This is a genomic window from Vibrio sp. 10N.286.49.B3 (assembly GCF_002873395.1).
Classification (GTDB): domain Bacteria; phylum Pseudomonadota; class Gammaproteobacteria; order Enterobacterales; family Vibrionaceae; genus Vibrio.
This window is the reverse complement of sequence record NZ_MCUV01000026.1, coordinates 1-45,266: the sequence shown is the minus strand read 5'-3', so window position 1 is coordinate 45,266 and position 45,266 is coordinate 1. Positions and strand designations below refer to the sequence as shown.

Genomic DNA, 45,266 nt, shown 5'->3' with positions numbered 1-45,266 from the left:
TCATTCGAAGTGACAAGCCAATGTGGATCTGGTTTATCAATTGCGAGTCTCTCTAAATGGTTCTCTGCCTAGCTGGGTGCGATCAATCCTCACCACATACAATGCAGATCATATTCGAGTTACTTATGTGCTCGATAATCAAGAGCAGTTCAGCAGTATATTCCAGCGCTATTCTGCGCCACTATATCAATCGACTATAGCTCTCGATCTTCAGAAGAGCTAGCTCAGAATTGTCCAGAGACGTGTTATGCCGCCATGCTTTGGGACAAGATCGACTTAGTGCTACTACCCTAAAGCGTTTCCGCCCCAAACTTTGTTATCGAGTGGTTTACTGCGTTTTGCTAGTAACTCATAATGCTATACATGAGCTGAAAAGACAGGGTTATGTAAAGTGAGGATGAATGAAGAATACAACCCCACAATCTATCGTCCCTAATTTGGATAAGTGGCCTGTTGGCTCGCATGAGCGCCTAATAAATGGGTATTGGGAGTTGGGTATGATGAGGTTTCATACTTTCACCAATGACTGTGGAGAAGACCTCCAGAATACATACAATTGCATCAACAATGGATTAGGGGTTCAAACGATCTACATCGACCTTCTCTCACTTGCAGGTGAAGATTACAGAAACAAGTCGCAAATCATGGATATCATTCGAAGTGACAAGCCAACGTGGATCTGGTTTATCAATTGCGAGGCGCTTCTAAATGGTTCTCTGCCTAGCTGGCTGCGATCAATCCTCACCACATACAATGCAGATCATATTCGAGTTACTTTTGTGCTCGATAATCAAGAGCAGTTTAGCAGTATATTCCAGCGCTATTCCGCGCCACTATATCAATCGACTATAGCTCTCGATCTTCAGAAGAGCTAGCTCAGAATTGTCCAGAGACGTGCTTGACCTCTACGGTGAGATAGCACTCATTGGGACAAAAGCGCCTTAGAGTGTCAATCGCTTTTGCTTACTTAAGGTCTTCATTTTTGAGTTACTTGAGAGTTACAGTAAAACCGTTACCATCTGTAGATCGTTTTGCGACTGAACCGGGGTTATCTTTTGCAAATTGGAACGCTTGTTTTGCCGTTGCAAACCATTGTTCAGCCGCTTGATTTGTAGGTACTGATGAGTAACTTCGACTAGAATCCCCTCTGCCTAAAGGAGTGTCATACCCTCGTCTATCTGAAGAGCCATCATCACCAAAAACTTCTCTATTAATTTGTGGTCGACGGTATATACTTTCTGACCATTCTTGACCATCAGGGGCAACACACGGATCCATGCCCATTTCTATTGCATAAGCAGCCATTGAACTCATAACATTCTCTCCTGTTAAGTCGTTTTGTTGAAATATTTGAAAAAACCAAGCGGGGCTTTATATTGTTTGAGCCTTTCGATGCGATTGTAAACTAAGTTGTCACCAACAAATCTGACACCGATGACTTGCTGCCTTTTAAAGTAGGACAACAAATACTCTATTTCTTTCTTGATAAGAAAATACTTGAATTGTTCAAAATCTAAATTTGGTAATAGTTTCACGGATGAATAACCAAAGTATAAGTGATTCAAGTGTTCATCAGTGATGCCCATATTGTAATGGTTACTCCAAGCTAATGAAACTAAGTCGCTAGCTAAGTAATTATATTGCAACTGATCAAAATCTATAAGGCGAACTTTACTTTCTGACCAGATGGTGTTTTCTAAATGACAATCTCCGTGACATACGCCCATATCTAAAGATTTCAAATTACTTAAAGGATATTTTTCAAGTGTTTCAAGAGATTCTAACAACAAAAACTTGGATCCATTGCTCAACGAAAAGTTGACGATAGAGTCTTCTATTTCTTTGGAGTTTATGCCAGAAATGTCTGATGGGGCAATTGAGTTTATTAGGTGTAGGGACGCAATTTCTTTACCAAATTCATTGGCATATTGAGCATCTATGCTTTTAGAACCAACATCCTTAAACCAAGGATACAAAGCCCCAATTCTCTGACCCTCGGGATAATTCAAACTAACGCTAAGCGAGCCAGATGATGAACGTCTTAAATATTCATGTCCATACAAAGATGAAGCAACCTGCTCGATATGTAACAGGCGTTCGAATGACATGCTTTCTAATGAATATACTTTGAAGAGGTACGAACAGGTGTCTCCATATAACTTGTAGACATCATTTTCTCTTGACTGAATTAAGTCTGCATTGTTAATCGTCACATCATAGGAAGTATTTACCAATTCAATAATTGACTCAACATTTGCAATTGATCTTGCAATAATTGGGTTAGTTACTTCACTCATCAACAACCTCAACAGTCTTATGCTGAGCACCATAGTAAGTGCCCTCATCAATGATGTAACGCAGTGCCACACCACAACTTGGGCAATCAACCCCTTCGTTTGGCTCAATGCATTCGTCTTCAATCCAATCCCAGCCCAAGTGGTCTTCACATTCGGGGCATTGCATAACGGCTCCTCAAGTCTCACAACTCTCTGAAATCCTCAGTGCATCTTCAATCTCAACACCAAGGTATTCAATCGTGCTTTCTAACTTAGCATGACCAAGAAGTAATTGAATAGCTCTAAGATTCTTCGTTTTAGCGTAGATCAAAGAAGCCTTGGTTCTGCGCAGTGAATGCGTGCCGTATTGCGTTTTATCTGCCCGATATCAGTAACCCATCGGTTAACCAGTGTGGTGTAGTAATGGTACGAGATGGGCTGCCCCTCACGGAGTGGGCTTGGAAACAGATAGTCTGTTGGTAACAACGAGTTTTGAATGATCCATTGTGACAAGGTTTGCTGCGTCTTGGGCGTGATTTCGAAGTGTACTTCCTGTTGGGTCTTCTGTTGCTTAACGATTGTTCTCGACATTACGCAGCCACTGCGACTGACATCTTGCACTTTTAAGTTACGTAAATCACACGAACGCAACTTACAGTCGATGGCTAAATTGAACAGCGCCAGCTCAAACAAGCGCTCTTCCAATTCAAGTCGAATACGGATGCGCCAAATGTCTTCTAGTTTGAAGGCTTTCTTCTGACCTACACGCTTTCCTTTATTCCAAGCTTCCATAATGTGCTCCTTACTTCATAAAAATGCTCTTTAAGTAAGGCAGAAATCAAAGACAATGCTGCATCCAGTGGTATGATTGACGGAATATTTCTATAACAAGAAAACTCCTAATGAATCAAACAGAACAACAGTATTTGAAAGAGCTTGAAGGCAAGCTTTGGAACGCCGCAGACAAGCTACGCTCAACGCTAGACGCAGCGCAGTACAAACACGCAGTGTTAGGTCTAATTTTCGTTAAGTACGTCTCTGATGCGTTTAAGCTGCGTCAGGATGAGATCAAAGCTGACATTGCTAACCCTGAGCACGAATACTACTTGGATCCTGCTGATTACTCTGAAGATGAGCTAGCGGCAGAGATAGCCATTGAGCTTGAACAACGTGATTTCTACACAGAAAAAAACGTGTTCTGGCTACCGACTGAATCTCGTTGGCAGTTCCTGCAAGACAATGGCCCATTGGTTATTGGTGGTGCTGAACTTGATATTAATGGTAAGCCGAAAAAAATCACTTCTGTCGGTCATCTTATTGATAATGCCCTTGAAGGTATTGAACGCGACAACCCGAAACTGAAAGGCGTACTGAATAAGTCATACTCTTCATTGAAGATTGATCAAGCCAAGCTAAATGAGCTTATTAACCTGATTGCTACCATTCCGTTTGTTCATGCAGACCTAAACAGTAAAGATATCCTTGGTCATGTGTACGAATACATGCTTGGTCAGTTCGCATTGGCTGAAGGTAAAAAAGGTGGTCAGTTCTATACGCCAGCATCAATCGTAACGCTGATCGTTGAAATGATTGAACCATTTGAAGGTCGTGTCTATGACCCAGCAATGGGTTCTGGTGGTTTCTTTGTTCAGTCAGAGAAGTTCATCGAGCGTCATGCAAACGAGAAGAAGGTTGATGCTCTTACTCAGAAGCAGAAAATCTCAATCTACGGTCAAGAATATAACCATACAACGTGGCAACTAGCAGCGATGAACATGGCGATCCGTGGTCTTGATTACGACTTCGGTAAAGAGCCTGCAAGTACCTACACTAACGTGCAACACCCTGACCTTCGTGCTGATTTCATTATGGCTAACCCTCCATTCAACATGAAAGAGTGGAACACGGGTGTTGATGATAACGATCCTCGCTTCAAATACGGTCAACCACCATCAGGTAATGCGAACTTCGCATGGATGCAGCACATGCTTCATCACTTAGCACCTGAAGGCTCTCAGGCGCTTCTGTTGGCAAATGGTTCTATGAGTTCAACGACCAACAACGAAGGCACTATTCGTCAGGCATTAATCGAAAATGACTTGATTGAATGTATGGTAGCACTTCCCGGTCAACTGTTTACTAACACTCAGATCCCCGCATGTATTTGGTTCTTAACTAAGAATAAGAACCCTCGTGTAGATAAAGCGGGTCGTAAACTGCGTGGTCGTAAGGGTGAAGTGCTATTCATTGATGCGCGTAACCTTGGCTTCATGAAAGACCGTGTACTTCGTGATTTTAGTTTTGATGACATTAAGAAAGTAGCCGATCTATTTCACGCTTGGAAAACGGGTGAAGAAGTCCATGGTGTTGCTTATGAAGATCAAGCTGGTTTCTGCAAATCAGCAACGCTAGAAGAAATCACCAAGCATGATTTTGTACTGACACCGGGACGTTACGTTGGCGCTACTGAAGAGCTAGATGATGGCATTCCATTTGGCGAGAAGATGGCAACGTTAACGGCTAAATTGAGTGAGCAGTTTTCAGAATCAGCAACGCTAGAATCTGAGATCAAGAAGAATCTAGCGGGGTTAGGTTATGAGCTGTAATTGGCCTACTGTAGCCTTAGGGAAATATTGTTCAAAAATAGGTAGCGGAGCGACCCCAAGGGGGGGGAGTAGCGTTTATTTGGATAGCGGTGAAATTACACTGATTCGTAGTCAAAATATTTACAATGATGGTTTTAAAGCTGAAGGCTTGGTTTACATAACTTCAGAAGCTGCTCAAAAGCTGAAGAATGTCATAATCGAATCTAATGATATTTTGATTAATATTACTGGTGATTCCGTAGCTAGAGTTTGTCTTGCACCAAAGGAGTACCTTCCAGCACGTGTTAATCAACATGTGGCAATTCTTCGTGTAAAGCCAGACGAGTTTGATCACCGTTACCTTCGGTACTTTTTGACATCAACCAAGATGCAAAATTACCTTCTTACAATTGCAAGTACAGGGGCCACTCGAAATGCCCTAACTAAATCGATGCTTGAGTCATTGGAAATTTCAAAGCCTCCTTTGGATATACAGAGAAATATTGGGGATGTATTAGAGCAATTTGAGAATAAAATCCTACTCAATACAAAAACTAACCAAACTCTAGAAGAAATGGCGCAAGCCATCTTCAAGTCATGGTTTGTCGACTTCGATCCAGTCAAAGCCAAGATGAATGGCGAGCAACCAGAAGGGATGGATGCAGCTACTGCCTCGCTATTCCCAGAAAAGCTTGTTGAGTCTGAGTTGGGTTTGATACCAGAAGGTTGGGAAGTTGGCACTCTGAGCGACGTAGCTAAATACTGCTCAGCAAGAACAAACACCGACACGATTACACTTGAAAATTATATCTCGACAGAGAATATGCTCGCTGAAAAGAAAGGTGTAACCGCTGCATCTAAGCTTCCAACAGCTAAAACGGTCGCAGCATATAAGTCAGGAGACATCTTAGTTTCAAACATCCGTCCTTACTTTAAGAAGATCTGGTTGGCTGAGGGAAGTGGTGGTCGCTCCAATGATGTTCTTGGTTTTGAATCAGTTAGTGCAAACAGTGACTCATACCTGATGAATTTGCTTTATCAAGATACATTCTTCGAATACATGACTAGAACCTCGAAGGGCGCAAAAATGCCGCGTGGTGATAAGACTGCAATCATGAACTGGGAAATGGCTGTACCACCAGTTGAGCTACGTGAAACTTTCTCCGCTATCGTCGATAAGTTTTATCAGTTGATTCCTCAAAATAGAGCACAAAATGCAACTTTGGTATCGTTACGAGATACGCTACTTCCTAAATTGCTTTCCGGCGAAATCGAGTTAGACATCGCAGAGGTTAACCTGAATGACTGAGCAACTATTAACAGCTATTGAATCTGGTAATCTGGCGTTATTGAAGGATGTGATTGAACAGCAGCCTGAGCTGGTTAATACCGTGTTTGATGAGCAGGGAGCAACGCCATTTGAGTTGGCATTGAAATTTGGTTTCTCATCATTGGCTGAAGTGCTCATCGAAGTGGACGGTTTTGATATTAATCATGCAGGCCATAATCCACTTCGGTTAGCAGTCGAACTAGGTTTCTTGGACATTGCTAAAGCACTGTTACACAAAGGCGCAAACCCTAACTATCGACCACAACAAATGAGCAGCGCATTGTTGCTTTGTTTAGACAATGAATATTTTGAACTCGCTGAGTTGATGGTCGAAAAAGGCGCTGAAGTTAACATTCGTAACGACAAGGGCTGGACACCATTAATTTGGGCATCAATGAAAGGTCGAATCAAAGCGGTTGAGTTTCTACTTAAGCACGGAGCTGCCGTCGATGTTTGTAACAATGATGGTTGGAATGCGGTTACGGGCGCGTACTTTAAACAACGCTTAGAGGTGGTAGATAAGCTACTCGCTGAAGGAGCGGTGTTCAGCGCGAAGTATTCAGAAGCGGCGATGCTGTCAGCGTATCAAAATGGGCATGTCAACATCGCTAAGAAGCTACTCGCTGATGGCGTAAATCCAGATGTTGAAAATGAAGATAAAGAAACGATGCTGATTATCGCTGTTACTAAAGGTGATGACGAAATGATAAAAGCGCTCGTTACTGCTGGTGCGAATCCGAATGCAAGAAATAAAGATTCACATCCAGCGTTATCCTTATTAGCTCAAAATGGCAAAAATGAATTTATTTCGTTGCTTATAGACAAAGGTGCGGATGCCAACCTTCATAGTAAGTCTGGTAGAACGGCAGCAAATTGGGCGGCTACTTATAATCAAGCATCCACGTTAGAGTTGCTTAATAGTAATGGCGCTAACCTTAACTTTCGAAATAAAGACGGCTGGTCTCCATTGATGGTTGCAGCAGATAAAGGCTATTTAGAAACGGTTAATCAAGCGGTTCAATTAAATGTAAATTTAGAGTTTCGAACGTCAAATGGTAATACAGCTCAAGATCTTGCCAGAATAAGTGCCCCCAAAACTAAATATGGCGCTTTGAAGGAAACCAGCTTCTCACAAATTACTGAATTGCTAGAACAGACGCGCCAACAATGATTGCTCAAAGTTCCGTTTTTGATGCAGTCCGTCGTGGCTATAACGAGCTAGAGCTTGCAAGTAACGACGAGATCCTTGATTACTTTGCTGATGTTAACCCTGATGCTATGTCAGGGCATATCAGCAACATCAAAGGCATTGTTTTCGAACAAGAGGTTGTGGCTGCACTCAACGGGCAGGGTATGGATGCCATGCTCTTTGAAGCAACCAACCATCCTGTTTCTGATATTGCATTAATGAGTGATGGTGATATAGCGGCTGAAGTGCAATTAAAAGCGACCGACAGTGTTTCTTATATCAACGAGACACTTGCTGAAAACTCAGATATCCCAATTCTTGTTACGAGTGAAGTTGCCGATAGTTTTGATAACACATTGGTGATCGATTCAGGAATTGATAATGCAGCATTGACTGATACGGTGTCAGAAACATTAGCTGGTGAAATGGTTCACAGCGTAGGTGAATCTGTAGCAAGTGATGTTGCGAGCGAGGGCTTAGCAGAACTCGTAGCTGATGTAGCAATACCAGTTAGCCCGATTGGGTTCGGAATTGGCTTGTTATTTGGGCTGCCATTCTAAGTGTTGTGCTACGAGAATAATAAAAAAGACTTTCGAATTTGAGGGAATCATGTGATCACAGAAGACCAGTTAGAACAAGAATGTATTAGGTGGTTCACCGACCAAGGTTACCTCTATAAAAATGGCTATGACATCGCACCTGATGGCGACGATGCAGAGCGTGACGATTACCACCAAGTGGTATTAAAACAGAGGCTATTAAATCAGTTAACAATTATCAATCCAGAGCTTCCGATAGAGGCACTGAATGATGTGGTTAACACGGTATCTTCCCCCGATACGCCCATTCTCATTAAAAACAACCGTGCCTTCCACAAGTTTGTGATTGAAGGAGTGCCTGTCGAATACACGGATGTTGAAGATGGCGAATCGAAGACAAAGCATACTCACGCTCAGTTAATGGATTTTACGACGCCAGATAACAATGAGTTCCTTATCGTGAATCAGTTTACGATTACAGGTACAAAAGGTAATCGCCGTCCTGATGTTGTGGTGTTTATTAACGGCTTACCAATCTCAGTCATCGAGTTAAAAAATCCAGCCGATGACCATGCCGACATTTGGAATGCCTTCAATCAGCTTCAAACCTACAAAGATGAAATTTCAGATCTGTTTGTTTTCAATGAAGCGTTAATTGTCAGTGATGGTTGGACGGCTCGCGTTGGTTCATTAACGGCAAATAAAGAGCGATTCTTACCTTGGAAAACAGTCGCTACGGAGGACGATAGACCGTTATTGGAATTTCAATTAGAAACCATGGTTCGTGGCTTCTTCAAGCAAGATCTACTCCTCGACTATATTCGTTACTTTGTACTATTCGAAACCGACAACGACAAAATCATCAAGAAAATTGCAGGTTATCACCAGTTCCACGCAGTGAGAGCGGCTGTTGAGGCGACGGTTCGTGCCGCCAATACCTCTGGTAACTTCCTTGAGAGCACTATCCCTGCATTAGAAAAGATTAAGCAAGGCAGTGGTAAGGCTGGGGTTGTTTGGCATACTCAAGGTAGTGGCAAAAGCATCTCTATGGTTTGCTACGCGAGTAAACTGTTACAGCAAGCATCCATGAATAACCCAACGATTGTGGTGGTAACTGATCGAAATGATCTCGATGGTCAGCTTTACAACACCTTTGGGATGGCGCAAGAGACGTTAAAGCAAATACCTCAACAAGCGGACGACCGAGATGCGTTGCGTGAGCTGCTTTTAAATCGGCAGTCTGGCGGCATCATATTCACGACGATTCAAAAGTTCGCTTTATTAGATGAAGAGACAGAGCACCCTAGGCTGTCTGAGCGAAGTAATATTGTTGTCGTTTCTGATGAGGCGCACCGCAGCCAGTATGGCAACAAGTCAAAAATGGTGGAAGTGAAGGACAAAAACGGCACTGTAACGGGTCACAAGTACGTTTATGGTTATTCCAAGTACATGCGTGACGCACTGCCTAATGCTTCATTCATCGGCTTTACAGGCACGCCAATCGCGATGGATGATAAAGACACGCGTGGTGTATTTGGCGAATATGTTTCTATCTATGATATTCAAGATGCCGTTGACGATGGTGCAACGGTGCCTATCTACTACGAATCTCGCCTTGCAAAGCTTGATATTAACCAAGATGAAATTGAGCAGCTTAACGATAAAGTTGAAGGTGAAATCGGTGAAGATGAAGAAACGGCAGATCGTGAAAAAGTAAAATCAGAGTGGGCAACATTAGAAAAGCTGGTAGGTGCAGAGCCTCGCATTGAACAAGTTGCAAAAGATCTTGTTGAGCACTTCACTACTCGAACATCGACATTTCCCGGTAAAGCCATGATTGTCTCGATGAGCCGAGAGATATGTGTCGATCTCTACAATGCTATTGTTGCTATTAAACCAGAGTGGCATCACCCAGATACCGATAAAGGTGCAATTAAGATTGTGATGACTGGCTCTGCATCAGACAAAGAAAAGATGCAGCCTCACATCCACGATAAGAAAACCAAAAAGCTATTCGAGAAGCGTTACAAGGATACTGACGATGAGCTTCAGCTCGTCATCGTACGAGACATGTGGCTAACAGGATTCGATGCACCTTGTTGCCATACCATGTATATAGATAAACCAATGAAAGGGCATAACCTAATGCAGGCGATTGCTCGTGTAAACCGAGTCTTTAAAGATAAGCCCGGTGGCTTGGTTGTCGACTATATTGGTATCGCTAATGAGCTTAAAAATGCACTAAAAACCTACACTAATAGCCAAGGTAAGGGACAACCCACCGTCGATACGGCAGAAGCGTTTGCTGTACTAATGGAAAAGGTTGATATCATTCGAGGTATGTTCGCAACCCCCGTTGATACAAAGGTATTCAACTATCGTCCGGACTTTGAATCGGATGCATTGCGCTTGTTACCGGGAGCAGTTAACCATTTGTCAGGTTTATCTCATACTGACGCTAACGGAAAACAAGTCAGGGACGGAAAGAGGCGATTCCTCGATGTGATGGCGGCTTTGGCTAAAGCATATTCACTGTGTAGTACTATGGATGAAACTCACTGTTATAAGAACGAAATTGCCTTTTACTCTGCGATCAAGACAGCTTTTATCAAGCACTCAACGGTAGACAAGAAGCGCACTGATGAGGAGCGCAATACAGCATTGAAGCAAATTCTAAATAATGCAGTTGTAGCCGATGGTGTTGATGATATTTTCACTATGGTTGGGCTTGATAAGCCAAATATCGGGCTTCTCTCTGAAGAGTTCTTAGAAGATGTTAAGAACATGAAAGAGAAGAACCTTGCCGTAGAGCTGTTAGAAAAGCTGCTTCGTGATGAGGTTAAATCTCGCATGAAGAACGACGTCGTACAGGAGAAGAAATACTCTGAACGTATTATGTCGACGCTGCAAAAATACCATAACCGCAGCATTGAAACGGCTCAAGTTATCGAGGAGTTGATTCAATGGGCGAAAGAGATGCAAGAAGATGGAGAGTTATTAGATAAGCTGAACCTCTCTGTCGACGAAATAGCTTTCTATCGCGCATTGGTAGACAACGAATCCTCGGTTAGAGAACTGGGTGATGACAACTTACGTAAGCTTGCCATTGAGTTAACTCATCAACTGCGTAAGTCAGCAACGGTTGATTGGCAAAAGAGAGATAGTGTTCGTGCTCGTATGCGCAACCTCGTTCGTCGATTACTACGTAGATGGAAATACCCGCCAGATGCTGCTGAAGAGGCGATTAAGCTTGTGCTAGAGCAAGCTGAAGTGCTGGCAGATGGGTGGTATAAGTAAAGTAATCGAAGATGGCAGGCATAGTAGCTTGCCATCTTCACTTTTTTCACTTGATAATTATTTTTCCTGAAATAACTAAATTTCGGAAAGACGCATAGTCATGGGAATAGATGTACAAAAGATGTGGAGCTGTTTTTCCCCTCATAAACTCGCACATGGCAAGCTGCGTTTTTTGGGGTAGGCTAGTTGGGTCAACCACCTTGAATGGAGTGCTGTCATTGAGTATGAACTCTTTCAACTCCGGAACTGATAAGTCTATGTTAACCAAACTTACTTCTCCAATGTCTGTACGTTGGCTTGTTTCAAGATTTTCTTGGGAGCGGGCCCTTTTTCAACACATGGGATTGTGAATGCTTCATTAATATTCCCAGCGGATGTCATTGGAACTTTATTGCCATCACTATCTCTTCGATATCGAGCGACCCGGCGAACACTCACTTTATTACCTGAAACAGGGATGCCTAAATGCAGGTTCCACCCTTTAAAAATAGCTGATAACTTGCATAAAAGAGAGTAACTTGTTGACTCATGGACTAGTGATTGTAGGTAATTACGGACCTGATATTCAATGTCATCTTCAGACTCCAGCCCTAGGGAGGAAATAATCCGAGTGAGGTAGGTTTCTGGTGACAGGGGCAGTGTTTTGTTCAGTTCATAATCCTTTAGCTTTTGTTTAATCATGTAATGAGCGAAAGCGTAAATCGCCTCAGAGACTTGAGTCTCAAGTTTATGTCGTTTTACTATTTTAGAAATAAAATCAACAGATAATGCAAGCTCTTCGTTTTCTTCAACATATGCTAATATTTCAGAAGGTTGGAAAGATGTGCCTTGAGTACCTCTGAATGCATAAGGGTTAGACGTCATATCAAAGGCTTTTGATAGCATAGCTACACGAGATAGCACTTGAGCGTTCACTAGAACCCCAGCCATCTCTAATACCTGCGATCTAGAGCGCATATTACCCACATCAATATTTGCAAATGACAGATCGTCAGTTACATCGTAAATAACAGGAGCAATGAAACCTTCATTCGCTTCATATGAAGCTTCTAGGCGATGATGACCATTGAGAATCTCGCCCTCGACAGAAATGATAATTGGTTCACCAGTAAGGCACCATTTTCTTTTTTTCATTAATTCTACGTACTTCTTAACTCTTGCTCTGCTTATTTTTCGATTCTTATTATTAGGGTTAATTGCTCCACGTCGGGAAAACTTTAACATATCACGTGCAATCTGAGGGCTGATATAGATGACAGTATGCTTCAGTGTTGTTTTAACTGCTTTTACCCCTGAGTAATAGCGAGCCCTAGATTTAAAAATGCCTTCAAGCAGTTGAGGAGGTAGCGATTCTGCTGTTTTTAATAGTTCTTTTGAGCTAGCTAAATAGCTATTACTTTCTTTCTCATCGTATTTAATAAACAAACTATCAACGATAGAGCTTTCTAAGATCTCACCTGATATCTCATTATGATTATCGGTATTTTTGTCTTTCATGTTTTGACCTTTTATCTGTGGCATTATCGCTATTAGGAGCAATTTGCGCTTTAACTCTTTTGATTAGTATTGATCCGACATACATGTCGGATCAAGTTGTTTTTTTGAGTTAAAGTCCACTTTTTCAGTAACTGGATGAAAAGTTTTGAGTATTTCTGATAAAAAAATTAGTGGCATGTTGTTTCGTTCACATGGTCGGACGCAGCACACTTTGATTACCACAATGCCGATGGCTGAGGTCGCTTCATACTTTTCAACCAGTAACCTCTTGCCAGAATTGAGGTGGGCGATTGATGCTGCTGTGAATGCTAAAAATATTGAAAAAGTCGAACAGATACTGTCTGAACTACAAAAAAACGCTATTGAACATTCGGTAAGTGCGCCTTTGTCGCTAACATTTGCAGTTATCGATAAACCTACTCTTACTAATGCATCACACCAGTTACCGACCTTGATTTACAACACCTCTAATACATATGTCGTCGGTAACATTTTGGGCTTGACTGCTATCTGCAAGATCTTAGGGTTAAAAACCTTCTTATTTAGCTCTAGACTGACTGTTAAAGAAGCGAATCAACGAAGTGAGCAGAGACAACGTTTAGCAATGGAGGGGGTAGAAGTCCGCATTGTGTTTGATACTGAACAAGGTTTGAATACTGATAATGTCATTGAACTATTTAAAAAGAGCAGTATTTTCGAGTCATCACTAAGCCTTCCACATCTTCTTGGTGGAAAGAATTTGCTACCCGATGATGATTTTCCATTGAAGCCTTTTATTGATCAGTTGATACGAGACGCTGATATTGAATCTTATGGTGGTGTGAATTTTGACTCCAAACATGTGAAAACTTCAGAGCGTTATATCACCACGCAATACGTACTTTTTAAGTTTCTGGTTGGTGCTGTTGCCGGAGTGGGAACACAGGAGTACAGCAAAATGTCGAAAGACATTAAATTGCCTAATGGGACAAGTCTTACTTCTGTCTTGTCTGATGACTATATGGAGAAAATTACTTTCTTTTTGAGGGCATGGCTTGAATCATTGCAAGAGATCTTTCTCAAAGATCGTTCTGGGTATCACTTGTCGCCACAGGTCTGGCAGGCACTTGGTTTGACGATTCATGAATTAGTTAGCAATGGGGCGTCACTAAGTGAGTTGAAAGCGGCTGGTAAAGCATTAGGAAGGCTTGATTACAGTAAGAATGCCATACATTGGAATGATTGCTCAGTAATGGAGCTAGATGCTAAAGGGCGTATTTACAAGAATGCGGCCACATCGACTCGGTTGTTTAGGGTAGGGTTGTTTGAGTATTTTATGCGAGAAACTGAAGTGGTGAATAGTCTTAGGGTAAACGATAACTAACCAACCTTAGTAGTTTGTGTTGTACTTTTATTCATTTGAACCACTGAGCATAAATAAGCTAGCTTATCGATGTTCAGTGGAACTATTAATGTCTTTGCTGAAAGAATTAATTAATTCGTCCAACCCTTTTCTTAGGTCTGTGTTGCTTATTTCCCCTTTGTTTAATTGTTCCTTGAAGTATTCTAGCTGGCGCTCGACTAGCTTGACCGCATTTGATAATGAAACAGCACTATACACTTTTGCATAACCATTCAGTTCTGCAAATATGAGGTCAATGTAAATATCGAGGGAGTTTAAGGTTGAGTGTCCCGTCCATTGCTGCAACTGTTGCTTAAGCGTGTTTGTATGAAGTAATTTTGCTCGAAAGTCATCTTTGCTATTGAGCTCATCATCAGCAAGTATTAATTCCTTTAGTTTTTCGGTTACGAAAGCATGACGCCACCTATGAGGACTAATAGGAGTTTTTATCCCAAGTTTGTTTTGCCACTCTTTAATATAAGTTGTCCATGTGCCAGCACTCAATTGTTTTCCTGTTGTTAGGCTGATAAAAAGATAATCATGATTTACTTTTTTGCTTTTCGTCACCTTTTTCCTTACCTTTAAGTAATCAGAGATACTTGTAATAAAAATACTTGGTACGGGAACCATGCGGGTATATTCTTCAGTCCCCTTTCTTTTCAGAGTCACCAATTTCATTAAGCCAGTTTGCTTTGCATTCTCAAAATCTGTGAGGGTCATTAGACTGAGTTCTTTTACGCGAGCCCCCAGCTGTTCCATTGATGTGTAGAAAGCCATGTCACGCCTACGTTTGTCTTTTCCTTTTTGAGTTTTAATATACTGCCATACTGCGAGCGCGTCCTCTTCACCAACAGGGTGGCGTTTCTTTCTCTCGTCAGGATCTGGGAAAGAAGTGTGTTTCTTTGTAGTACCATATTTATAATTCTTGTATCCTTCGGGCTTAAACTTATACTCCTTTTCAGTAATAATTATTGAGCTGCTTTTGTCCGTACCAATGGAGTTATCTAAATCATGGAAAGACTTGACAAAACACAGAAAATCAAGACATTGAGCCCCAATAGTTATTACTGTATTTGTTTTTCTCAATTTTTCTCCATTTGTTTTAATTTCTCTTTGTAGGTTATGTATGAATAGTTTAAACAGTGAGTTATTCAGTTGTTCAAAGGAACTCAAAAGAGGTTGTTCTTCTACAAAACGTACTAGATGATAAATATTATAAACTTTAGTACGAATAGTACTGGATTTTTTGCCATTTAAAATTAACTGTTTAATGTATGCATTTACTTCCACACACGGAAGCCCGTTGCTGTACGTCACGAATTGTATATCAATAGGCTTTCTAAATTTTAGACTGTTATCAAGCCCAATATGTGTCCATTGTTTATGGTTCTCTAATTTAATTACTGGCATTTAGAAACCTTTGGTATTCTTCTTGGGAATTTTTATATGCTTGAAATTGATTAGTGTAATCCAGCTTCAGTCTGATCTCATAGTCTTGATCTTTATAGAGGTCATATCGTGCATCACTGGTTCCGTCATATACGGCAAGCTTTTTGGTAAACGAGCGTAGTTCATCAATAATATTCGTTAGGTTGAAACAAGCAAAACGAAGTGATTCCAGTTCACTATTTAGCTCATTGACCTTCAATCTCAATCCAGAGAGTGTTGCTTTGTTAGGTTTATCTACCTTGGGTTCCTGTTCTTTATCTTCAATGGCTGTTTTGGCATTGACTCTAAGGATATCGAGACCTTTGTACTTTCTTTTTAAAGTATCATTGCAATTGCTTTTTAGGGTATTGAGTGAACATGAAGTAATATTAAGGACTGGGTTATCATACTGCGCTAAAGCCCCTTGAGAGCGAAGTGCATGAATTAACTTATCATCATTTGTAAAATTATTGGGCTTGTTGATTACGTCAAGTAAAAGTTGTTCAGTCTTTATTGCTTTAATTTGGTTTACGCTTAACTTTTTCATTTAAATGTTCCTAATCGAGATCTTTGGTTTTTAGTATTAAAGTGAATGTTTGGATTTTTTTGCCACTTGCATCTGAGATGGAAAAAAAGTCGGGTTCTAGAGTAATTGAGCCATCCTTCAACATATTAAGAACTTCGTACTCGATCATTTGCTCGGTTTCAATCTGATCGATACTTGGGATAGTGTGATAAGACTCATCTTTAAAGCAGTCATAAGCCTCACTGAGTGAACTAACATCAATTGATCGAGAGTTATTACCTAATATTCTATTTGCTATAGTCTTTCTCAGGATCTCAATACTTTCTGTGTCATATAACTCAGACGATGGATCTATAAGACTACGAGTGATTGCTGTTGCTTTTACTCCTAAGAGAACGGCACCACTTTCCAGTTCTGAAATATAGTTATAGAGATGCTGCACATCAGAGTGGGCTAACATCCACCTAAGTGAATCCATTCCTTTAAATCGCTTTGACCAAAAAAAAGCCATTGCAAAGAAACGTCTAAGTTGATGTTGCCTTACATAAAGTCGCCTTAATTCTACGGTGCTATATTTTACCAACAGCGTCTCATGGTAATCGCAGGCATTATCAAGGTTAGTATTATAACTCTTGTGGTCTACGCAGCCGATCTTCCCAATGGTCGGATCTAGTGTATTAAATAATGACAACGTACCATAGCTCAAACCTCTTTTATTCATCCCAATATTAAATTGCTCTAATTGCCATATCATTTTTGCAATTGACCGTGGTATAGGTCTTTTAGCTAACTCTTTTTGCCCCTTTTTACCACCTACTCCTGTTTTTTTTACTTTGAATTTTAGATCGTATTGAGTGTTACCACCTTTCTCTGTAAATGGGTTTATATTGGGTACCAAATTACCATGCTCTTCTAGCTCAATTAGTTCATCTTGTCTTCTTGCCACTGTTGCTCCAACAAGGATTTGTATTGAACCTTGTAATACAGAAAATAGATCGAATAAACTTTCTCCAGATCGAATTTTTTTGTGTTTATCTAATTCATCTATACCTAAAGGAATAATTTGTTTAATCCCTTTTTTTATGTATTCAGTACTTAGTGTGTTTATTGCTTCATACTCAAACCACCAAGCTCGCTCTGTCGAAGGTAATTCTCGATGCAAAGATTCATTAAACTCTTTAGAGTTCAATTTGGGTCTTGTAGGGCTTGTGTCTGCTTTAGTGGATTTTGAGTTACCAGCTTCCAGTAGTTTAAGTACTTCAGATAGTAGAGTTGTAGTTTCATAAGGGGATGTCGGTTCTACTGGCAAATGTTCTTTAGTAAACTCATAACAATCTCGGAGAAGGTTAAATATGACCTCTGGTGGTACTGTTTTAGTCCTATTAGGGGTTTTCTCTATCGTCTGCTCATTCTGCATAACGTTAATCGCCAGTACTTTTTTACCAATAATATTAGGTTGAGCTGCATCAGTTCTTCCAATATTCGTATGAATTAATCTAATTACCTGTATATAGTTTTCAATAGCTGGTTTAGTAATTCCTTTGCTATAGTCTTTGGAATCAATACGAGGGTATTCGGTTTTTAATACAGGGGGGATGATGACTATTTCCGGGTATACAGGTATATTTAATTTATTAATATCTAACACTTTACCCTCAAACAGCGATGAAGCAAAAAAAGCTGAGTTGCCTGTATATCTTATCCCACCGTTAGACTGTTTATAGAAGCCGTTATTAAATAACCACTTACACGATTTTACACGATCATTTAATAGTAGTTTATTTTTATCTTCAGATAATTCTTCGAGTAAATAAGGATATTCTTTAGAGAAAGCTTCTGCATCTTCATCGGAAATAGTATTGGCGGCATTATCAAGGAGATTTTTAATTCGTGGCTCTATTCCATAAATACCCAATACATTACCACGTGCGCTAATAGAGGTAAGGATACTAAGCCAAAAGTCATCATTAAACTTCTGAAGATGGTTATTTGCGAGTTCTTTTTTGTGAGCGTTTATTAAAATGGAATTTATCATAGAAACGACACGGTTGAACTTGGCTCTAGCAGTAGTAGCCGTTATGAAATTTCCACCATTATCAAATGGGTTATCAACAGCTATAAGCCAGTACTTGAAAGCGTTTAAAAGTTGACGGTGTTTATTTGATGTAATAGGTTTACCATCATCAAGAATTATCGATGTCCAATCTATCTCACTAATTTTTTGTTTCGATTTTGCTATTTTTTTTTGTGTATCTGACTGGAAGTCGAAGATCCAGATATCATCTTCAAAATCACTGACCAACCACCAAGGTTTATCTTTTAAAGCGCTGTAAATACCAGTATATACGTTCGTTATTTGTTCTAGACTTGTAAAGTTACCATTTGAAATAGCTTGAGAAATCAGAGTTTCTAATTCCTCTTTACCTAAGTTGATAACTTTTTTATTACAGTCAATTATTGAACGCATAATATCATTTCCTTGAATTGTTGTGTATCCAACGGGTTGGATTTCGCCTCATGGAGCATGCGTGTTAGCTCTTTATCTGCGCTATATTGTTCTGACTCCAAGAGGTTAAGAATAAAAATAGAAGACTCATACCAGTTATTGATAATATCCGTTAACTCATTATATGAGTTTTCTTCGATAGTATTCCTAATCGCTATTAGTACCTGCAATAATGCGGTACCAATAGTGAATGTGGCTCCATCAAAGTCGTATTTATCGACGTAAATGTTCTGTGACCCAGTTGAAGCGGCTTCAAATTGAGAAAAGCTAGGAAGCTCTGAAAGAGCATGATTTTCGAGGAATTCATCTATTTCATCAGCAGTCATATCAACAGCTTCTAAACGATAATCTGAGCCTTTTAGAGCCTCAAGAAGTATGGCGTTTTGAAACTGCCTAATCCAGCGGTCGTTAAAGAAGTCCATTAAAGGTTTAGGTAGGTAACTGCACAACAGAGTGTAGTTCATTTCTTTGTGCCCAAGAGCTTCAGCTACGGCAGTCATGGAGTGCGTTTCCAAATAGGTTAGAAGAGCCTTATTTCTTCTAACTGAACGAAGGGACGCCATATCTGCAATGACAGCTGCTTCCTCTTGAGTAATAAGTATTTCATTGGAAAATAATGATTTATCAGTCATCCAACCAATAAATGTTGGCGACGTGTCGTAGCTTGTTAACCTGCTTGACTGACTAGCCTTGTTTACATTCGCAGTGAGTAACATTTTCCGCCAAGAGGTATCTTTTTTATTCCTGAGGTTGTCGCGAGCTATAGCGGTGTGCTCGATGAGGTATTCAACCACTTCCTTTGAAAATTCGTTTAAAATGATTGGTTGTTGAGCTTTTGATAGACCTCTACGACGTTTAACACTATCAATTAAGAATTGGTTTCCAGATTGGATAAAACCAGTTTGATCGCCATTCTTGTTAAATAGCTCCCACTTTTCGAGCCAAGATGGAGTAATTTGAGGATGCTGTTGAATCAATAAGTTACACATAATCGCTAGGCTAGCGACAGTTGGAAGATTCAATTCATAATTAAGATCCCGTGAGTTGCCTGCAAACCCCAAAAAACTAACGTAACCTGATTTCTTCCCTGCGATTCCATATGTATGGAATGTGGCAACTGTATTTGCAACATGCTTATCTCCTACAGGCACATCTGATCCATAGGCTCGTGTCAGTGGCTTTATTACGCCGCTGCAACGGTACAAGTCATTGCGCTTGTCAATTTTTTTAAACTCTTTGAATTTTGTATAACAAATGTGGTGAATGTGTTTTAAATCTCTCTCAACCCTTGATTGAATAATGGTTAAGGCTTCTTCATCCTTTATTCTCAAAGGGATATCTGCAAACCATCGATCTTTTTCGATTTTTGATGCTTGACCTCCGATCGAAAAAGTGAATATAGAATCTTTTGGTGACTTCCATATCGGAGTCACAAATGGCTTAATTGGAGGATCAAATATACCTGTTTGGATGAAGCATTTCTGAAAGTGCTCTACTGACCTTTTCCATGTTAGAAAAAAATGTTTGGGGTCGTTATTTTTAGCCAAACATTCAGCAAAAAGAAGGTTCATGATTTTGAGGAAAAACTGATGTAGGTTTTCGTGATTCAATTGGTCATTAATGTCTTTTTGTTTAGAGCAAACTATGGACATCGCTCTGAATAGATTATTGAAGTTATTAACTACAGTACGAGCTGAAGACTGAAGCATTTTTGAGGTGTAATCGTTGAGAGCATTATGTAACAACGTAGCAAATTCTTTGCCGTGCCCTGTGTAGATTGGATCAAGAAACAGCTCATACTCTTGACCATTTTTGCTAACCGCGCGCCACCCATTGAGATAATCGCGCTTGGTGTTATCAATGCTCAGGGCGTTATACCTATCGATACACCTGTGTAAATCATCTGTAATATAGTTAGTGGAGAGTTTAATTTTCTGAAGTTGCAGGCCTCTTTCTTTGGCTAGGAGGCTAAAGGCTATTCTGAATGGGTTAATTAGGCTATACGAGCAATCTCGCTTTACTTCTGATTCCTTATGTAGAAAACCGATAAATTGTTCAAAATGAAGATTCAGAGCAGAGGCATCATTCAGGATATCAATACCACTATACCCCTTTGACTTAACTAGGTAACAGAAGGATGCATAAATATTTAATTTTTTCTGTATTACAGCACCTTCTACCTTGCCTTTAACTATAGAAGATTGCGGGAAAATATCGTTGGAAAGGTGGTGAGAATAACAGGGTGATAGAGACGAAGTGATTTGAGATAGCTCTTTTAATATCGGGATTCTCATATGCGTACTGAATTATATAGTGTGTATAATCTTTAGCCTAGTAGACAATTGACAGTTGTCAATTAAAAAATCTAAAGTATTTGGCAATAAAATACAGTTTAATTATACGGTTACGAATTTATTGACAAGATTTGATATTGGGAGATTAAACTGGCGATCAAAGTAGATCATCATGCCGCCAAAGAAGTTAGACAGTAGATCCTTTGCCGCTAAACCAACAATTAAACCACCTACGCCACCAAAAGTCAGTAAGCCAGATAAGCTTAACCCAAAGGCTTGCATGATGGTCAGGGTACCGATGGTGATAAAAAGTAGGCGTGCGACTTTTGCGATGGCTTGAACGGTGGTTTCATCGCGCTTTGCCTGCGCTAATACATAAATTTCTATATTATTGATGAAGCGCAGCAGTGCCCAGATAAAAACACTAATGATGAGAATAGACTTTAAGGTTCCCAGTCCATTGATAACATCACTCGTTTGCCCTTCGAGGATAAAGCCAAGTGAGAGAGTGGCAGGCCATAGCCAAATAAAGCCACTTACCGGAGCCTTAAGCGACTCGAGTACAAGGTTATCCCAGTGAAAGTGCGTTTTTTCAGTCAGGGTATGTAATCGGCTATACACCACTCGCCATACTAACCAAGCAAACAAACTGCCGAGAGTGATTAAAAAGACGCTTAAGACCCATTCAGATTGATGGGTAGTGAGGTAGTTGTGTATTGTACTGATCAATTGATTCACAAGCCTTTATTGCTATATCAAACAAGTATGGTGTTGAAATTACCAGAAAAGAGACATTTTCTCTATGATCAATAGGTTGTTTATGCGGATTAGAAAGCTAAGGGAAGATGTTAGAAAAGCAATACTGGATAAAAACCAATCATAGGGTTCTTATCCAGTACTGTAGTAGGCTTGCTAAGAGTTAAGCAATACCTTGTTCTTTTGCCATCTGCTGCGCGATTTTAGGTGCAAACCACAATGATGGAAGTAAAACGAATGACACTGGTACTGCAGTAATAACAATGAATGATTGCAGAGCAGTAATACCACCCGCACCCATTGAGATTAACACGGCTGCAATCATACCCATGATCACACCCCAGAAAACACGAATTAATGGGTTTGGCTCTGTTGAACCTGTCATTACAACACTAATTGTATAGGTCATTGAGTCACCTGTAGTAACAATAAATGTTGTGGTTAAAATCAAGAACAGAATAGAAATCAACATTGGTAGTGGCAGTTGCTGTGTTATAGCAAGCAGTGCACCAGGTAGGTTGAAGCCTTCAAAACCGCTCGCGACCGAGTTTGGATTGATTAACTCAAACGCTAGACCAGTCCCACCAATAGCACTAAACCAGAAACAAGTGATTAATGGTGCAATGATACTAATTGATAGCACTAATTGACGAATCGTTCTGCCTCGTGAGATACGAGCAATAAAGATCGCCATCATTGGACCATAACCAATAAACCAGCCCCAGAAGAAGATAGTCCACCAGCTTAACCACTCAGTATCGGTGCGATATAGCGCCATTGGTACAAACTGATCAACCATCTGACCCATACCTTGTAGGTAGCCATCAAAGATAAATTGAGTTGGACCAAATACTAAAATGAATAAGATCAAAGCAGCCGATAAAATAATGTTGTAACGACTAACTAGTTGGATACCTCGATTCACACCGCTAAGTGCCGATAGGGTATACATAAGAATGGCACCAATAATTACCAAGCTTTGTGTCGTGAAAGTATCAGGTAAACCAAATAGGTCGTTTAATGCGTAGCTGATTTGCAAACCAAGGAAACCAATTGGTCCAATCGTGCCTGCAGCAACGGCAATAATACAACAAGCATCAACCACATTACCTAAATGACCGCTAATCACGCGCTGACCAAATACCGGGTACAGTAGTGTACGTGGCTTTAATGGTAGACCTTTATTGTAATGAAGGTGCATTAGAACAATAGAACTCAGGCAACCTAGGATCCCCCAAGCGAGGAAGCTCCAGTGCATGAACGATTGTGAAAGTGCATTGATAGCCAACTCTTTTTGCGAGCTTACTTCACCAAAAATTGGCGGAGCAGAAACATAGTGTGCAATTGGCTCAGCAGCAGCCCAGAAAACACCACCACCAGCAAGTAATGTACATAAAATGATGGATAACCACTTAAAGGTATCCATCTCTGGCATTTCAAGCCCACCAAGCTTTACATGGCCAGTACGACCAAACGCAAGAAAGAGACCGATAACAAAGTTCACCAGTAGAAGAACTTGCCAAAATGGACCAAAAACTGTCGTTGCCCAAGCAAACCCTGTATTCACCATACTGGATAGTAATGGTGTGTTGAGTATCGCCATTAAGACAAAGAAAACAAGAAAACTACCACTTAGCCAAAATACCGGGTTAGTCAGTTCTAAGGAGCGGCTAAGTTGGCTCAAAGACTTAGAAGAGAAAGATAAATTAGTTTTAGTTGCTGATTTCTCAGATTTTGCAGTCGTAAGGTTAGACATTAATGTCCCTTCATATCACTTCATAAGAAGTTTATGCATTTCACCTCGTTTACAATTTTAACAGGCTTAACTTAGTGTCAAAATTGTGAGGTACGTCAAAAAAAAGAAGCTATGCTAACATAAAGTAGGTGACTATTTCATGAAGTTTTAGAATTTGATTGTACTTTTCTTCGATATTTTATAGAGACAAAGACATTCATTTTGCATACTTTAAATGGTCGTCTAATCTATGCGTTTCTTTGTTTTATTCAATTTAATCAGTACTTAATGTTGAGGTGCCAGCAATAAGTTAGCGCATATTGTTGGTAGTTATGTTTGATTAGTGATTAATAATGTATTTAACATTCATCGGTGCAAATTTATGATTATTTACTTAAATAGCGTTAAATATTCCTCATATCCTTGCTTTTTGAGCTCATTTTTAGCAATAAAGGTCATTGCAGCAGAGTTCATGCAGTAACGAAGACCTGTTGGTTTTGGTCCATCCGTGAATAGATGCCCAAGGTGGGAATCACCAACTCGACTGCGTATTTCAGTTCTTGGGTAAAGCAGCTTGTAATCGGTTTTGGTTGTGATGAATGCTTCATTAATCGGTTGTGTGAAGCTTGGCCAGCCTGTGCCTGATTTATACTTATCCGTTGAAGAAAAAAGCGGTTCACCAGTCACTACATCAACATAAATACCTTCTTCTTTATTATCCCAATACTCGTTATCAAAAGGTCTTTCAGTTGCTTCATGCTGGGTGACATCGAACTGAAGGGCAGACAACTTGGCTTTAATGGCTGCAGCACTAGGTTTGGTATAGCGGCTTATCGACTGTTTGTGCTGAATTAAACTACGAATGGTTTGTGGCTGCTTATCTCTATCATCACCAAAAACCTCATCAAGATATTGATCTCGACCAGATGCGTGACGGTAGTAGCGGTAACGAATACTATTCTTCTTGTAATAATCTTGATGGTATTCTTCTGCAGGCCAAAATTGGCTAAATTCGATCAGTTCAGTTGCTAAGGGTTTGGGAAAAATATTGGCTTTATCAATTTCAGCCATAAATGAAGCTGCTACTTGCTGTTGAATATCATTATGATAAAAAATAGCAGGTCGATAGTGTCGACCTCGATCAACAAATGAGCCTTGGTTATCCGTAGGATCTATATGGCGAAAAAACTCATCAAGCAGTGCTTCATAACTAATTTTCTCAGGGTTATATGTCACCTGCACAACTTCAATATGCCCCGTTTTACCCGAAGAAACCGCTTTATAGGTAGGATTGTCCACATCACCACCGCTATAACCAGAGATCACGCTACTGACTCCAGATAGTTTTTCTAAATCGGATTCAACACACCAGAAGCATCCACCTGCCAGTGTTGCAACCGCACTATTCTCAGCAGGTGATGAATCCGCAAGGGCAAACTGAGCTGGTAATAGAAGGGCAAAAAAGGTACTAACGCCTCGTTTTGTCAGCCCGAGTTTTACCGATTTGCATTGCATGGATAAAGTCGTCAATGTCTGTCTAAGCATAATGCCCTCACTTATTTGGGGGATGTATTCAAATTATCATTGGTTATTACTATAGACATAGGTAAGTGGGATAAAATTTCATCACCTAGCGATATTATTGCTATTGAGTAGATTAATTATAGTGTAATCGCTGGAATTACGATTGCGCCTTTATTAAGAGAGTAGTAGGTTAGGCAAATAATGTATTGTGAATAACTAAGTAGGGTACAAGATGCAAGCTGAAGTAAAATGGGTCGAAGAATTTAAGTTTCTAGGGCATTCACAGTCTGGTCATTCTGTTGTTATGGATGGCAATGGTGGCGCGACAGCACCAAGCCCAATGGAAATGGTCTTAATGGCAGCGGGTGGTTGTAGTTCAGTTGATGTGGTTGATGGCTTAAAATCAGCAGGACAGGTTGTGACGGAATGCGTTGCTAAATTGACAACAGAACGTCGTGAAACGGCTCCACGTATATTTACTAAGGTTAATATTCATTTTGATGTGTCGGGTGAGAACTTAGATCCTAACGTTGTTGCTCAAGTTGCTGCCGACTCACTAGAGAAGTACTGTTCGGTATGTTTGATGCTAAGCGAAGGACTTGAGATGACGCATAGCTGGGATATCGTTTAAGTACCATAACTTCAAGGTATAAAAAAGCAGAAAGAGGTTCATCTCATTCTGCTTTAATTGAGTATGGTCTAATGGTAATCTCTGACTTTCTTACGGCCATGCTATTATGAATAGCAAGAGTGACAGTGTCACCTATGTTGACTATTCACAAGGTGGAGCAAGATGAATAATCGCAAGGCCACCCAATGATGTCTCACGGTATTTTTTATTCATATCTTTACCCGTCTGATACATAGTCGCGATAACACGATCCAGTGAGATAAGCGATTTGCTTGTACGCTTTAATGCCATGCGAGATGCATTAATGGCTTTCATTGCACCCATGGCATTACGTTCAATACAAGGGACCTGAACTAAGCCGCCAATAGGGTCGCAAGTCATACCCAAAGAGTGTTCCATTGCAATTTCTGCTGCGATACAAATTTGCTCGTTACTACCACCACGCAGTGACGTTAAGCCTGCTGCTGCCATAGAAGATGAAACACCAATCTCACCTTGGCAACCCACTTCTGCACCAGAAATAGAAGCATTCACTTTGTAAAGCATCCCAATCGCACCAGACACCGCTAAGAAATCACGGATCTGTTTTGTGTCTAATGGACGAATGAAACGATGGTAGTACATCAAAACGGCTGGAATAACGCCAGCAGCACCATTCGTTGGTGAGGTAACCACTTGACCACCAGCTGCATTTTCTTCACTAATCGCGAAGGCAAATACGTTAACCCAGTCCATGATCTCCATCGGATCATTTTCTAGGCTGCCATTAGACTCTAGCTTTTTAAGCAGGGCAGGGGCACGACGGGTGACATTTAATCCACCATCTAAGATCCCTTCTGTCTCAAAGCCTCGTTCCATACAAGAAGCCATTACTTGCCAGATTTGGTCTGCTTTGTGTGACAATTCATCTGTTGAGCGGTAAGCCGTTTCATTTTGCTGGATCAAAGCACTGATACTTAATCCGTTTTCTTCTGCCATATTAAGCAGTTGATCAGCGGTTTTAAATGGATAGTCCAGCGTTACTTTTTCAGCTTTGCTGCCGTGTTCTAATTCATCAGCGGTAACAATAAACCCACCACCAATAGAGTAGTAAGTCTCGATCGCTAGTTGCTTACCTTGTGCATCAAAGGCGGTAATGGTCATGCCATTTTCGTGCAAAGGCAGATTGTCTTCATGAAAAAGCATGTCGCTTTCCATATCAAAATCAATCATATGTGTACCAGACAATGGTAAGCGTTTTTCCTTAATGCTTGTGGCCATTTGTTGATTAGCTTCGATGATGTTGATCGCATCAGGCTTATTACCTAATAGACCAAGAATCGATGCTCTATCGGTATGGTGACCAATACCCGTTAACGATAAAGAACCATAGAGATCAACTTGAACTCTCTCTACATCCTGTAGAAAATCTTTGATGATTTGAGTAAAGTCAAAACCCGCGATCATCGGGCCGTTGGTGTGGGAGCTGGAAGGTCCAACGCCAATTTTGTAGATATCAAAGATAGACAACATAAATAATTACCTAGAAAAAAAAGTAAAAAGCCAATTGGGTAGGACAAAGCACAATGCAATGGTCATTACCGCAAAAACGAACAGTCCATATTGGTAAGCTGTTGGTTTGGCAAAAAGGTGTTTCTGTTTTTTAATAAAGTCGACTTGTTGTGGTGAATGAAACAATAAAGGTAGTGTAATTAAGTACATAATCCAAAGTTATACTATGGTATTTCAGATGCTTAATTATCATAATACAGGTATGGTAAGGCATCATTAATTTGAATAACTGATAGATATAGAAGGACTCGTACCCACAAACTAATATTGATTTGTGTATGGTTTCAACATTCTTAGTGGTCAGTGTACGTTGACCAGAGTTGATTAGACTCGTAGGCGCTAAAACACAATAAACTGACCAGTTCAAGTCGCCATTTCAATACCCAAATGAGACTAGAATTGACGATTATTAATGTATCTATTAAGTCTTCAGGTCACGCTTGGTTTTCTTGAATAAGGTTTATATACGATATTACAAAAATTGCAATACCGCTTATTAATAAAACTATAGATTACAACATATCCGTCCATATCACTGTCAAAATAATATCGTTAGATACAAAAAATTTAGTTAGGCCTATGAGCCCTGTGAATCTCGTTGAGCGTAAAATATTGCTATCGGTAGAGTAGTATTCTGATGTGAGTGCTGAAATGGCAAGTAGAGTGTTCGTTTAAAATACTAAATATCGGATTAATTTAACATTTTATTAATCCGATGCTTAGATAAAATGATCGTGTTTATTGCTTAATTTCCATGCCATCATCAGTATGATTGTTACGATAGAATTCCCACTGCTCGACACGTTCTTCATTTGGCAAGTTGCAGTATGTTACTCGACGCTTATTTTCACTAACCGTTTCTAATTTACCATCCTTTTGAGCACAGTAAACCGCTGCTGGGTTTGACATTTTTGTATAGTTTTTTATCTCTTCGTCTTGCTCATATTGAGCACAGCCTGTCAGTGTCATACCCATCACTACACCAATAAAAATGGAGACCTTTTTCATAGTTACCTCTTATCTAGCTGATACGTTATTCTTACTCTTTTCATTGTAGAGTAGTTTTAATACACTTGTAACGGATTGAGTTAAAAACTCGTGTACTATCATATTTATAAATACGCCCCGATCTTAGCAACACTATTCATTCAGATTTTAGCGAGCCTTTTCTATGCGCCACATTAAAACCATGATCCATCCAGAGGTTACCCATCTTGATAATCAGTCCATTTATCAGCGTAATGCTGCTCGTGCGATAGTGCTCAATGGAGAAGAGATATTATTACTTTATACACAGCGCTACGATGATTATACCATCCCAGGAGGGGGGCTTAATGAAGGGGAGGACCCGATCGCTGGTATGCTACGAGAGTTGCAAGAAGAAACGGGTGCAAACAACATTCATTCAATTAAGCCTTTTGGCATTTTTGAAGAGTTTCGTCCGTGGCATAAAAATGATGCCAATGTCGTTCACATGATCTCATATTGCTACACATGCAAAATAGACCAACAGCTTGGTGCAACGGCCTATGAAGCGCATGAACTACGCAATGGCATGCATCCGGTGTGGGTTAATATCCACGAAGCGATTAAGCATAATGAAACGACCATGGCGCAAAGCAGTAAAAAAGGTCTAAGCATTGAGCGTGAAACTTATTTACTGCACCTCATAGCCAAAGAAATGTTATAAGTCTTCTCCAGCGACTTAGCTGTTTTTAATTAAGCTATTTGTCATTATGATTAGCCAAATATTTATTTTTACCTGCGTTTTTTGCTAGATACATATTCTTATCGGCTTGGCTGATCATTTTATCAATATTGTGGGGTAGTGTTGCACTAATGCTCACCCCAATACTAACCGTAATTTTTAGCGGCTGATTTTGGTAAGTAAAGGCATGATTTTCACAATGATTTCGGATAGTTTCTGCCATAGAAAAAGCGTCTTCAGGTTTTTCTATGGTATTAAAAATAATAAATTCTTCGCCACCCCAACGACCTAAGTAAGCTGAGCTAGGTAGTAGCGAAGAGCAAAGTTTAGCAAACTCTTTTAAAACAAAATCACCCGCAGAGTGGCTATATTGGTCGTTAATATTTTTGAAGTCATCAAGATCAAGTAATAAGCAGGCTATTTGCTCATGCTGACTTTGCTTATCTTCGACAATATTGAGGATACCACGACGATTGAGCACATCGGTGAGTGGATCATGACAGGCTTGATAGCGGATCTTTTTTTCTAAGAGATGGGTCTCTGTTACATCAATCAAGGATATTTGAATTGCAGGCTCGCCATCCCAATCTATCTTACTTTCAAGGATATGAAAGTATTTTATATTGCCTTCAAAATCAATATTTGCAATAACAACATCAGAGTCGCTTATCTCGTTGTTCATCAGCTTTCTGTTTTGTTCTATCGCAAATTCAAGACCATCTTGGGTTATGATGCATTTGAGGCTATCCATAGCCATCAGTTGCGCAATAGAGTCTGCCTTAATCATTTTAGCGAAGGCAGGGTTAACCATTAGCAGCTTGAAATTTCTGTGTACGATAAAACCCTGAGTTGAATTCCAAAAGAGATCTTTGTACTTCTGTTCTTGTTTAAGCAGTTTAGTATGCTCATGATCCAACATATCGATATTGATCACATTGACCTGGACTGCTGGTTCTCCTTCCCACTCAATTAGGTTATCAAAAGCAATAATAGAGAGCAGGCGACCATCTTTATCTTGGTTGATGAAACTGCGGATCGTCGGTGTTTTGGGGATTTTTCCACCTTGTATAAGATCATTATAATTGTCTTGAGCAACTTCATGAAAGGTCGGATCAATGAGTTCAAATATAGAGCTAAGGGCCATCACTTCTTCAGCTGAATTAAAGCCAAAAATATGCGCATAATCATCATTAACGAAAAGCGGCTTAAAGTTACGATGAATAATAATGCCAAAAGAAGGGTCTTGGTGAGATGTAAGGGGCATAATGACCTATTGGATTCTTAAGTGTAAAGAGTTACGAGTTATTGGTTATGCTCTGGCGGTTTTTTGTAATTATGGTATTCATTGCCAGTCGCTAGTGCGTTGCTAATGTATAGTTTTAATCATTAAATTTATTTTTATACATATCAGAATCAGCATGGTTAAGTAGGGTATCAAAAGAGAGACCATGGGTTGGGTATTCAGCACTGCCTAAACTTAGCGAAATGTTGAGTACGAGATCATCAATAATAAAAGGTGATTTAAGTTCATCGTGAATACTTTGAATTAAATCAGGTAGTTGCTCTTTATTGTTTGAACAAGAAGTCAAAATCACAAACTCATCACCACCGATACGCGCCACTAAATCTTGTTGTGGTAAAAAAGCTCTTATTCGACAAGATAGGGCAAATAATAGCTTGTCTCCAATTGAGTGGCCATATTGGTCGTTAACTTTTTTAAAGCCATTAAGATCAAAATAGAGTAGCTGGAATCGACAGTGGTTAGCATCGCACTCTGCAATGCGTTGCTTGATACAGCTGATTAGCATGCGACGGTTAGGCAGTTGTGTTAATCCATCGTGTAGTGCAAGGTATTCAATTTCCGTTTTAGCTTGCTCAATCTCTTGCTTTTCTTGCTGTATTTTAGCCGTTAATTCGATCAGCTGATTGTGAGTTCGGCCATTACGAACCGCGATGCTGAGGTAATGCGCTAAACTGTGTATCAAAGAGAGCATTTGAGAGTCAAAAACATCGGCATAAGAGCTTTGTAGAGTAATAACACCGAGCTTCTCATCAATAAAATTAAGCGGGAAATAAACAGCGGATTTCATTTTTATGTTATGAAGCCCATGACTTCTTGTGCCTGCCAGACCACTTTCATCGACTAAGAGCATTTCTTGTCTTATAAAGCATTTAGCATTCAAGCTGCTGGCTTCGCTTAATGGAATTTGAAAAGCGTCGACACGTTCCTGGAAAGCGATGGAGTAGTCAAAATCTAGGCACTTAGTCTCTTCATTATACAGACCCATAGCAATCGCACTTAATTTCATTACTTTAGAAATTGAGGTATAAAAGGTCGCAAGGATTTCTTCTATATCAAGACTGGATGCGAGGTTTTGACCGATTTTTTCAACCAGTAAAAGTCGTTCGTGCAGTAACTCAAGTTCCAAGCGCATTTTACGCTCATGTTTTGCTTCTTTGGTTAAGTGAGCAATGCGTTTATTTTGCTGGAATAAAATAAGTTGTTGTTGAGCTTCAATGCCATCAAGGCGCTCTTGCTCTTGCTTGGCTTGTTGCAGTGCATGATAAGCGTGTTCAAAGGAACTGATACGGGCATAACATTGACTCAACACTTCCGAGGCTTTGATGATTCTGCTCGGTGTATTGGTGTGATTATGGTTAAGAACCAGCTGCTCAAAAATAGCGATGGCTTTGTGGTAAGCACCGAGCTGGAAAAGGGCACAGCCATATTCATACTGTGCTTGGTAAAAAGTGATACCCGCGCTAGACAGGGTGTAGTCGGTAATTAATTGCAGGTATTGGTTGGTCGACGCTTGAGTTTGCTCTAGAAAGTAACGCTGCCTTGCCGAGCAGAGCGCCGCTGAAAATAGTGCCGTGTTGCATTGGCTCGTTTTTGCTAAGCGCGTGGCTAAGTGGATGTGTTGCTCTGCTTGAGACAGTGATCCTTTTACCTGCAAGGCTTCAGCCATCGAACTATGATAAATACTGAGGTTATCATCACCAATAGTATCAACTAACGGTTGCGTCGTGATTAACTTTTCTATTTCGCTTAGAGCCGTTAACGACGTATCCATATCATCAAGCTGTAGGTAGATATTGACAATATTGAGATGGATTGGAAGAGCTAACTCTGGTTGATTTGAATCACTGACTAACTCAATCGCTTGGGTGAACGTGGTCACGGCCGATTTGAATAAGCTTTGCTCCATATAGGCAGAGCCAAGGCCGTTTAAACTACGAATTATTTTTTCAGCGTTGTCTTGTTGGTTGAACAGTTGAACACTACGTAGAAAATGTTCGGTCGCTTGCTCTGGAGAACCGCTGTAGATATGGCACCAACCTAATTGTAATGCACACTCAGCTTCAATCGCTATATTGTGCCCTTCGCTTGATAGGACATCGTCTATAATCGCGAATGCTTTTGTAGCGTCAGATTGCATAACAATCCAACTTTCATCTAAAAGCTGCTGAGTATTGGTGATGATTACATTATCCACAATGGTTGCTCTTTTTTACTCATAAAACGGAAATCAATTACAAGCAATGGCTCTATGACATTGAAAATATCGGAACATTTGTTTGTAATGGGTCTCTTATTGTCTTATTTTTATCAAAATACAATGTCAATTTTTAAAATACGGAAATTCCTCATCGTTATCAATTGCATATAGAGCTTGTTGTATGCTAAATCTCATGAGCAATATAGCAGATTAATTTCTAATTATCGCTATTAAACTGACTACTTAGCGCGCTTTGTTAATACCATCGCACTATCTCTATCTCTATCTCTATCTCTATTACTATAGCCAGCGGCGAACTTTATTTTTATAGGCGACATACTCATCATCAAATAAATGAGCTAAGTGTTTTTCTTCTGGTTTTATCTGATATCGATTTATATAACTGATAAAAACAGGGCAAATAAGAAACGAAGCGATACTTTGTATATACACCCCAAAAGCAATAAGCACACATAACATCCCAAGATACATGGGGTTTCTAGAATATTGGTAGATCCCACTTTGTACCAACGTTGTGGTTTCATGTTTTAGTTGAGGGTGAACCGTGGTTCGTGCTTTACGACATTCGAAAAAACCCGAGAACATAACCCCCACACCGATAACACCCACGATCATCGCAATTTCTGCCGTTACTCCGGAAATATCCAGGTAAGCGGGCACCATAGCAAGTAGCAGCATAAGAAGCAGACAAATGACCAAAACAAGCAAAGGTGGTACTTTTAAATCTAACTCTATCATTTATATAGCCTTTATTCTTTAAAGTCTAACCTTTTGGTCGAAACTATCATTAAAAATGAAAGGGTGCTGTGATCTTATCAGCTTTGTCAAAATTTGCGGCGCTTAAAAAGGGAGGAATGTGATATTTATAATAGCACATAGAAAAAAGCCCCTGATGAAAGGTCATCAAGGGCTCGCTCATCATTTTATCTTACTCATCAGATAAAACGATTGATGTGATAGCAGCGTATATTGACTAACGCGGCTATTTGATTACATAAGTAGGACCTGCGATTTCAGCCGTGATCACTGTTAACTTGTTAACATCAGCACCAACATTTTCAGCTGACTGGAAGCCATTCACATTCTGTAGAGCTGGAACCGTTGTTGAGAAGTGAGTAATGAGTTCAGGGTGTACAACTTGACCACCGTAAACTTCATTGGTGTAAGTTGCGTTAGTTAAAGCAAACTCTTCACTTGCACGAGCTGCAAACTGATCGTCAGAACCTGTGCTTACTAGGTTATTGCTAAAGTGGATGTGGTCGCCTGCGTAGATATCTTCTACAACGTTATTATCAAATAGGCTGACACGGTGTGCTTGGTCACCATGGATGATCCCCCACTGTGCATCGATAATAGTATTATTTGAAATTTGTAGGTTCTTTGGCGTCCACTGTTTGTTTAGCTCTTTGCCTTTCGTTGCTTGTGATAGCTTCTCGCCATTTTTAACATCGATAATACCGGTGTTAATTACGATCGCGCCACGTACATCCGCATTACCTTCAACAGTACCTTCTGTACCGCGAGTGTTGCTGATGTAGTTATTGTTGATGATGTGGTCTTCATCGTAAATACGGATACCGCCAGTTAGGTCTTTTTCGTTACCTAGAATAACGTTATTTTCAACTATCGTCGCTTTACCGTGGCGTAGTGAAACCATTGCCGCACTTTCAAAAATCGTGTTGCCAGAGATAGTGTTTGCGCCAGATTTAATTGAAATTAGCTCACGCTCACCGTCCATATTGATTAGTAGGTTATTGCTAAAGCTTGTGTTTGAAGGGTATTGAGATGCTTTACTATCACCAATACGGATAGCTTCCCAGCTGTTTGCGTTGTAACGAACCGCTTTTTTAATCGCTAATTCATTGTGCTGGTTTTGCTGCATGTCTAGGAAGATGTTGTTTTCGATAGTGTGATTATCAACCGTATCGTCAGGCTTTTGAACACCAATTAACGTGCCGCGCTTCTGTTTACCTTCAAAGCGGTTATTAATGACTTTTGCCTCTTTACCCCATAGCGATAACCATAGGTAGCGAGGGTATTCTTGACGAGCTTCATCTGGCTCATAAGCGTAATCATCGTTGAAGTAGTAGAACGTTGAGTTTTGAAGTGTGTTGTTGTTACCTTTCAAACGTACGCCACCCATACGCTCACTAGGACCACCTTCTGTGAAAACTAAACCGTCTAAAGTAACGTCATCACCTAAAATGTCGAATTGTAAAAGACCCGTCATCCAAGCGGTGCCTGGTTGCTCTGCTTTAATCGTTACATTGTTTGCTGCAATTTCGATGTAACCGAAGTCTGGGTATTTACCCGCCGGAATAGTAATCACATCGCCATCTTTTACATTGGCAAACTGTGCTTTAAGGGCATCGATATTTTTCTGAGAGCTAGCTTGTACATCTTGTTTAGCGATCGTTTGTAGACGTTCGCTAGCTAATAAACTTTCACGAGTTACATCATCAACATTGAATGCATAAGCTTGTGTGATGCTTAGCAGGAGTAATGTAGCGAGTGTTGTTTTTTTCATCGTATAGACCTTTGATTAATCACAGAGTGGAGATAATTTAAAGAAATTAATTAGGGTAGCTTTCTTTATGATGTTTCTTTTTCTGCGACTATAAAAGGTTCAAGCTATATTTGTAGTATTATATGTATTGTTATCGATCTAGATCGTGTTTATGACATACAATTCGCTTAAAAGTTTGATCTGAAGCACACTATTTACGTTAAACTAAACGAGAGATAGGCTAAATATTTTAGCGATCTTAGATTTATGTATGACAAATCAGACGCTATCCGATAAACCTGATGGTAGGTTAGCCATTGCATAATCAATAAAGGCTCGCAGTCTTGCTGGCATGTATTTGGTCTGTGCAAACTGCATGGCAATCGAACCATGGTAGTTACTTTTTATCGTCCAATCTTCCAGTACCGGTATAACTTCATTTCTATTTAAAGCATCTTGAATAACAAAATCATGAAATATGCCAATTCCTAAACCATCTTTCACCGCTTTAAGGCGCATTTGAGAGTGATTAACGGCATATCGCCCTGAAACCGCCACGCTATGAAAAAGATCCTCTTTAAAAAAATCCCACACATTATCTTTGGTCGTTTCAGCCAAATACAAACAGTCATGCATCACTAAATCTGTCGGGTGACGCGGTAAGCCATGCTGAGCTAAATAATCTGGGCTGGCACATAAGACTAAGTTGGTTTTGCCGATCTCTTTTAAGACTAAATTCTCATCGGGCTTATCGGTTAATTTAAACGCGATATCAATCCCATGCTGGAAAATGTCAATCTCACCATCAATCACGCGCAATTTTAATTGAATATTAGGGTAGGCACCTAAAAATGGGATGACTAACGGTTCGAGGACGGAGTTAAGGAAAGCTTCAGGAGCGGCAATGGTGATTGATCCTGATGGGTCTAAGTGATCGGACTTTGACACTTCAATCGCTTGTTCGGCGGCATTGAGCATGATGACAGCTTGGTCATACACTTTCTTGCCGGTTGGCGTGATGATCAGTTTACGAGTCGTGCGTTCAAACAACTTAGCCGAAAGTGCCTTTTCTAAGCGGGTGATCAACTTACTGAGTGCTGAGGGCGTGACTTCGAGCTTTTTAGCCGCAGCAGTGAAGCTACCTTCATTTACGACTAAAATGAAAGAAGCGAGATCTGGGAGCAGGGTAATAAGTTTTACTTGGAGCATAGTGATTCCTACCGTAGCGATGTTTATTTGTGCCTGTGGTTCATTAATGTTTTTCCATCTCATAGGATAATACCACGCTTTAAGATCGACTAAACTAGCCAGCAATAAATCAAGCGGGAAAGATGCTATCGGTCCTGCATTTTACCGAGACTCATTTCTCGGCAATTCATCTTTAGGAAGGAAATAACGATGTCTTCTGCATTCTACCAACAGATTCAAAACCAAATTGAAGAAGTGAAAACTGAAGGGCTTTACAAGTCTGAGCGCATTATCACATCAGCTCAAAAAGCCGCCGTTTCTATCTCAACAGGTCAAGACGTACTTAACTTCTGTGCAAACAACTACCTTGGTCTTGCTAACCACCCAGCGCTTATCGAAGCGGCTAAAAACGGTATGGACGAGCACGGCTTTGGTATGGCTTCTGTTCGCTTTATCTGTGGTACGCAAGATTCACACAAAGAGCTTGAGCAAAAGCTATCTACTTTCCTTGGTAAAGAAGACACTATCTTATACACCTCTTGTTTTGACGCGAACACAGGTTTGTTCGAAACGATTCTAGGTAAAGAAGACGCGATCATTTCAGATGCACTAAACCACGCGTCAATCATTGATGGTGTGCGTTTATGTAAAGCAATGCGTTTCCGTTACGCGAACAACAACATGCAAGAGCTAGAGCAACAGTTAATTGCTGCTAAAGAAGCGGGCGCTCGTAACACGTTAATCGTAACTGATGGCGTATTCTCGATGGACGGCGTGGTTGCTAACCTTCCTGCTATCTGTGATTTAGCGGATAAGTACGAAGCACTAGTGATGGTTGATGATTCTCACGCTGTGGGCTTCATGGGTGAAAATGGCGCTGGTACACACGAATTCCATAACGTTGTTGACCGTATCGACATCATTACAGGTACGCTAGGTAAAGCAATGGGCGGCGCTTCAGGTGGTTACACGTCTGGTAAGAAAGAAGTGATTGACTGGTTACGTCAGCGTTCTCGTCCGTACCTATTCTCTAACTCTGTAGCACCTGCCATTGTTTCAGCATCTATTCGTGTTATTGATCTGCTTGCTGAGTCTGGTGACCTACGTAAAACACTTTGGGAAAACTCGGCACACTTCCGTACTCGTATGGAAGCGGCAGGTTTCACTATGGGCGGTGCTGATCACGCGATTATCCCAATTATGCTTGGTGATGCGAAAGTTGCAGCAGAATTTGCAGAACGCGCACTAGAAAAAGGCATCTACGTAGTCGGTTTCTCTTTCCCAGTGGTACCAAAAGGTCAAGCTCGCATCCGTACACAAATGTCAGCAGCACATACACGTGAACAGCTAGACGGTGCTATTGATGCATTTATCCAAGTTGGTAAAGACATGGGTATCATCTAATTCGAGTTTATCGTCGACACATTGATAAAAACGAACACCATTAGATAACGATTATATTTTGATTCTCGCTTTACTTATCGGTATGGCGAGATGAATTAGGTAAGATTATGAAAATTAAAGCATTAGCGAAACTTAAGCCGGAAGAAGGCATTTGGATGACTGAGGTCGATAAACCTGAAATGGGTTATAACGATCTTCTTATCCGTATTAAGAAAACAGCAATTTGTGGTACTGATGTACACATCTACAACTGGGATGAGTGGTCACAAAACACGATTCCTGTCCCTATGGTTGTTGGCCATGAGTACGTAGGTGAAGTGGTTGGTATTGGCGAAGGCGTTCGTGGCTTTGAGCTTGGTGATCGCGTTTCTGGTGAAGGTCATATCACTTGTGGTCATTGTCGTAACTGTCGTGGCGGTCGTACTCACCTTTGTCGTAATACAACGGGTGTTGGTGTAAACCGTACTGGCGCATTCTCTGAGTTTCTAGTGATCCCTGCATTCAATGCGTTCAAGATCCCTGCTGAGATTTCAGATGATCTTGCGTCTATCTTTGACCCATTTGGTAACGCTGTTCACACTGCGCTTTCTTTCGATCTCGTTGGTGAAGACGTGCTAATCACAGGTGCTGGTCCTATCGGTATCATGGCAGCTGCAGTGGCTCGTCACGTTGGTGCTCGTCATGTCGTTATTACTGATGTTAACGAATACCGCCTGGATCTTGCTAAGAAGATGGGTGTGACTCGCGCAGTCAACGTAATGGAAGAGAAGCTTGAAGATGTGATGTCTGAGCTTGGTATGACAGAAGGTTTTGATGTAGGTCTAGAAATGTCTGGTAACCCATCAGCGTTTAACAGCCTACTAGCGAACATGAACCACGGTGGTAAGGTTTCTCTACTGGGTATTCCACCATCGGACATGTCAGTAGATTGGAACCAAGTGATTTTCAAAGGCTTGGTGATCAAAGGTATCTACGGCCGTGAAATGTTCGAAACGTGGTATAAGATGGCTAGCCTTATCCAATCAGGTCTAGATCTGACTCCAATCATCACTCACCACTTCAAGGTTGATGACTTCCAAGCAGGCTTCGACGCTATGCGTAGCGGGCTTTCAGGCAAAGTTATCCTTGATTGGGAGTAGGGTAGATTAGGGATTTATGGTCTAGGTGTTGCCGGATTGTCGAGTGGTGATAAATCACTAAAAAGGACAATATAGCCTTACTTAACCCATAAAAAAGCCCCAATTTAGCCCCAAGAGATGTGAAAAAGCCCCAATAATATTTTGGGGCTTTTTTTGTCATAGAAAGTATCAATGATAGTGCTTTAGTTTGCTTCTAAGCCAAAAAATATCATCAGGGCAGGGCAGTAAAAGATAGAGAAATTGCTTTGGCGGTATAAGAGAAAGCAAGTGATCTTGCATGATGAGTGCGTCGCCTTGATACTTTTCTCAAGGCGAGTGAGGCTGAGATAAGATTAGAACAGTAATCTTATGAATAAATTAGCAATTTTCTCACTCTCTATTGTGGTCTTTCCCTTTAATTCTATTTCAGCCATTATCCTTATTATCTTCACCTTTCGGCTACCTCGGTCGAGTTATTCCCAAGCAAGCTATCTCATGCTAGCAACACGTACCTGCTACCTATCTCGATTGGCTTTCAAATCGGTGCTGTTTAATGTGTAAAGTCACAGTTAAATAGCTAATAAATTAGATACACCGCACGGAATATTTATTAATAGATCTGAAGCGTTTATCTTGCAGGTTTAAGTTGGTAGTGTGTTGTTTGTAAATTGAGCGGTGATGCTTTTGTTCGGCCAACATCAAGATAACGAGTCTTGGTAATAGTAGGTAGAGATCTTGCTTTGGCAGTATAAGAAAAAAGCAAAGTGAGAATGCGCATTTTGTTTGTATTAATAATCAGGCTGTTGCTAGTGGTGAATTAACTAGTGAAAAGTGCCGATGCGCATGCGTAGTAATATAATGTTAGCCATTAAGGATTTGCTGTGACCGAGTATGATGCTTTTATCGCCTTTATTTCGTTTTGTTTTGGTGCATTGTCAATTTACTTGACTGCTTATACAAAAGAGAAAGGAAAGAATAAAGCTCTTAAAGAGGATGTTTTCGAATTAGAGAATGAAAAGCAAAAGATAATTGCAAAATTTCAAACAGAAATGGAAGAAATTAAGAAACAGCATTCTTTAGATGTTAAAAAACGAGAGTTTAAATATATAGATAAACGTGAGCAATTTACAAAATACTTTGCTTTATTAGAAGGGTTTCATAGTAAAACTAACTCAATGATTGTACAAAGCTTTCAGCCTATAATTGGTGAATTTTTAGTTGCGTTCATGAATGGTACTCAAGAAGAGCAGAATGTGGCAATTCATAACTTTAGTAATTCAATTAACGTACTATCTCAAGAATTGAATAATGAGCTACTTACGCTAAAAACGGAAACCCATGGTGTTAGGTTAATATCTAGTGTTGAACTTGATTTGTTGCTTAATGAATTAGAGTTTGCAGTAACAAAGTCAACGAATGATGCGACTGCTATGACACAGTTTATGTCTAAACCTGAATTTTGGGCTGATCAATCATTGTTAAAACCATATGAAGAACAGAACCTCAAATCAGGTGAAAAAGTAGCAGAAATACATGAAAAAGTTAAATTACAAATGAAAGCTGAGCTGAATGTGATTTAATGGCTAATAAGGCACTTAAATGGAACTAAAACAGTAGGTTATGTTTCGATTCGCTACACATTTTAACCCACTATTTTAGTCCGCTTAGTGCGGCGTTATGTGCCAATTTAATCCGTGCGTTTGAGGAGTAATTTTGAAAAATACGATTATTGATCTAGCGTTAAAAGTTAGGTCTGTATATGAACAAGGTTCTCGGGAAAAATTTAACTTGTTTTCCTATTCGTTTCAGTTTCCTAAAAACAGTTGTGAGGGAGCATCAAGAGTATTTGCTCACCTTGTAAGTATACATATACCTAACAGCAAAGTTGCAGTTGTAGAGGGCTATGATCATCCTAATGATGACAGGCATTATTGGGTTTTAGTAGATGATCTAATATATGATTTAACTTGCGATCAGTTTAATGGATTTACTTCCCCAATTCTTGGTGAAAATACAAATCCTTTGAGTAAGAAGTATAGTGACCTTGATATAATTAAAGGTGATGATATTTTTGTTAATTGGACTCCTGGTGGTCGATACGATAAATCGGAAACTATTGGGTATATAGAGCATCACCTTGCAGGCACATAACAAAAAAGGATTAAGTGTTGTGCAGCCAACACTAAATTCCGGGTGTTGAACAAGCCCGAAGCCACTTATTATTAGTAAATTGTGCAATCTTGTATGGTGGGTGCATCGCCTTGATACTTTTCTCAAGGCGAGTGAGGTTGAGATAAGGTTACAACAGTAACCTTATCAATAGATTAGCGATTTCTTCACTCTCTATTGTGTTCTTTCTTCTTTAATTATATTTCTGTCAGTATCCTTATCATCTTCACCTTTCGGCTACCTCGGTCGAGTTATTCCCACGTAAGCCATCTCATGCTGGCAACACGGACACTACATACCTGCCTCGATTGGTTTTCAATTCGGTGCTGTTTAATGTGTAAAGTCACAGTTAAATAACTAATAAATAAGATGTACCGCACGAAATATTCATTGATGGTTCTGAAGCGTTTATCTTGGCGGTTTAAGTTGCTAATGTGTTGTTTATAAAATGAGCGTTGATGTTTGTTCAACCAACATCAAGATAGCGACAGTAGGGCACTAGTAGATAGTGGTATTGCTTCGGCGGTATAAGAGAAAAACAAAGTGAGCATGCGCATTTTGTTTGTATTAATAACCAGGCTGTTGCTAGTGGTGAATTAACTAGTGAAAAGTGCCGATGCGCATGCACAGTAATATAATGTTAGCTATTTGCATCAAAATTTGTATATATAATAAGGTATGAAATATGAAACGTATGTTGGTATTAGGTGCATCTATCGTCGTTGCTTCAGGGCTTCTTGGCATAGAACAGCTCAATAGTTTCAAACAATTTAGTAATGTAATCGAACTGACATCAGGAAAAATTAGGCTGGGTGAAGTTTACCGTGAGACACTTAGTTCTACATATGAGGTTACGTTCGAAGGTGATAAACATACTTCAACGTCTGTTTACGCAAATACTAAAGATCTCTATTCTTCTGCTCGTGAAGATCTAATCGAGATGTTAGACAAGGTAAATAAAAACAGAGAGGATAAAAAAGAAGAACCGCTATCCATCGATAGCGTGAGATGGACTAAAAGTGCCACAATTAGCCTAGTTACCAAAGTAACCTATCAGTCAGAGTTCCATCCAAACTTTGTTCTCACCATTGACGACACAACTATAGAACATAACGCTGATTCACAAGACCCTAAGAATATCTCTGAATACTTAGCGGAACTGAAGTCGTACTCAGCGAAAATGGTATCGCAATATGAAAAAAGTAATTCATTTATCAAATAGCGAACAAACGCTTCAATAGGGCAGTCAACGCTTGGCGGGTTTATTACCAATTGCCAAGCTCTGTGTTTCTGGCATTTCAGGTGGAGTATAGTGGTAGCGTTTTCTGCCAATTAAGCGGGCGTTATACCTTATCGGAGAAAACTACATGGAGTTAGTTGTACCATCGCAAGAGTTTAAGTCTGCTTTCGAATATTTCTATAGGGACTTTGTTCAAAACGATGTCGAAAATGCTGACTACTACCTTGAAGGTCAAACTGATTTTTCCAAATATGTTCAGCGTTTGAGTGACGAAGCTGCGGGTATAAACCTACGTGAGGGTTATGTGCCATGTAGTCACTTTTGGCTGATCGATAGTACCGGGTGTATCCTTGGAGCTATTCGGATTCGTCACAATATCGACAATGATTTTCTCGCTTTAGAAGCTGGGCATATTGGCTACGATATAGCCCCCTCATATCGTGGAAAGGGTAATGGTAAGTTAATGCTAAAGCTTGCTCTTTCGATAGCTTTAGCACTTGGCATCGAACGAGCACTACTGACCGCTGATGAGGATAACTTTGCATCTCGTGGTGTCATCGAAGCTAATGGTGGTGAGTTTGAACAGATCGTTATAGGTAAGGTTTTTCCATATCCTTTGGCTAGGTATTGGGTTAACTGTAAGTAACGGTATAAAGCGTTATGTCACTCAGAGGAAATATGTACGAATCTAATGTAAAAAACATCATCTCTAGAAATGAACAGTTGGCTAGTTTCTGGGGGAATAGTCATGGTTGGGCACCTGAGTCAGCGGCTGACTGAATGTCTAAATCACGACTAGATTGGTAGGTAGCGTTGTTTGCCAATTAACCGGACGTTGATATTGCAATTATAATTCGAGGGTTTGCATGAAAACAGTTGGTCTTTTAGGTGGTATGAGCTGGGAAAGTTCAGTGGGGTATTATCGAGCAATCAATGAAGGTGTTAAAGGTTCTTTAGGTGGTCTTCATTCAGCAAAAATCGCTATGTACAGTGTCGATTTCGATCCCATTGAAAAGTTACAGCATGATGGTGATTGGGAAGGTACCGCAAAGATACTCTCTGGAGCTGCTAAAAATGTGCAAAATGCAGGCGCAGATTTTTTACTTATCTGTACAAACACTATGCATAAAGTAGCTCCGCAAATAGAAAAAGCAATTGATATTCCTCTGTTACACATTGCAGATGCAACTGCTGAAGTTCTTGTTAAAAAAGGAATTAAAACTGTTGGCTTATTGGGAACCGCTTTCACAATGGAGCAAGAATTTTATAAAGGTAGGTTAAATGAAAATTATGGATTAACAGTTCTAGTACCTAATGAAGCAGATAGAAAAATTGTCCATAATGTAATTTATAAAGAGCTTTGCTTAGGTAATTCACTTCCTGCCTCTAAAATCGAGTATTTGAGAATTATTGAATCTTTAGCTAACCAAGGGGCGGAGGCCGTAATTCTTGGCTGTACAGAAATAGGTATGTTGGTTGAGCAAACTGATACTGAAATAACACTTTTAGACACAACATATATTCATGCTCAAAAAGCTGTTGAATGGGCAATTAAACAGAGCTAAAACAGTTGGTTAAGCTTCACATCGCTCCACATTATAACCAACAATTTTAGGCAACAATTATTAGTCTCTTAGTGGGGCGTTATACGTTACGTAAGGAGTCGATATGATCGTAATCTTCGGAATTAAAGAAAAGCTCAATCCTATAAAAGCACAACTCTCAGATGTTATTCACGGGTGTATGGAATCAGTTCTGGGTATGCCAGAAGATAAACGTGCCCATCGATTTATACCGATGGATAAAGAAGATTACTATTATCCAGATGGTCGTAGTAATGCTTATACCGTGATTGAAATAAATATGATGGAAGGTAGGACGGTTGAAACGAAAAAGGCATTAATTAAGTCTTTATTCTCTACAATTGAGTGTGAATTAGGAATATTACCGATTGATGTTGAAATTACCATTAAAGAGCAACCAGCGCATTGTTGGGGTTTCAGAGGCATGACTGGCGATGAAGCAAAAGATCTGAAATATCAGGTCAACGTATAATAAAACATCAGCATTATTTACTACATTCGGCGCTCTAGCTTTGTCTTTAGTTTCAGTGGTTAAGGCGGTAAAATTCAGTCAAGTCTGTGTCGCAGTAAACGTGTTATTGCGACGTGATGCTGAATGACATCGGAGGGTATCTTGGCGTTAGATAAAGCTTTATCAAAATTATTTCTACCAGATAATGATAGTTGGTTAAAACATGCTAACCCTTGGTCGGTTTGGTCTAGATTTGCTACATTGCCGTTTATTGTTTTAAGTATTTGGTCTCGAGTTTGGATTGGGTGGTATTGCCTTATTCCTATCTCGGTTCTTATCTTTTGGGTTTGGATAAATCCAACATTGTTTTCTAAGCCAAAGCACTTTAATAGTTGGGGCGCTAAAGCTGTATTAGGTGAGCGCGTGTTTATGAATAGGAAAGAAGTGCCAATACCAAAAGACCACTTAAAAGTAATAGTAATATTAAATGTGCTTCAATCCTGTGGTGGAATTATACTGATTTACGGTATGTGGAGCTTAGATTTAGCTATTACTCTTCACGGCATGGCTTATGTATACCTAACTAAAATGTGGTTTTTGGATCGTATGGTTTGGCTTTATGAGTCTTCAAATTCGGCATAATAAACAAGTATTAAGTGTCACGCAGCCAACACTAAATCCCAGGTGTCCCCCTGTGTCAGGCTAGTTGTCACTGTTAAAAATTAACCAATCAGAGGGGCGGTAACAGAGGAAATATGTCTCGTTACTCACAAGAAAGAAAAGAAGCAGTATTGAAAAAGTTGTTGCCCCCACACTCTCGCTCTGTGGCCGAAGTAGCAAAAGAAGAAGGCATCTGCGATGCGACACTGTATTATTGGCGCAAACAACTTCGAGAATCAGGAGCCGTTGTGCCAAATAGTCATACCCCTTCAGAGCATTGGTCTGCGCAAACTAAGTTAGCCATTGTCGCTGCGACGTTTTCTATGACAGAAAACGAATTAAGCCAGTACTGTCGTGAAAACGGGTTGTACCCAGAAGAAGTCCAGCAGTGGCGCAGCGAATGTATGCAGGGGTTCATGTCATCGAAGGAACGTGAAGCCGAGGCAAAGAAACAAGCTAAAGCCGACAAGCATGAAATCAAAGAATTGAAGAAAGAGCTTCGCTTTAAAGAAAAAGCGTTAGCAGAAACAGCCGCCTTGTTGGTGCTAAGAAAAAAGCTGAGGGCCTTTTACGGGGAAGAGCCAGAGGACGACTAACCTCAACCGAAGAAAGGCAAAATATCGTTGCACTCATCCATGAAGCATGTCAGAGAGGCAGTCGCTTAGAGCGAGCG

The 45,266-nt window shown here is 40.1% G+C and carries 35 protein-coding genes and 2 pseudogenes; 18 read left to right on the top strand and 19 right to left on the bottom strand.

The window, feature by feature from the left end; translation table 11 throughout:
• Nucleotides 1–987: 987 nt before the first annotated feature.
• The 4 genes and pseudogenes from BCU68_RS09900 to BCU68_RS09890 all read right to left on the bottom strand — a co-directional run bounded on the left by BCU68_RS09900 (nucleotide 988) and on the right by BCU68_RS09890 (nucleotide 3,068).
• Nucleotides 988–1,314 (bottom strand): hypothetical protein, encoded by a 327-nt coding sequence (locus tag BCU68_RS09900; RefSeq protein ID WP_102564614.1) that lies wholly within the window; start codon nucleotides 1,312–1,314, stop codon nucleotides 988–990.
• 14 nt (nucleotides 1,315–1,328) lie between these two features.
• Nucleotides 1,329–2,297 carry a phosphotransferase gene (locus BCU68_RS09895; RefSeq protein WP_157935190.1) on the bottom strand — a complete coding sequence of 323 codons (969 nt, stop codon included), beginning with the start codon at nucleotides 2,295–2,297 and terminating at the stop codon, nucleotides 1,329–1,331.
• Entirely contained in the window at nucleotides 2,290–2,463 is a 174-nt protein-coding gene (locus BCU68_RS17040; protein ID WP_198591716.1) for a hypothetical protein, read from the bottom strand. The genes BCU68_RS09895 and BCU68_RS17040 overlap by 8 nt, the downstream gene beginning before the upstream one ends.
• Nucleotides 2,464–2,472: 9 nt before the next feature.
• A pseudogene (locus BCU68_RS09890) lies at nucleotides 2,473–3,068 on the bottom strand (tyrosine-type recombinase/integrase).
• A gap of 110 nt (nucleotides 3,069–3,178) precedes the next feature.
• Here BCU68_RS09890 and BCU68_RS09885 point away from each other — a divergent pair.
• From BCU68_RS09885 to BCU68_RS09865, 5 genes are read left to right on the top strand one after another with little or no spacing between them, the layout of a single operon-like run.
• A complete protein-coding gene (locus BCU68_RS09885) occupies nucleotides 3,179–4,882 on the top strand; it encodes a class I SAM-dependent DNA methyltransferase (protein WP_102564612.1) in 1,704 nt (567 codons plus the stop codon).
• A complete protein-coding gene (locus BCU68_RS09880) occupies nucleotides 4,872–6,170 on the top strand; it encodes a restriction endonuclease subunit S (RefSeq protein ID WP_102564611.1) in 1,299 nt (432 codons plus the stop codon). Before BCU68_RS09885 ends, BCU68_RS09880 begins: the two co-directional genes overlap by 11 nt.
• Nucleotides 6,163–7,362 (top strand): ankyrin repeat domain-containing protein, encoded by a 1,200-nt coding sequence (locus tag BCU68_RS09875; RefSeq protein WP_102564610.1) that lies wholly within the window; start codon nucleotides 6,163–6,165, stop codon nucleotides 7,360–7,362. The genes BCU68_RS09880 and BCU68_RS09875 overlap by 8 nt, the downstream gene beginning before the upstream one ends.
• Nucleotides 7,359–7,940, top strand: coding sequence for a hypothetical protein (locus tag BCU68_RS09870; RefSeq protein ID WP_102564609.1), 582 nt, complete (start codon nucleotides 7,359–7,361; stop codon nucleotides 7,938–7,940). Before BCU68_RS09875 ends, BCU68_RS09870 begins: the two co-directional genes overlap by 4 nt.
• A 51-nt stretch (nucleotides 7,941–7,991) precedes the next feature.
• Nucleotides 7,992–11,216 carry a type I restriction endonuclease subunit R gene (locus tag BCU68_RS09865; protein WP_102564608.1) on the top strand — a complete coding sequence of 1,075 codons (3,225 nt, stop codon included), beginning with the start codon at nucleotides 7,992–7,994 and terminating at the stop codon, nucleotides 11,214–11,216.
• 270 nt (nucleotides 11,217–11,486) lie between these two features.
• Here BCU68_RS09865 and BCU68_RS09855 read toward each other — a convergent pair whose 3' ends face one another.
• Nucleotides 11,487–12,713, bottom strand: a complete 1,227-nt coding sequence (locus BCU68_RS09855) for a ParB/RepB/Spo0J family partition protein (RefSeq protein WP_102278205.1) — start codon at nucleotides 12,711–12,713, stop codon at nucleotides 11,487–11,489.
• A gap of 223 nt (nucleotides 12,714–12,936) precedes the next feature.
• Here BCU68_RS09855 and BCU68_RS09850 point away from each other — a divergent pair, with 223 nt between their 5' ends.
• Nucleotides 12,937–14,076, top strand: coding sequence for a hypothetical protein (locus BCU68_RS09850; RefSeq protein WP_102564607.1), 1,140 nt, complete (start codon nucleotides 12,937–12,939; stop codon nucleotides 14,074–14,076).
• Nucleotides 14,077–14,139: 63 nt separating this feature from the next.
• Here the strand turns inward: BCU68_RS09850 and BCU68_RS09845 are convergent, their stop codons facing one another.
• From BCU68_RS09845 to msrB, 7 genes and pseudogenes are all read right to left on the bottom strand, one after another.
• Nucleotides 14,140–15,504, bottom strand: a complete 1,365-nt coding sequence (locus BCU68_RS09845) for a tyrosine-type recombinase/integrase (RefSeq protein WP_102564606.1) — start codon at nucleotides 15,502–15,504, stop codon at nucleotides 14,140–14,142.
• Nucleotides 15,491–16,069 (bottom strand): hypothetical protein, encoded by a 579-nt coding sequence (locus BCU68_RS09840; protein ID WP_102564605.1) that lies wholly within the window; start codon nucleotides 16,067–16,069, stop codon nucleotides 15,491–15,493. Before BCU68_RS09840 ends, BCU68_RS09845 begins: the two co-directional genes overlap by 14 nt.
• 10 nt (nucleotides 16,070–16,079) lie before the next feature.
• Nucleotides 16,080–18,515, bottom strand: a complete 2,436-nt coding sequence (locus BCU68_RS09835; protein WP_102350424.1) for an integrase — start codon at nucleotides 18,513–18,515, stop codon at nucleotides 16,080–16,082.
• Nucleotides 18,503–20,848, bottom strand: coding sequence for a hypothetical protein (locus tag BCU68_RS09830; protein WP_102350425.1), 2,346 nt, complete (start codon nucleotides 20,846–20,848; stop codon nucleotides 18,503–18,505). The genes BCU68_RS09835 and BCU68_RS09830 overlap by 13 nt, the downstream gene beginning before the upstream one ends.
• A gap of 153 nt (nucleotides 20,849–21,001) precedes the next feature.
• Nucleotides 21,002–21,586: pseudogene (locus BCU68_RS09825) on the bottom strand (mechanosensitive ion channel family protein); the annotation flags it as partial.
• A 181-nt stretch (nucleotides 21,587–21,767) separates the two neighbouring features.
• Nucleotides 21,768–23,360, bottom strand: a complete 1,593-nt coding sequence (locus BCU68_RS09820; protein ID WP_102564603.1) for a BCCT family transporter — start codon at nucleotides 23,358–23,360, stop codon at nucleotides 21,768–21,770.
• 369 nt (nucleotides 23,361–23,729) lie between these two features.
• Nucleotides 23,730–24,854, bottom strand: coding sequence for a peptide-methionine (R)-S-oxide reductase MsrB (gene msrB / locus BCU68_RS09815; RefSeq protein ID WP_102564629.1), 1,125 nt, complete (start codon nucleotides 24,852–24,854; stop codon nucleotides 23,730–23,732).
• A gap of 241 nt (nucleotides 24,855–25,095) precedes the next feature.
• Between msrB and BCU68_RS09810 the strand changes: the two genes are divergently transcribed.
• Nucleotides 25,096–25,494 (top strand): OsmC family protein, encoded by a 399-nt coding sequence (locus BCU68_RS09810; protein ID WP_102564602.1) that lies wholly within the window; start codon nucleotides 25,096–25,098, stop codon nucleotides 25,492–25,494.
• 141 nt (nucleotides 25,495–25,635) lie between these two features.
• On the opposite strand, the gene BCU68_RS09805 is transcribed toward BCU68_RS09810, so the two are convergent.
• Together BCU68_RS09805 and BCU68_RS09800 are read right to left on the bottom strand one after the other, a co-directional pair.
• Nucleotides 25,636–27,006 (bottom strand): L-serine ammonia-lyase, encoded by a 1,371-nt coding sequence (locus BCU68_RS09805; RefSeq protein ID WP_102564601.1) that lies wholly within the window; start codon nucleotides 27,004–27,006, stop codon nucleotides 25,636–25,638.
• A 777-nt stretch (nucleotides 27,007–27,783) separates the two neighbouring features.
• On the bottom strand, nucleotides 27,784–28,020 hold the full coding sequence (locus tag BCU68_RS09800; protein WP_241901344.1) for a DUF333 domain-containing protein: 237 nt from the start codon (nucleotides 28,018–28,020) through the stop codon (nucleotides 27,784–27,786).
• A 196-nt stretch (nucleotides 28,021–28,216) separates the two neighbouring features.
• Between BCU68_RS09800 and BCU68_RS09795 the strand changes: the two genes are divergently transcribed.
• Entirely contained in the window at nucleotides 28,217–28,735 is a 519-nt protein-coding gene (locus BCU68_RS09795; RefSeq protein ID WP_102564599.1) for an NUDIX domain-containing protein, read from the top strand.
• A gap of 34 nt (nucleotides 28,736–28,769) precedes the next feature.
• Here BCU68_RS09795 and BCU68_RS09790 read toward each other — a convergent pair whose 3' ends face one another.
• The 5 genes from BCU68_RS09790 to BCU68_RS09770 form a co-directional block, all read right to left on the bottom strand.
• The gene (locus BCU68_RS09790) at nucleotides 28,770–30,017 is read right to left on the bottom strand and encodes a sensor domain-containing diguanylate cyclase (RefSeq protein ID WP_102564598.1); all 1,248 of its coding nucleotides are present in this window, start codon (nucleotides 30,015–30,017) and stop codon (nucleotides 28,770–28,772) included.
• Nucleotides 30,018–30,132: 115 nt separating this feature from the next.
• Nucleotides 30,133–32,250: a sensor domain-containing diguanylate cyclase gene (locus BCU68_RS09785; protein ID WP_102564597.1), complete on the bottom strand. Its 2,118-nt coding sequence runs from the start codon at nucleotides 32,248–32,250 to the stop codon at nucleotides 30,133–30,135.
• 303 nt (nucleotides 32,251–32,553) lie between these two features.
• A complete protein-coding gene (locus BCU68_RS09780; RefSeq protein ID WP_102564596.1) occupies nucleotides 32,554–33,012 on the bottom strand; it encodes an isoprenylcysteine carboxylmethyltransferase family protein in 459 nt (152 codons plus the stop codon).
• Between the two features lie 244 nt (nucleotides 33,013–33,256).
• Entirely contained in the window at nucleotides 33,257–34,801 is a 1,545-nt protein-coding gene (locus tag BCU68_RS09775; protein WP_102564595.1) for a polysaccharide lyase 6 family protein, read from the bottom strand.
• A 258-nt stretch (nucleotides 34,802–35,059) separates the two neighbouring features.
• A complete protein-coding gene (locus tag BCU68_RS09770) occupies nucleotides 35,060–35,989 on the bottom strand; it encodes a LysR family transcriptional regulator (protein WP_102564594.1) in 930 nt (309 codons plus the stop codon).
• Nucleotides 35,990–36,178: 189 nt separating this feature from the next.
• Between BCU68_RS09770 and BCU68_RS09765 the strand changes: the two genes are divergently transcribed.
• The 10 genes from BCU68_RS09765 (at nucleotide 36,179) to BCU68_RS09720 (ending at nucleotide 45,189) form a co-directional block, all read left to right on the top strand.
• Nucleotides 36,179–37,372, top strand: coding sequence for a glycine C-acetyltransferase (locus BCU68_RS09765; RefSeq protein ID WP_102564593.1), 1,194 nt, complete (start codon nucleotides 36,179–36,181; stop codon nucleotides 37,370–37,372).
• A gap of 107 nt (nucleotides 37,373–37,479) precedes the next feature.
• On the top strand, nucleotides 37,480–38,511 hold the full coding sequence (tdh, locus tag BCU68_RS09760; RefSeq protein WP_102564592.1) for an L-threonine 3-dehydrogenase: 1,032 nt from the start codon (nucleotides 37,480–37,482) through the stop codon (nucleotides 38,509–38,511).
• 860 nt (nucleotides 38,512–39,371) lie between these two features.
• Nucleotides 39,372–40,070, top strand: coding sequence for a hypothetical protein (locus BCU68_RS09755; RefSeq protein ID WP_198591715.1), 699 nt, complete (start codon nucleotides 39,372–39,374; stop codon nucleotides 40,068–40,070).
• A 133-nt stretch (nucleotides 40,071–40,203) separates the two neighbouring features.
• Nucleotides 40,204–40,641: a hypothetical protein gene (locus tag BCU68_RS09750; RefSeq protein WP_102564591.1), complete on the top strand. Its 438-nt coding sequence runs from the start codon at nucleotides 40,204–40,206 to the stop codon at nucleotides 40,639–40,641.
• A 703-nt stretch (nucleotides 40,642–41,344) separates the two neighbouring features.
• On the top strand, nucleotides 41,345–41,881 hold the full coding sequence (locus tag BCU68_RS09745) for a hypothetical protein (protein ID WP_102564590.1): 537 nt from the start codon (nucleotides 41,345–41,347) through the stop codon (nucleotides 41,879–41,881).
• Between the two features lie 145 nt (nucleotides 41,882–42,026).
• Nucleotides 42,027–42,545 (top strand): GNAT family N-acetyltransferase, encoded by a 519-nt coding sequence (locus tag BCU68_RS09740; RefSeq protein WP_102564589.1) that lies wholly within the window; start codon nucleotides 42,027–42,029, stop codon nucleotides 42,543–42,545.
• 220 nt (nucleotides 42,546–42,765) lie between these two features.
• Nucleotides 42,766–43,464, top strand: a complete 699-nt coding sequence (locus BCU68_RS09735) for an aspartate/glutamate racemase family protein (RefSeq protein WP_102564588.1) — start codon at nucleotides 42,766–42,768, stop codon at nucleotides 43,462–43,464.
• Nucleotides 43,465–43,567: 103 nt separating this feature from the next.
• Nucleotides 43,568–43,954, top strand: coding sequence for a tautomerase family protein (locus BCU68_RS09730; RefSeq protein ID WP_102564587.1), 387 nt, complete (start codon nucleotides 43,568–43,570; stop codon nucleotides 43,952–43,954).
• 141 nt (nucleotides 43,955–44,095) lie between these two features.
• A complete protein-coding gene (locus tag BCU68_RS09725; protein WP_102564586.1) occupies nucleotides 44,096–44,575 on the top strand; it encodes a DUF6653 family protein in 480 nt (159 codons plus the stop codon).
• Between the two features lie 113 nt (nucleotides 44,576–44,688).
• On the top strand, nucleotides 44,689–45,189 hold the full coding sequence (locus tag BCU68_RS09720) for a transposase (RefSeq protein ID WP_102564585.1): 501 nt from the start codon (nucleotides 44,689–44,691) through the stop codon (nucleotides 45,187–45,189).
• Nucleotides 45,190–45,266 lie beyond the last annotated feature (77 nt).

Excerpts from the sequence above, each read along its gene's own strand:
- BCU68_RS09875 (WP_102564610.1), top strand. The coding sequence starts at position 6,163 with ATGACTGAGCAACTATTAACAGCTATTGAATCTGGTAATCTGGCGTTA.
- BCU68_RS09820 (WP_102564603.1), bottom strand. The coding sequence starts at position 23,360 with ATGTCTAACCTTACGACTGCAAAATCTGAGAAATCAGCAACTAAAACT.
- BCU68_RS09730 (WP_102564587.1), top strand. The coding sequence starts at position 43,568 with ATGATCGTAATCTTCGGAATTAAAGAAAAGCTCAATCCTATAAAAGCA.
- BCU68_RS09855 (WP_102278205.1), bottom strand. The coding sequence starts at position 12,713 with ATGAAAGACAAAAATACCGATAATCATAATGAGATATCAGGTGAGATC.
- BCU68_RS09735 (WP_102564588.1), top strand. The coding sequence starts at position 42,766 with ATGAAAACAGTTGGTCTTTTAGGTGGTATGAGCTGGGAAAGTTCAGTG.
- BCU68_RS09850 (WP_102564607.1), top strand. The coding sequence starts at position 12,937 with ATGCCGATGGCTGAGGTCGCTTCATACTTTTCAACCAGTAACCTCTTG.
- BCU68_RS09790 (WP_102564598.1), bottom strand. The coding sequence starts at position 30,017 with ATGCCCCTTACATCTCACCAAGACCCTTCTTTTGGCATTATTATTCAT.
- BCU68_RS09840 (WP_102564605.1), bottom strand. The coding sequence starts at position 16,069 with ATGAAAAAGTTAAGCGTAAACCAAATTAAAGCAATAAAGACTGAACAA.
- tdh (WP_102564592.1), top strand. The coding sequence starts at position 37,480 with ATGAAAATTAAAGCATTAGCGAAACTTAAGCCGGAAGAAGGCATTTGG.
- BCU68_RS09805 (WP_102564601.1), bottom strand. The coding sequence starts at position 27,006 with ATGTTGTCTATCTTTGATATCTACAAAATTGGCGTTGGACCTTCCAGC.
- BCU68_RS09885 (WP_102564612.1), top strand. The coding sequence starts at position 3,179 with ATGAATCAAACAGAACAACAGTATTTGAAAGAGCTTGAAGGCAAGCTT.
- msrB (WP_102564629.1), bottom strand. The coding sequence starts at position 24,854 with ATGCAATGCAAATCGGTAAAACTCGGGCTGACAAAACGAGGCGTTAGT.
- BCU68_RS09770 (WP_102564594.1), bottom strand. The coding sequence starts at position 35,989 with ATGCTCCAAGTAAAACTTATTACCCTGCTCCCAGATCTCGCTTCTTTC.
- BCU68_RS17040 (WP_198591716.1), bottom strand. The coding sequence starts at position 2,463 with ATGCAATGCCCCGAATGTGAAGACCACTTGGGCTGGGATTGGATTGAA.
- BCU68_RS09895 (WP_157935190.1), bottom strand. The coding sequence starts at position 2,297 with ATGAGTGAAGTAACTAACCCAATTATTGCAAGATCAATTGCAAATGTT.
- BCU68_RS09880 (WP_102564611.1), top strand. The coding sequence starts at position 4,872 with ATGAGCTGTAATTGGCCTACTGTAGCCTTAGGGAAATATTGTTCAAAA.
- BCU68_RS09810 (WP_102564602.1), top strand. The coding sequence starts at position 25,096 with ATGCAAGCTGAAGTAAAATGGGTCGAAGAATTTAAGTTTCTAGGGCAT.
- BCU68_RS09795 (WP_102564599.1), top strand. The coding sequence starts at position 28,217 with ATGCGCCACATTAAAACCATGATCCATCCAGAGGTTACCCATCTTGAT.
- BCU68_RS09775 (WP_102564595.1), bottom strand. The coding sequence starts at position 34,801 with ATGAAAAAAACAACACTCGCTACATTACTCCTGCTAAGCATCACACAA.
- BCU68_RS09830 (WP_102350425.1), bottom strand. The coding sequence starts at position 20,848 with ATGAGAATCCCGATATTAAAAGAGCTATCTCAAATCACTTCGTCTCTA.
- BCU68_RS09720 (WP_102564585.1), top strand. The coding sequence starts at position 44,689 with ATGTCTCGTTACTCACAAGAAAGAAAAGAAGCAGTATTGAAAAAGTTG.
- BCU68_RS09835 (WP_102350424.1), bottom strand. The coding sequence starts at position 18,515 with ATGCGTTCAATAATTGACTGTAATAAAAAAGTTATCAACTTAGGTAAA.
- BCU68_RS09765 (WP_102564593.1), top strand. The coding sequence starts at position 36,179 with ATGTCTTCTGCATTCTACCAACAGATTCAAAACCAAATTGAAGAAGTG.
- BCU68_RS09745 (WP_102564590.1), top strand. The coding sequence starts at position 41,345 with ATGAAACGTATGTTGGTATTAGGTGCATCTATCGTCGTTGCTTCAGGG.
- BCU68_RS09740 (WP_102564589.1), top strand. The coding sequence starts at position 42,027 with ATGGAGTTAGTTGTACCATCGCAAGAGTTTAAGTCTGCTTTCGAATAT.
- BCU68_RS09800 (WP_241901344.1), bottom strand. The coding sequence starts at position 28,020 with ATGGGTATGACACTGACAGGCTGTGCTCAATATGAGCAAGACGAAGAG.
- BCU68_RS09900 (WP_102564614.1), bottom strand. The coding sequence starts at position 1,314 with ATGAGTTCAATGGCTGCTTATGCAATAGAAATGGGCATGGATCCGTGT.
- BCU68_RS09845 (WP_102564606.1), bottom strand. The coding sequence starts at position 15,504 with ATGCCAGTAATTAAATTAGAGAACCATAAACAATGGACACATATTGGG.
- BCU68_RS09870 (WP_102564609.1), top strand. The coding sequence starts at position 7,359 with ATGATTGCTCAAAGTTCCGTTTTTGATGCAGTCCGTCGTGGCTATAAC.
- BCU68_RS09780 (WP_102564596.1), bottom strand. The coding sequence starts at position 33,012 with ATGATAGAGTTAGATTTAAAAGTACCACCTTTGCTTGTTTTGGTCATT.